Below are 57,671 nucleotides of genomic sequence, written 5' to 3'. Positions count from 1 at the left end.
GCCTTTTACTGGGGACTCAACATCGCCGGCTTCTATGAACTGCGTCACGTCTACACGCAGATGGAAGGCAGCCCCGTGTTCCACGGCGTCAACCGGCTGCAGGCGAACGACAAGCTGATGGATGCATCGGCGCGCTTTGCGACGACGATCAATGCATCGACGCTCTATTCGGGCGGTGCGTTCGACGTTTCGCAAGAGCCCATCGTTGTCGAAGCACCCGCCGTGACGGACAAGCGCTATTGGAGCACTCAGGCGCTCGATCAGAACGCCAACTGGTTCCTGATGGTCGGATCGCAATTCACCGGCAATGGCGCGCAACGCTATCTCATCGTCGGGCCGCATTGGCGGGGCGCCATCCCCGCCGGCTTCCGCTCGACGGAAATTGTGCGGGCCACGTCCAACAGCTTCATGCTCACGACGCGCGTGGCAGTGACGACGCGCGATGAGGCGGACATGGCCGGCGCGCGCAAGGTCGTCCGTGGCGTCGCCGTGGCACCGCTCAGCCTATGGTCGGCCAATGGCGGCAAGGTTCCGCCGTTGGCGGAGCAACCGGCCGTCCCGGGCCGCTATCGCACCTTCCCCCGGATGCGGCAGATCGTCGATTATGGACGGACCATGACGGCGACCGACTTCCTGCAATTGCTCAGCCTTTCCATCAACGATCCGTCCATCACGCGCCGCACCGATTCCGTCAAGGAGACCGCCACCCTGGCCCGCCTGTCCCGGCTGGGCCTTCGCGAAGGCGTCCTGCTGGATGCCGCCCGGATTTCGCCCGCGGAAATGGCCGCCGCGCAGGCCGGGTTCGACGCTGCGCGCCGCAAGGCCAAGCAAGCCCTGGAAGCAAGCCTGATCGACATGAACGGCTGGCGGTTGCAATCGAGCCTCTTCTATGACGATCTGGATTATGTCGCCAAGGCCGGCGTCGATGACGTCGCATGGGGAACGCCGGTTCCCTACCAGTCCCACAGTATCGCCTATGTCTTTCAGGACAGTCATGGAAAGCCGCTTGACGGCAACCAGCGCTACACGCTGACGCTGGATCTGGCCAATCTGCCGCCGGTGACAGAGTTTTGGGAATTGCCCGTTTACGATTCGGCCGGTTATTTCATTCCCAATCCGATCAACCGCTACAGCACGACAAGCTATTTGCTGGCGCATGGCGCCTATACGGTGCGCGACAACCACGTCACCTTCTACCTTCAGCCTGACAAGCCGACCGATCCGGACAAGGCCCGTAACTGGCTTCCCACCGCGCGCGGCGACACGTTCCAGCTGGCTGCGCGCTTCTATGGTCCCAAGGCGCCTTTGGTGGATGGCAGCTACCCCATGCCCAGAATCGAACCGGCCCGCTGAACGGAAAACAGCTGCCCGTCGGTGGCATCATCTGACGGACAGGACATCACGGTAAAACAAGGAATAGAGCGGGTTTCGATCTGACGCCGTCGGATCGAAACCCGCTCTCATCGCGGCCGTCCAGACAGGGTGGAGGGCCGTCCCCCATCCGCACTATGTTTATAATAAGGTGAGATTGATCAGATGAACTACAGGACGACGAGCGCTGTTGCCGCTCTGGCCATAGCCATTGTAGCTGCGCCGGCGATGGCCCAAGAGGGCGCCGATGGGGCCGCCCCGGATTCCGGGCTGGGGGAAATTGTCGTGACGGCCCAGAAGCGGTCGGAATCGCTCCAGAAAACGCCCATCTCGATCGTGGCGATGACCAGCGCGATGCTGGAGAAGAAGGGCATTGTCGATCTGACCGACCTGCGTTCGCAGGTGCCCGCGCTTCAGGTCACCCCGCACCCCAACAGCGCGACCACCGCGCGCGTGTTCATTCGCGGCGTGGGCAACAATGACGACCAGATCACGGTCGATCCCAGTGTCGCCATCTATCTGGACGGCATCTACATCGCACGCGGGCAGGGGCTGTCGGCCGAAATCGCCGATGTCGAGCGGATCGAAGTGCTGCGCGGCCCGCAGGGCTCGCTCTATGGCCGCAACGCGACCGGCGGCGCGATCAACTATATCACCCGCGCCCCGGTGCTGGGTGAGTTCCATGCCAAGCAAAGCCTGACTTACGGAAATTACGACCAGTTCCGCACCCGCACCAGCATCAACGTGCCGATCGGCGACACGCTCGCCGTCGAACTGGCCTATCTGCACAGCGAGAAGAACGGCTTCGTCAAGAATCCGGGTACAGGCGTCGACCGCTGGGGCGACCAGCGTCGCGACGGCTATCGCGCCGCCGTGCATTGGCAGCCGGTGGACGGGCTTGACCTGCGTTACAGCTACGACCGCTCGGACATCAACGATACGCCGCCCTATATCGTCGCGGCGCCCTTCTATCCGCTCGTCGCCGACCGTCCGAGCGAAGGTTCGCCTTTCGTGCGGAATCTCGAGCGCAATGACGTTCGCTCGCAGGGGCATAATTTCACCGCGAGCTGGGAAGTGTCCGACACGCTCACGGTCAAGTCCTTGACCGGCTACCGAAAGCTTTCGAACGACACCAATCAGAATTATCTGACGGGCGCCGCTGGTCCCTTCCCGCTCATCCTGACCGGCTTCAACCAGAATCAGAAGCAGTGGAGCGAAGAACTGCAACTGATCGGCTCGGCCTTTGACAAGCAGCTCGAATACGTGCTGGGCGCCTATTATTTCGATGAAAAGGCCAACGGCACGGATTTCAGCATCCCCGCGGGACGTGCGCGGCTCGATCGCGCGGCGACGGTCAATAACCGTGCCTATGCGCTGTATGGCCAGGCGACATGGCGCCCCCAGTTCCTCGACGGACTCTATGTCACCGGCGGCCTGCGCTGGTCGCGTGACGAACGCAAGGCAACGCTTGATCAGACCAGTACCCCGCTGGTCGGTGCGCCGATCGTGCTGCCGACCGGCAGGGGCGATAACAGCTTCTCCAACCTGGCTCCCAGCGCGGTGATCGGATATAATTTCACGCGCGATATCAATTTCTATGCCAAATATTCGAAGGGCTACAAGACCGGCGGCTATAATCTGCGCGCTAGCACGGTTCAGCGTTTCAATGAAGGATTTGGCCCTGAAACGCTCGATTCCTTCGAACTGGGCCTGAAATCGACCTGGCTCGACAACCGGCTGCGCTTCAACATTTCGGCGTTCCGTTCGAACTACAAGGATATTCAGACCAACGTCCAGACCGATCCCAACAACGTCGCCGTCACGGATGTGTTCAATGCCGGCAAAGCGCGGATCCAGGGCCTTGAACTGGAACTGACCGCCAAGCCGTCGGACGCCCTGACCTTCTCTGCCAACTATGCCTATCTGGATGCGAAGTTTCAGCAGATTAACGATCCCGTCACGGGCGCGGACATCACCAATCGCTATACTTTCATCGAGGCGCCCCACCACACGCTGACGACCAGCGTTGAATATGTCTTCCCCGAAACGCCGATCGGTGTGCTGACCGCCAATGTGGACTATTTCATGCAGAGCAAGAAATCGACCGCGACTGCCGATCCGCGATATATCATTGGCGACTATGGTCTGCTCAACGCGCGCCTGACGCTGTCCGATATTCCGGTCGGTTTCGGCACCTGGCGACTGTCGGCCTTCGGGAAGAACCTGACCGACAAGGAATATTATGTCACCCACTTCAACACGGGGCTTCCCGGCGCAATCTTCGGTGAACCGCGAACCTACGGATTAGAACTGGTCTTTGAATATTAATTCCTTTTTTCGATCAATAGAGATCGAAGCCGCCATCCCAAGTCGCTGAGATGCTGACGCATCGCCACTTGGAAACGCGCAAGCGTAGCGCGGGCTTGACCGGGATCCGATGAGGCGAACTCATCGGATCCCGGTATAATCGACGCATTCGGCGAGCGGCCGGTCCGCTTCCCAATATGCATGGCGGCCATCGACCATGGTTCGTCTTTGGTGAAAAGAATATCGACGATCAGCTTGCGCCGGACCTCCCGGCGCAAGCGGATCAATCCGCGGCGATGGCGAGAGACACCTCCATGATCGGCAAGGGATTTTCCGGCATCCCCCCGATGCTCACGGCCGTTCGCGAGCTGATGTTGAAGTTCATCAACGCCACCAGCAACGACGCGATCTCCGCTTCTGAAAATTCTCCGGTGATCTGCTTTGCGGCATCGGCATTCACGCCTGCCGGGAATCCAAGATAGGAATCGGCCAGTGTCAGAGCCGCCTTTTCCCGCGTGGTGAGCGCGCTCTGTTCATAACCGTCGGCGACCATGTCGGCGCGGTCCTCGGTCAGCCCATCCTGACGGGCGACATCGTAGCGCACGGATCTGCAAATGACGCAATTCACCGTGCGGGCGTTGCGCAGCCGGACAATTTCAAGCAGCGATGGCGTCACCAGGCTGTCGCGCCAGACGCTGCCATTGAGAGCGATGATGTGCGAAACAGTTTCGGGCACGAGACCCATCGCACTATCGCGAATGACATTGCCGGTTTGTGTACCGGGACCCGTGGCGCGGGGTTTAGCGGACATACGTAGCCTCCATGGCAGGAGCAAAAGCGGCCATGTCGCGCAGGCAGCGCGCGGTGCGGATCCGGGCATCGATACAGCCCAACGCCTCGATCAGCAGGACCAGGCCGGGCTCCCCGAAATGCGCCTTCACAGCATCGGCCGCCTCATCCGTGATCGATTGGGCATCCATCCAATAATATTCGGCGAAGAAGAGAGCCGCCTTCTCCGCTTCCGAAAAGAGGGCGCTGTCATGCGCCTTCCCTTCGATTACCGCTTGCCGCCGGTCTGCGGTGACCGCATCGGTCGGGAGATAGGGCATAGCGGCGCCCAACTCCGCCGTGTCATTGTACAGCCGCGCGAAGTTGAGCCGGCAGAGTTCGAGCAGTGCAGGCGGGACATGATCCTGTTGCCAGAGGCTCTCCCACAATCGGGTCAAGCCGGCGGCTGCGGCTCCCCCCTTGGAGAGAGCAGCGTCTAGATTGACGCTGGAGAGAGTTTCGGTCATCGGCAGTCCTTCTCCGAAAGAGGAATGTGCGCAGGCGGTGCGAGCGCCGCGCGGACGATGGCAGCCAGACCGGGATCGGCGCGTCCCATCCTCGCTGAGACACTCAGCCCTTGGCTGGTCAGGAGGAGCCATCGCGCAGTGGCGTCAGGATCGATATCGCTGCGTATGGAACCTGAGGCCTGACCGCGCATGACGAGACCCGCGAAGCCGCGCTCGACACGATCATAGTAACGATCGACAATCGCCGCGACCTCAGGATCGGACCGACCGATTTCGACCGCCGTGTTGGCAATGAGGCAGCCTCGCGGGTCCAACTCCGCTATCGCTTCAGGCCCGTCCCCCTTTGCCGGCCGCGTGGCGATGTCGAAATAAGCCACGATGTCGTCGAGTCCGGCACCCCTCTCGAGCAACATGAGATAAGGCGCGGTGACGAGGTCGAGATAATGTTCCAGTGCATCGTGGAACAGGCCCGCCTTGCCTCCGAAGCTTTTGTACAGGCTGTGGCGATTAAGCCCCAAGGCGCGCGTCAATGTTTCGACATCGCAGGCGGCAAAGCCATCTTCCCAGAATTGCCGGGTCGCGAGGTCGACGACCTGATCGCGATCATATTTTACAGGGCGAGCCATTCACCAGCTCCGGCTCATTACAGAATGAACGTTCTTTAATCGCCGGAGATTTGCTTGTCAACGGAATTGCCGAAGCTCGCCGCCCTCTTTCCTCTGTGAACCGCACGAACCGGCTGGGTCAGGGATCGCTTATGACGAATTAGAGAAAATCGAGACAATCGTCCGCCATTCTGTTGTCGATCCATGATCGGATGGCAGGCGGAACGCTCAACATGAGGGCGGCTCTGGCCGTCGACACCTTTCAGCTTCCCTGAAACTGGCGCGCAACCAAAGATCCGTGCAAAGCCGCCCGATCCAGGGCCTCCGCCCAATGTCTAACCGCGCAACTCAAGCGGATCCGCAGGCCATCGGCTTGGAGACCCCGCGCCGCTCACTTGGCCTGATGGCTGCTGAGTGCCGTCAGATAGTCGACGATCGCGGGAATGTCCTGTTCGGCGACGGGCGCCTTATAGACCTCCTTCATCTTGGTGACGGTCGCCTTCCATTGCTCGGCCGAAAGTGTCGGTTGAGTCAGCGCCATGCTGGCCGAGTGGCAGGACGTGCAGTTCGCGTTGATGACGTCGGCATGCGGCCCATCGGGAAATTGCCGGTCGTCGACCGGCAGGCTGACCGCGTCGGAGGTCAGCGTGAACCCGGCGAAGCTGACGCTCGAAGGCGCCGGACCTTCAGGCGCGGGCGATGGCGCGGGTGCATGACCGCCGGGCCGACCCGTTACGATGAGCGCCAACACCGCGATCCCAATCATGCTGGCTGCCAGCGCGCCGGTGGAAGGAGTCTTCATCAGCCCCTCCTCACGATGCCACGATGGTGGTGGTTTCGACATTGCCGCGCATGAACCCGCTCGGGTTCCAGATCGGTTCCATCGGTTGGGCGTGCCCGGCGCTATTCCAGCACCGCGACATGAGCCTGACATGGCCCCGCCCGGCGAGCGGCACCTGCGCATCCCAACGGCGGAAGCTGTATTTGCCATGGTCCGTGCCGAGCTTCGCAGGATGCCAGCTTCGCCCGCCATCGGCGGAAACATCGACCTTGGCCACCCCGCAGTCGCCGCCCATGGCGATACCGCCCAGCGGGATCGTCCGGTCATAGGCGATCGCCTGACCTTCGCCCAGGCTGGTCACCCAGGATCGCGGGATCATCCGGTTGATGGGCACGGTGGGAAAATCCTTCGCGCCCGGCTTCACGTTGGCGCCGGGGGTCGCCGGAATCTTGTACGCCTTGGCCATCCAATATTCATCGTCGGGACCGGGCAGCACCTCGATATCGTTCAACATCTTGACCCAGTATGTCGAATACCAGCCCGGCACGATCAGTCGCGTGGGAAATCCGTTGAGCAACGGAAGCTGGTCGCCGTTCATGCCGAAGGCGACCATCACTTCGCCGTCGCGGGCATGATCTATGGCCAGCGCCTTTCCGAAATCGGGTCCGCCCGCAACCACGGGCTGATCAAGCGCGCCAAAGCGCACCTGCGCGGCCCCGGCCTTCACGCCCGCATAGTCCAGAATGTCGCGCAGCCGCACCCCCAGCCATTTGGCGTTACCCATTGCGCCGTGACCCCACTGGGCACCGGGCACGCGAGGCTGGAACAGGCCGCGGCTATTGCCCGAACATTGGTTGACGGCCGCCATCTCGACGCGCGGCAGGCGCAGCAGTTGCGCAAGGCTGATCGACAACGGCCGCTCGACATGGCCGCGCACGGTCAGGCGGAAGCTGTCGACGTCGATGGACGTCGGAATGTCCGCCCAGTGCCAACGGACGAAAAACTGATCGTTGGGCGTGAAGACATCCCGGTCGAACACCTCCATCGGCGTTTCGAGCAGCGGGGGATGCATGCGTTGCAGGATCATGCTGCCCTTGCCGGGGAAGGCGCTGGTGATCGGGCGCTCGGCATTGCCCCCGGGCAGATGCAGGTCGACAAGGCTCTGCGCCAGCGCCGGTCCGGCAGCTACGGCAGCGCCACCAAGAGCGGCGCGGCCGAGAAAGCGGCGGCGGCTGCTCTTCGTCGCCAGCCAGGTATCGAGCTTGTCCATGTCATCCCTCCTATGGGAAATCGGAGCCGGCAGGGCGACGCTCAAGCAACGGCGAGATTGTAAACGCATCACCGAGCCGGTGGGCATAACGTTCCAGCGCCTCGACAATGGTTTCGTGCCCCATCTGATCGGCCCAGAACATGGGGCCGCCGGTGTGGCGTGGCCAGCCATAGCCATGGATCCACACCACGTCTATATCGGAGGCGCGCTGGGCTATGCCTTCGTCCAGGATCTTCGCGCCCTCGTTGACCATGGTGTAGAGGGTGCGGACGATGATCTCCTCGTCACTGATGGCGCGCGGCGCGATGCCGGCTTTCCGTCGGAACGCATCGATGGCCTCGGTGACGACGGGGGACGGGCTGGGCTTGCGCTTTTCGTCATAGTCATAATAGCCCGCCTGCGTCTTCTGGCCCCAGCGGCCCTGCGCGCAGAGCGCGTCCCGCAGGCTGTCGATCCGCTCGGGATCGCGGTGCCAGCCGATGTCGACGCCCGCCAGGTCCGCCATCTGAAACGGACCCATCGGCATGCCGAAGCGCGTATGCACCCGGTCGACCTGCTCGGGCGTCGCGCCTTCCAGCAGCAGCGCATCGGCATTGCTCTGGCGCGGGATCAGCATGCGATTGCCGATGAAGCCGTAGCAGACGCCCGCGACCACCGGCATCTTGCCGATCCGCCGCGCAAGGTCCATGCCGGTGGCGAGGACTTCCGGCGCGGTTTTGGCGCCGCGCACGACCTCGACCAGCTTCATGACGTTGGCCGGCGAGAAGAAGTGCAGTCCCAGCACGTCCTGCGGCCGTCCGGTGGCGGCGGCGATCTCGTCGATGGAGAGATAGGAGGTGTTGGAGGCCAGCATCGCGCCGGTCTTGGCGACGCCGTCCAGTCGCGCGAAAATCTCCTTCTTCACCGCCATATTTTCATAGACCGCCTCGATGATGAGATCGCAGTCCGCAAGCGCATCGAAGTCGAGCGTCGGGGTAAGAAGCCCCATCGCCTTTTCGACCTGTTCGGACGTCAACCGGCCCTTGGCGGCGGTGGCCTCGTAATTTTTGCGCACCAGGGCGGCGCCGCGGTCGAGCGCCTCCTGCGTCATCTCCACGATGGTCACGGGGATGCCCGCCGACAGGAAGTTCATCGATATGCCGCCGCCCATCGTCCCGGCGCCGATCACGCCGACACGGGCGATCGGGCGCAGCGGCAAATCCTTCGGCAGGCCGTCGATCTTCGCCGCCGCACGCTCGGCGAAAAAGGCGTGGCGCAGCGCCCTGGACTGGTCTCCGGCGACCAGCGAGGCGAACAGGGCGCGCTCTTTCTCCTGACCCTTGTCGAGCGGCAACTCCGTCGCGGCCTTGATCGCTTCCATGCAGGCTTGGGGGGCGTCCAGCCCCCGGATCTTGCGGGCGTTTTCGACTGCAAATCTTTCGAAAAGCGCCGGATCGGCCGGGACGCTTCGTTCGCCCGTGCGGCGCGGTTCGTTCAGCGTGCGGGCAAAGGCGATCGCCTCCTCGACAAGCCTGTCCTCATCCGCGAGCCGATCGACCAAGCCGATTTCGGCGGCTTTTGCCGCAGAGACCGGCACGCCGGACACGATCATGCCGAGCGCCGTCTCGATCCCCACGAGGCGCGGCAGCCGCTGCGTGCCGCCCGCGCCGGGCAGCAGGCCCAGCGTCACTTCGGGGAGGCCCAGTTTCGCGCCGCGCGCCGCGATCCGATAATGGCAGCCCAGCGCCACCTCCAGCCCGCCGCCCAGGGCCAGCCCGTGGATCGCGGCGACCACCGGCTTGGCGCTTGCCTCGGTCGCATCGACCACCTCGGGCAGCGCGGGCGGGACAAGCGGCTGGCCGAATTCGGTGATGTCCGCCCCGCCCGAGAACAGCCTGCCCGAGCCCCGGATCACGATGGCTTTCACCCGGTCGTCAGCCTGCGCATCGGCGATGGCGCCGTAGAGGCCCTTGCGAACCGCCTCACCCAGCGCGTTCACCGGCGGATGGGCGAGGACGATCTCAAGCACATCGCCGTGCAATTTCGTTTCGATCATGAAATCTCTCTCCCGTCAGAAGCTCGTCTCGCTTGGCTATAGACCAAGCTCAACTTCGTGCGCCATTTCGCGCAAGGCAAGCTTGTTCACCTTGCCGGTCGGACCCAGCGGGATCTGGTCGACGAACAGGAACGCGTCAGGCATCCACCAGCTGGCGATTTTTCCCGTCAGGAAAGCGCGCAAATCATCTACGGACAGGTCCGACCCGGCCTGCTTTTCGACGAAAAGGACAGGCCGCTCGTCCCATTTGGGATGCGGCACGCCGATCGCGCCCGCGTTGACGACACCGGGACAGGTCAGAACGATATTCTCGATGTCGATGGAACTGATCCATTCGCCGCCGGACTTGATCACATCCTTCGCGCGGTCGGTGATCTGCATCGCGCCGAAACGGTCGATGGTGGCGATATCGCCGGTGTCGAAAAATCCGTCCTCGTCGAGAATGTCGCCGCCCCTGCCCTGGAAATAGGCGCCCGCGACCGCCATCCCCCGCACCAGCAGCCTGCCCTGGGTCTCTCCATCCCGCGGGAGTTCCGCACCGGCTTCGTCCACTATTTCCAGTTCGACGCCGAAGGGCGGCCTGCCCTGCTTGAGCAGATAGGCGATCCGGGCGTCGGGACCGGCATCCGCCAGCCCTGTCGGCAGACCGCCGATACTTCCGATCGGCGACGTCTCCGTCATGCCCCAGCCATGGACGACTTCGATGCCATAGTCGTCCTGGAAGGCACGGAGGATCGCTTCGGGCAAGGCCGATCCGCCGATCACGACCTTTTTCAGATAGGGCAGTTGCAGCTTGTGCTCACGCAGATACCGCAACAGGCCGAGCCAGATGGTCGGCACGGCGGCCGTCAATGTCACCCGCTCACTGTCGAGCAGTTCATAGACCGATTGCCCGTCGAGTTGCCCGCCGGGCATCACCATCTTCGCGCCGGCCGCCGGGCATGAGAAGGCAAGGCCCCAGGCGTTGGCGTGGAACATCGGCACGATCGGCATGACGACATCGTCGGGGCCGATGCCGAACACGCCCTTGCCCATCCCCATCATCGCGTGCAGAACATTCGAGCGATGCGAATAGAGCACACCCTTGGGATTGCCCGTCGTGCCCGACGTGTAGCAAAGGCCGCAGGCCGTGTTTTCATCGAACCCGCCCCATTCGACCCGGTCGTCCGCTGCGGCGATCCAGTCTTCATAGCATAGGGCGTCAAGGCTGTTGGCCGGCATTTCCGAAGGACCGGCGATAATCACATAATGTTCGAACGGCAGCCGATGGCGAAGCGGCTCGATCAACCCGACGAAACTCGTGTCGAGGATCAGCACCCGGCTCGCCGCGTCCTGGGAAATCCAGGCCAGTTGGTCGGGGTGCAATCGCGGATTGAGCGTGTGCAGGATCGCCCCTATGCCCATGGCGCCATACCAGCATTCCGTGTGCCGTTCGCTGTTCCACGCCAGCGTCGCGACGCGATCCCCCTCCCCTATGCCGAGCCGTTGGAGCGCGGCCGACAAGCGGCGCGACCGGGCATGAAGGGCTTCATAGGTCGTGCGATGGATCATGCCGTCGGTGCGGCGCGCGACGACTTCGCGGCTACCATGGACCCGGGCCGCGTGGGTGATGATCCGGTCGACCGTCAGCGGCCAGTCCTGCATTAATCCGCGCATGCTTTCCTTTCCTGGGGCGGCTGCCTCCCGGCGACGCGGAGCGCGTGCCGGGAGGCTTTTTAGCCCTGCATTTTGGTCGTCAGAAACGGACGGTGCCCGTAACCCCGTAGGTCCGCGGCTCGTTTGCGAGGATACGGTTCGCCGTACTGCCGGGGAAAACGCCATTGTTGAGGCCGAGCGCCCCGCCGAGCGGCTGATAGACCGCCAGCGGACGATAGTGGGTGTTGGTCAGATTGCTCCCGAAGACCGCGAGCGACCAGCGGTCGCTGGGACCGTTGAGGGTCAACCGCGCGCCCAGCAACGCATAGCCGTCGGCGATCGACTGCGGATTGGCGTCGTTGACGGTGCCGACATATTGGTCGGAGACGAAGGACACATTCGCGTTCGCCGCCCAGTTCAGCCCGCTCGAACCGATGTCGCCCTTCCAGTCGACCGCGACGTTGCCCGACCATTTGGGCGAGAAGCTGTTGGGCTTGCCCTTCAGGTCTTGCGTGCCGCCCACGCCGGGAAGGCCCGATGCGTTGGGGAAATTGGTGAATGCGGAGTCCAGATAGGCGATCGAGCTGGACACGGAGAAATTGCGCACCGGCGCCATCACCATGTCGAACTCGAAACCCTGCTGGCGCAAATTGCCGGCGTTGCGGACGACGAAGCTGACCCCGTCGAAAGCGCGATCCTGGAAGCCCGAAATATCCATGCGGTACAGCGTCAGATTGGCCGTCAGCGTGCGGTCGAGCCAGCTCGACTTGATGCCGACCTCATAATTCTTCACCGTTTCGCGATCGAAGACCCGCCGGGTCGAGATCAGGTTGCCGTTGGCGTCGAAAGTCGACAGCGCGGGCACGCCGCCGCCCGAATTATATCCGCCCGATTTATAGCCGGTCGAATGGTTGGCGAAGAGCATCACATCGTCGGCCGGCTTGTAATTCAGGCTGATGCGATAGGTGAAGCGGCTTTCCGACAGGCCGGGATAGGTCAGCACCTCAGGCGCGCGGATCGCCTGGGTGAAGGGGCTGGAGACCTGGGAATAGGTGCCGCGCTTGCGATCGTTCGTCCAGCGGCCGCCCAGGGTCAGCGACAGCGCGTCGGAGATGTAGATATTGCCCTGCGCATAGGCAGCGACGCTGCGAACCTTCTGGAACACATCCTGGTCGGTCGCGGCGGTCCCGCCGGTGCTGGCATAATAAGCGGCGCAGGCGGTGCGTCCCGGCCCGGCGGGGACAAGGACGTTGCAATATTGCGAGGCCAGATTGAGCTGCTCGCCGAGCGCGAACTTCTCTTCGAAATAATAGAGGCCCGCGACCATGTCCAAATGGCCGCCCAGCCACTTGCGTTCGGGCGAGATGAACTGCAACTCATGGTTCTGGCTGCCCGAATTGAACAGGCTGCGCCGCGTCGCGAGCGGGACCGGCAGGAAGATGATATCGCCGTCGAGCTGGTCGTTCGTCCATTTGCGATAGCTGTTGATCAGACGGAGCGTGGAGTCGCCGACGTCGAGCGACGCGGTGCTGGAAACCCCCCAATTCTTGTCGACCAGCCCCGAAGCGACCGACTGGTTCATCACCCGGTCGTTCAAATTGGTGTCGGGACCGCCGTTGAACGCAGCTTGCAGGAAAGCGAGACGCGCCGGGGCGACCGATGTCGGGTCGAAATCGAAATTGGCGACGCCGTCGCCGTCAAGCCGGGTGAAGTCGCCGCGCACGATCCATTCGAGATTGCCAAGGTCTGCCTTGATCGTCCCGCGCACCGCGACATCGTCCGACCCGCCATAGGTCTTGCCATCGAAGCGGTTCTTCCACGGACCGTCATACCATTGCCCCATCCCGGCGATGCGCGCGGACACATTTTCAGTGATCGGCAGATTGACATGGCCCGACAATTTGTAGCGGTCGAACGACCCGGCCTCGCCCGACACTTCGCCCGAAAACTCTTTCTGCGGCAGCGCGCTGCGGATCGACAGCGCGCCGACGCTCGCGTTGCGGCCGAACAGGGTGCCCTGCGGGCCGCGCAGCACTTCAACGCCGTCAATGTCGAGGAAAGCGCCCAGGATCGACCCGGAGCGCGGGACATAGACGCCGTCGACGAACACCGCGACGCTCGGTTCGATCAGCGTGTTGGCAAGGCTGCCGACGCCGCGGATGCCGATGCGCGTAGAGCCGGTGTTCGAGGAGCGAACGGTCTGGAAATTGGTCGCGACGCGGCCGAGGTCCATGACGGTCATGACATTCGCCGATTCCATCTTCTCGCCGCTCACAGCGGCGATCGAGATCGGCACATCCTGAATATTCTCAGCGCGCTTCTGGGCGGTGACGACGATTTCTTCAACGGTCGCGCCGGTGGCGGGCACCTGCTGCGCGGCGGCCGGCACGGTCGCAAGCGCAGTGGCCAGGGCAAGCGGCGTGCCTCGAAGACATGAATGAATCATAGACATTTTTCAGGTCCCTCCCATTGGTATTTTCAAGAATTCTAGAGCGGCTGCGCTCCTGCTTTTTCTCATTTCATGACAAGATTTTTGCAATGCGCGACATCAGGCGGCGATACTGAGCCACCCGAGCACCATCGCTACGAGTAACGCCGTCTCGCCGATCATCAGCGCCACGGGCTTCCAGCCGACCTGCACCAGATCGCCAAGCCGGGTCTTCATGCCGATCGCCGCGATGGCGGTGACGAGGCACCATCGTGACAGCAGGTTCCCCGCCTCCGCAACGGGAGCCGGCAATGTGATAAGGCTGTTGAGCGCGACGAGCGCGACAAAGGCGACCACGAACCAGGGCAAGACCGGCGGCCTCTCGGTCCCCTCCGCGCCCGCGGCGCGGCGGCTGATCTGCCCGGCGACGAGTATCACCGGCAGCAGCATGGCGACGCGCAGCAATTTGACGATCGTCGCGGTGTCGCCCGCATCGGTCGAGATGGCGTAGCCGGCGCCGACGACCTGCGCGACATCGTGGATCGTCGCGCCGATGAACACGCCTGCCGCATGATCGTCGAATCCCATCGCGCGCGCGATCAGCGGATAGAGCACCATCGCGGTGGTCGAAAGCGCGGACACGCCGATCACGGTGAACAGCGTCGCCTGCTCCTTCCTGGCGTTGGGGGGCAGCGCGGCGGACAGCGCCATGGCGGCCGATGCGCCGCAGATCGCAGTCGCGCCCCCTGACAGGAAACCGAACAGCGGGTTGAACCCCATCGCGCGCGCCGCGAGGGTCGATAGCAGGATCGTTGCCGCGACGAGCGTCACCACCATGACGACCGGCCCCCAGCCGAGCGCCGACACCTGATGCCATCCGATCCGCAGGCCGAGCAGCGCGACGCCGACCCGCAGCAGTCCCTTGGCGGCGAGGTCGATCCCCACCCGGCTGCGCGGCGCCTCGGTCACGAAATTGAGCGCCATGCCGAGCAGCAACGCATAAAGCATGACCGGCGCATCATAATGTTCGGACAGGAAGGTTGCGGTCGCCGCGACGACGAGCGCGACGGCGAGGCCCGGTGCCGGGGCAGCGGCGCGCGCAGCAAGTGACGGCATGATGCTGATCCCTAATATTGTGAAGCGACGGTATCGAGGTCCGCCCGATAGCTGCGGCGCGCAGCCAGAAAGATGCAGGCCGACGCGAGGGCGGCGAGCGGCAAGAGCCGCAGCGCGTCGAGCAGGCCGATCGCGTCGGCGATGCGCCCGGTCATGATCGGCCCCGGTGCGAGCCCGAGCAGATTATGCGCGAGCGTCAGGGTCGCGAAAGCCGACCCGTGAATGGCAGCGGGGGTGAGGTTCGCGACCATCGCTCCCGCCGGGCCGGTCGTCCCGGCGACCAGGAACATCGCGATGCCGAGCAGCACGAACTGGGGCATCCCCGGCGGCAGCATCAGCGCGACGCTCAGCGTCACCGCGCTTCCCAGGGCATAGCCGGACGCGAGCGATATCTTGCGGCAGGGATTGCCGCGCGCCGCGCGATCGGTCGCCATGCCGCACAGCACCATGCCACTGCCGCAGATGAGCAGGAACACCGCCGCCGTCGCCCCCGCCGCATCGACCGGCATCGCATAATAGCGGTTGAAATAGCTCGGCAGCCATGCGGGTAGCGCGCCTGCGGCAAACAGCTGGACGCCGCTGGCGCAATAAGCGAGCCGCACTGTGCGGTTGGCGAACAGGGCTTTGAACGATACACCTCTTCCCGCCGCAGCGACCTTGGCCACCACTGCCTTCTGCCCGGCGATCGCGGCAATCCGCTTTTCGCGGACGATCAACGGATAGGCCACCGCCAGGACGAGCCCGCCGATCCCGATTACGGCGAAGGCGGCGCGCCAGCCGTAACTCGCGGCCATCGCGCCACCGACTGCCACGCCGAGCACCTGGCCGAACAGCCCGCCCGCCATGAACGCGGCGGAAAGCGTGCTGCGCAGCCGTTGCGGGAAGACGCTGATGACCACGGCGATGCCGACGCTGCCATAGGCCGCTTCGCCGACGCCCACCATCACGCGACCAAGCAGCATCTGCGGATAGCTGGCGGCGGCGGCGCAGAAGAGGGTGGCTAAACTCCACAGCCCGGCCATGATCGCAAGGCTGCGCACCCGGCCCCAACGGTCGGCGGCAAGCGACAGCGGCAAGGTCAGCAAACCGACCATCAGCGCGACCACGCCCGACAGAAGCCCGAGTTGGGCGTCGCTGAGCGCCCATTCGACCTTCAGCAGCGGGAAGACAGCGTTCAGCACCTGCCGCGCCATGTAGTCGGAAATCAGCAACCCGAAACTCAGCGCGAAGACGATCCAGCCGTAGAATGTCGTGTCGCCCGGGCCGTCCTGCGCGAGTCCTTGACTGCTCGCTGGTGCCATCATTGCCATTGCCGCCTCGTTTGCATTATTTCGAAAGGGCGGATCGCCCGTCTCAGTCCGCTCGGCCGCCGGTCATCGTCAGTCCCCGCTCCCGCATCTCCTCGACCAGCATCGGCGCGCCCAGCGAAACCGAATGGAGGCCGAGGACCGCCACCGCCTCCAGCACGGCCATCACCTCCTCCGGCGTCGCGCCCTTGTCGAGCGCGGCGGCGATGTGGCGGCGCGTGCCCGGCGCATAAAGGTGCGTGCAGGCGGCATCCACCGCGATCGCCAGGAACTCATAGATTTTGGGATCGAGGATCCCCCGGCGCAACGGCAATGTGCCGACGGCCAGGAAATCCTCCATCCATTCGGGGTCGAGCGCAGCGGCTGCGTCCCACGCCTGGTTCCACTGGCCGCGTTCGCGCGCGGCGTCGCTGACCGGCGTCCGGCTCATGCCCCCGCCTCCGCGCCGGTCTGCACGGCAAGCCGTTGCAGTAGCCCATGCACGTCCGGCCATGGGCCGAAGCCTGCCGCCGGATTGAGGTGGCCGACCATACCCGCGTCGTGAAGCTCGGCGCCCCACGCGGCGGCGAGTTCCTCTACGCGGCCGAAGTCGGCGAGCGGATCGTTGCGGCTCGCCACGACGATCGAGGGAAAGGGCAACGCGCTGCGCGGCATCGGCAGCCAGCCGCCCTCCTGCAACGCGTCCACCGTCGGATAGCCCGCCGGCAGCGCCCTTTCGATGTCGGCCGGTGTCACGAGCAGCGCCGCGCGGATCGGCCGCGTGGGCGCAAGCGCCCAATGCGCCGCCGTGAGGCATCCCGCGCTGTGCGCGACGAGGATGACCTCGCCGGGACAGGCGTGGAGCGCGGCGTCGAGCGCCGCGACGCGGGCGGCGCGGCTCAGCCGGTCGGCCGTGAGCGGCTCCACCGTGACCGAGCCGGGGATGTCCCGCGCCGCGTGCGTCTGCCAATGGTCCTCGACATGGTCCCGGAGGCCGGGAACGAAGAGGATCGTCGGATCACCGGACCGCATCGCCCGCCCCTCAGGCCGCGTAGCGGATCGGCAGGGCGCGCTGGCCCGGCTGGCGATTGGGCGCCATGCCGTTCTTGGCGAGCGTTTCCTCGATCGAATTATACTGCACGCCGATCTTGTAGATTTCGCGCGCTTCCTTGCCCGTTGCAATTTCGCGACCCAGTTCCTTCGCGATCCGCACGATCTGCTCGATGCCCTGCACCGAGGTCATCTTGTTGCCGTGCTGATCATAGAGGGTGTCCTCGATGCCGCACCGGACATGCTGGCCCAGGCACATCGCCATGACATTGACCGGCAGCACATGGCGCATCAGCGTTTCGAGCGTGAGGGTCGACCCGTCGGGCACGCGACGGACGAATTCCATGAAGTTGTTGGGGTTCGGCCCGTCGAAGCCGCCGCCGATGCCCACCCAGGTCAGGTTGAGCGGCCCCTTATAATGGCCCCGGCGCACCAGCCGCTCGACCGTTTCGAGGTCGGGCATGCAGGTCAGCTGGAAATGCGGCTGGATGCCCGCCGCGGTCAGGTGACGGAGATGATCCTCGACCCATTGCGGGCCCGCGGGCACCACCATTTCGCGATAGGCATGGTAGAGCGCGGGGTTGGCGAGCGAGGTTTCGCCATAGTCCGCGTCGTCCATCAGATCCATGATGTTCATCTGGGTCGTGTTGACGGCGATCGTGACCTGATCGGGCGCGGGCTTCAATTCGGCGAGCATGTGACGGACCTCGTCCGACAGCCATTTCGCCTCGGCGCCATCCTCGTCATTTTCCGGCGCGAAGGAAATCGAGCCGCCGACCTGGATGATCATGTCGGGCACGCGCGCGCGCACGCCGGCGATCAGTTCGTTGAAGCGCGACATCTTCTTCGATCCCGAACCATCCTCCTCGCGGCAGTGGAGGTGCAGTACGGTCGCGCCTGCATTATAGCAGTCGACCGCCTTCTGGATCTGTTCCTCCATGGTCACCGGGATATCTTCCGGAAAATCGCTGGGATGCCATTCCGGGCCATAAGGCGCGACGGTGATGACAAGCTTTTCCTGCGTTTCGGGAAGCAGGCTGTCGTCAAGAAACTGCATCTTTTCTCTCCTTAAACGATGTCAAAAAGGCCGGTCGCCGATGATGCCCGCGCGCTCCATGCGGCGGATCGTCGGCGCATAGTCCATCACGGCATAATGCTGGGTCGAACGGTTATCCCAGATGGCGATGCTGTTGGGCTGCCAGCGCCAGCGCACCTGATATTCGGGTATCGCGGCGCGGCCGATCAGATAGGCGAGCAACTGCCCCGCGCCCGGCGCATAATCCTGGCCGTAGCGCACGTTCGCGGAGGTGTGGAAATTGGTGAAGTGGGTCGTGAAGCCGTTGACGAACAAGATCTTCTCGTCCGTTTCGGGATGGGTGCGGACGACCGGATGCTCGGCGTCGGGGAAGCGCGCCTTTAGCGCATGGCGCTGCTCCTCGCTCATGCGCGCACCGAAGCTCGCCTCGATCGAATGGCGGGCCTTGAGCGGCGCGATGATGTCCTTCACATGGTCGGGCAATTCGGCATAGGCCCGCGCCATGTTTGCCCACATGGTGTCGCCGCCGACCGGCGGGCAGGCGACGCACCGCAGCACCGCGCCCATGGGCGGTTCATCGCGCCAGGTCGCGTCGCAATGCCAGCTATTCTCGTAATAATCGGGCGGCGACGTCTCGTCCTTGTAGATCTGCACGAGGCCGGGATGGAGCGGATCGCTGCCGACCACCGGATGATCCTCCAGCTCGCCAAAACGGCGGGCGAAGGCCACATGGTCGGCGCGCGCAATGTCCTGGTCGCGCAAGAACAGGACCTTATGCTCCAGCAGCGCCGCGCGGATCTCATCGAACAGCGCATCGTCGCGCGCCGCGTCGGCGAGGCGGATGCCGCTGATTTCGGCGCCGATATGGGTGGTGAGCTTCTCGATCTTCATCGCCCCGTCCTCACAGCAGGAAAATGGAGGATCCGATCGTCCGGCCGGACTCAAGGTCGCGATGCGCCGTCACGCAGTCGTCCAGCGTGTAACGCTGACCGATCTCGACCTTGACCCGTCCGGCGGACAGATGGTCGAACCAGAGCTTCGACAGTTCGGCGCGTTCGACGGGGTCGGCATAATAGTCGGCGAACGCCGGGCGGGTGAAATAGACCGATCCCTGCCGCACCATCTGGAAGGCGTCGATGGGCGGAAACGGTCCCGAAGCGGTGCCGCAGCCGACAAGCACGCCGCGCCGCTTGAGCGATTTCAGCGAACCTTCGAACGTATCCTTGCCGACGCTGTCGAACACCGTCGTCACCCCTTCGCCATCGGTCAGTTCGCGGACGCGCTCGGCAACATCCTCGCGGCGGTAGAAGATGATCTCGTCGCAACCCATCGCGCGCGCCTTCTCGGCCTTTTCCTCGGTCGAGACGGTGCCGATGACGCGCAGCCCCATCAGCTTGGCAAGCTGCACGGCGAGCAGGCCCGCCCCGCCCGCCGCGGCGTGCAGCAGGATCGTGTCGCCGGCCTTCATCATCGGATTGGTCTTCGCGAGCCAATAGGTTGCCGACAGGCCACGCATCGTCGACGCCGCGGCGTCCTCGAACGAAATCGAATCCGGCAGCTTGAACAGCGAGGCCGCGGGCATGACACGTTCGCTGCTGTAGGCGCCGAGCGGGCTGCCATTATAGGCGACGCGGTCACCGGGCACGAAGGCCGAAACGCCCTCGCCGACGGCTTCGATCACCCCCGCCGCTTCGACGCCGATGCCAGCGGGAAGCGGGGCGGGATAATAGCCCGAACGAAAATAGGTGTCGGCGAAGTTGCAGCCGATCGCTTCATGACGAATACGGACTTCACCCGCACCCGGAACACCGACGGCAACCTCTTCCACCCGCAGAACTTCGGGTCCACCGGCTTCGTAAAATCGAACGGCCTTCGCCATCATCATCTCTCCTCTTTCATGAGTCCTAACAGGCGAGACGGTTGCAATTTTCCCATTTCACGACATAATTTTAACAATCAACGTCAAACTGGCGTGCTGAACTGGAGATGGAGATGGCGGAACTCGTTCGCGTGGCGGCCCTCACCGGCTATTTTCCGATCATGCGATCGCTGGGCGTCGACCCGCGCCCGCTGCTGCGCGCAACCGGCCTGTCGGCGGACCTGCTTTCGAATCCCGAACAGATGATTTCGGCACGCTCTGCCTTCTGCCTGCTCGAACGCAGCGCCGAGGCGACGGGGTGCCTGACGCTGGGCCTGCGCATGGCGGAGGAACGCTCGATCGCCAACCTCGGGGTCACGAGTCTCATCATAGCGCACCAGCCGACCCTCCGCCATGTGTTTCAGGCGCTTCGCGAATATCGCAACCGGATCAACTCGACCCTGGTTCTCCAGATGGAGCAGGTCGATGACGAGCTGGTGTTGCGTGAGGATTTCGCGCTCAGCACGCCCGAACCCAACCGGCAGTCGTCGGACCTGGCCCTGGGCGTGATCGCCCGCTTGTGCGCCAGCGTTCTGGGCGACGGCTGGGCGCCGCTCTCGATCTGCTTCGCGCACGCGGCACCACCGCCGGAGGAAATGGGGATTTTCAAACGCCTGTTCCGCTGTCGCCCTCAATTCGACTGCGAATTCAATGGCCTGGTCATCAGAACGGCCGATCTCGACCGGCCCAATCTGCGCGCCGACACCGACATGGCGCTTCACGCCCGTGGCCTGATCGAAACGGTCCTGACATCCGCGACTCGCACGACGGCGCAGGACGTCGAGCAACTGATCCTGCTTCTCCTGCCCTCCGGCCGCGCGACGATCGAGCATTGCGCCGCGTCGATGGGGCTGACGGTCCGAACGCTTCAGCGGATGCTGGACGCCGATGGCACGCGCTTCATCGACCTGTTGAACCGTGCCCGTATGCAATTGTCGGGGCAATATCTTGCCAATCCGCGCACACGGATCACCGATGTGGCGGAGATGCTGGGCTATTCCTCGATAGGCGCCTTCACCCGCTGGCATGTTCAAACCTTCGGCATATCCCCGCGCCAATGGCGCGCGCGGCATCTGACATAGCGCCCGGCGAAACGCGCGAGAGGCTTTGCCTGATCTACGAGACGTCACCAAGTCTGGGTGAGGCGTTTGTCAGCGCGAGCGCCGCCTCCGAGAAGCGGATCGGGGTGCGAATCCCCGGAATGCTTTGCCCATCGGCGCGGCGGTATGGGCGCACCATGTCCCGCGCCACGATCTGCGGATCCGCAAGGGCGTCGGCCACGCTGTTGATCGGACCGGCGGGCACGGCAAGGGCTTCGAGTTCCGCCAGCAAGGCGTCGCGCGTCCAGCGCCGCGTGGCAGCCGCGATCGCGCCGCTCACTTCATCGCGCGCCTCGACGCGGCCGCTGTTGGTGCGGAAGCGCGGATCGTCCGGCAGGTCGAGGAGCCGGGCGACACGCGCGAACTGCGCGTCGTTGCCCGTGGCAAGGATGAACCAGCCGTCGGCGGTCGGATACGTCTCATAGGGAACGATATTGGGATGGGCGTTGCCAAGCCGGACAGGGCTGGCGCCCGAAACCAGGTAATTCATGGCCTGATTGGCCAGCGTGCCGACCATCACGTCGAACAATGCCATGTCGATATGCTGACCCCGCCCTGTCGAGACACGCTGCATCAGCGCGGCCTGGATGCCGATGACCGCATACAAGCCCGTCATGATGTCGGCATAGGCGACCCCGATTTTCTGCGGCGGTCCCTGCGGATCGCCGGTCAGGTCCATGATGCCGCTCATGCCCTGCACGATGAAGTCGTAGCCTGCGCGCGCGGCATAGGGGCCATCCTGTCCAAAGCCGGTGATCGAGCAATAGACGAGGCGCGGGTTTATCCTGGTCAGGCTGGCATGATCGAGACCGTATTTCGCAAGGCCGCCAACCTTGAAATTCTCGATCAGCACATCGGCGTCGGCGACCAGCGCGCGTACCTGCTCCTGTCCCGCAGGCGTCGTGAAGTCGACGATCACGGAGCTTTTGCCGCGGTTGGCCGCATGGAAATAGGCCGCGTCCCTTGTCCCGTCGCCATTGTCGACGAACGGCGGCCCCCAGCGGCGCGTATCGTCGCCGGCGGGCGCTTCGACCTTGATCACCTCCGCGCCGAGGTCGGCGAGAAGCTGGCCCGCCCAGGGGCCGGCCAGAATCCGCGCCAACTCGACGACTTTGATGCCGGCCAGGGGCGATCCGGCCATCAGAACGCCGCGATGCCGGTGATCGCCCGACCAAGGATCAGGGCGTGGACGTCGTGCGCGCCTTCATAGGTGTTCACCGTTTCCAGGTTCATCATGTGCCGCATCACCGGATATTCGCCGGAAATGCCGTTGCCGCCATGCATGTCGCGCGCCGCGCGGGCGATATCGAGCGCCTTGCCGACATTGTCCCGCTTCACGATCGACACCATTTCAGGCGCGAAGCGGCCCTGATCCATCAACCGGCCGACCCGCAGCGACGCCTGAAGTCCCAATGCGATGTTGGTCATCATGTCGGCCAGCTTCTTCTGGTAGAGCTGGGTGGCCGCGAGCGGCCGCCCGAACTGCTTGCGATCGAGGCCATATTGCCGGGCGGCGTGGAAACAGGCTTCGGCCGCGCCGAGCGCCCCCCAGGAGATGCCGTAGCGCGCGCGGTTGAGGCAGCCGAACGGCCCCTTCAACCCCTCCACATCGGGCAGGAGCGCATTGTCGCCGACTTCCACGTCGTCGAGGTTGACCATGCCGGTGATCGACGCCCGCAACGACAGCTTGCCCTCGATCTTGGGGGCCGAGAGGCCCTTCATCCCCTTTTCAAGGACGAACCCCCGAATCGCGCCACCATGCGCGTCGGACTTGGCCCAGATGACGAACACATCCGCGATCGGCGCGTTCGAAATCCAGGTCTTGTTGCCGTTCAGCCGGTAGCCGCCGTCGATCTTCGTCGCGCGCGTGCGCATGCCGCCGGGATCCGATCCGGCATCGGGTTCGGTCAACCCGAAGCAGCCGATCCACTCCCCGCTTGCCAGCCGGGGCAGATATTTTTTGCGCTGTTCTTCCGAACCATAGGCCAAGATCGGATACATGACGAGGCTGGATTGAACCGACATCATCGACCGATAACCGGAATCGACCCGCTCTATTTCACGCGCGATCAGGCCATAGGCGACATAGCTCGCGCCGACGCCGCCATAGATTTCCGGCACCGTGGGACCAAGCAGGCCGAGCGCGCCCATCTCCCGAAAAATGTCGGGATCGGTCAATTCATCGGCGAACGCCGCCTGCACGCGGGGCTGGAGCTTTTCCTGCGCATAGGCGCGGGCGCTGTCGCGGACCATGCGCTCCTCGTCCGAAAACTGGTCCTCCATCTGAAAAGGATCGTCCCACGCAAAACTGCCCATGCCAGCCATCGCCATTCCCATTCTTCCGTCTCAATTGCCGGTATCCTGTCGAGGCTTCATGATCGGATCAAACAATGTTATCGGTTCTTTTGATCTTTATAGGCGATCAAAATATGGCACTGGATAGCAAGCATCTGCGGTCGCTGATCGTTCTGGGCGAAGAATTGCATTTCGGTCGGGCGGCCGAACGGCTCGATATCGCGCAGTCGGTGCTGAGCGCGCAGGTGAAGCGGATAGAGGATGTGATCGGCGGCCGCCTGCTGGATCGCGGCCGCCGCGCGACCGTTCGCCTGACGCCCGCCGGTCTCATCTTCCTCCGCGAGGCGAGAGCGGTGGTCGCGGGGCTGGACCGCGCGGAAAGGATCGGCCGCCTTGCGACCCAGGCCGCCGCCGGGCACGCCAGTTTGGGCTATGTGTTTTCGGCGGCCATGAGCGGCGTGCTGACGCGGACGCTTGCCGCCGTGCGGGAACGCCTTCCCGAGATCGAACTGCACGCAGCGCCGATCGAAACGCCCGAGCAGATCGCCGCGATCGCGGATGCGCGGCTGGACGTCGGCTTCATTCGCCCGCGCGACAGCTATCCGCCCGACATCCGCGCGCAGATCGTGCACAGCGAGCCGCTGCTGCTGGCGATCGGAATGAACCACCCTCTCGCCGACCGCCACGTCATCGGGACGGACGCGCTGGAAGAGGAAATCTTCATCGTCCCGCAAGTCGGCGGCGGCGCTGCATTGTCGACGGCCATAACCGATCTTGCGCGCGCGGGCGGCTACAACCGGCCCGCCTGCATCGACACGGGCGATTTCGTGACCGCCGTGAGCATGGCGGCAAGCGGCCATGGCGTGGTGCTGGCGCCCCGTTCGCTCGCCAATCTTGGCATCGCCGGGATCTGCTATCGCGAAATTGACGACTTTGCGGGCAGTGTCGATCTCGCGCTGGCCTATCGGGGCGCGCCCTCGCCCATCGTCGAGACCATTCTCGACGCCCTGGGCAAAGGGCCTTGAACGAGCTGGCCGTGAAGACCGCTCAGACTGTAATGGCGCTGCCGTCGATCAATGCGAGGAGCGCGTCGCCGGTCTTGTTGCGATAGCGTTCCTTGTGGCGCAGCCCGTAAAAGGGCCGCGGTTCCAGCGCAAAGTCGGCGCGGCGCAGGCGCCCCGCGCGCAACAACGGCTCGACGACCAGAGTCGAAATCACGGTATAACCCGCGCCCGCATTGACCGCCGAGCGGACCGCCTCGTTCGATGGCAAGGTGAGGATCACGTCCAGATCGGCGAGCGTCAGGCCAAGCGGGGCGAGCGCCGCCTCGAACGTGGAGCGGGTGCCGGACCCTTCCTCGCGCAGCACCCAGGGCACCGAGCGCAGCCATTCGCTGTCTATGGCGCCGGTCACGGCTTGGGAGCCGACCAGCGCCAGGTCGTCATGACCGACCGTCCAGCGGGCCAGCGCGGGATCGTCGATCAGGCCTTCGATGAAGCCCAGTTCTGCACGCCCATCGCGCACCTGATCCGCCGCCTGCTCGCTGTTGCTGATGGACAATGTCACGGCGATTCCGGGATAGCGTCGGCGAAATTGTGCGAGAAGCGGGGGCAGCCAATAACCGGCGATCGTCTGGCTCGCGACGAGCGTCAGCGTGCCGCGCTCCAGTGTCCCGAATTCGGCAAGCACGCGTTCGGCGCTGGCCGCGCGGCCGAGCACCGCACGCGCCTCGATAAGGAATGCGCGGCCAGCGTCGGTCAACTCGATCCGCCGCCCGATCCGATGGAACAGCGGCACATTATGCCGTTCCTCCAGTGTTCGGATCGCCGCACTCGCCGCCGATTGAGTGATATGCAACGATTCCGCAGCACGCGTCATATGTTCAAGCTCGGCGACGCCGACGAAGATGCGGAGTTGTTCGAGCGTCATACGATCGGCTTTGGCGCGGCCGCCATAGGCATGTTGCAGCTATCGTCCATCTTTTCGACCTCCTGGCATCACCTTCGACCGAAAGCGGCGGCGGGTAAAGCGCCATCGATGTGGACCGACGCCAGCGCTAAAATCTTCCCGACATGGCGGGGTCGTGGGTGATCGGCGACCGTCGGCAAGTCCAACCAAATATAATGGTCATTCCAACAATCCAAATCGATCGATCGCGCGGCACAATCAACAAGTTCAAGTGATCGAAACAAGCATGAACTTGCGTTGGAGCTGATCGACCAAGCGACCGATATGGGAGGAAACAGCGGCGAACGATATTTGCCGACATCCAAAGGAAGCCGTAAATGGCCACGATTGCCCCGCCATCCAGCGCCTCTCATCGCATGACCGGCGCGCCCTCGATCAAACGGATATTGCCTGGGCTGACGCTTTGCATCGGCGTCACGGGCGCCGCCTTCGCGCTGGCGCACATCGAGCAATGGCTGGTCGGAGAGGTCTGGCTGGAAGCACTGGTGCTGGCGATCCTGCTCGGCACCGCGATCCGCACCGCCTGGACGCCGCATCAACGCTGGCTTCCCGGGATCGATTTCAGCGCGAAGATGCTGCTCGAAACCGCCGTGGTTCTGTTGGGCGCGTCGGTCAGCGCCGCGACGATCATCGCCGCCGGTCCATTGCTGATCCTCGGCATTGCCGTGGTCGTGATCCTTGCGATCGGCGCGAGCTTTGCGATCGGGCGATCGCTTGGCCTGCCCAAGCGGATGGCGATGCTGATCGCGTGCGGCAATTCGATCTGCGGCAACTCGGCGATCGCGGCGGTCGCGCCGGTGATCGACGCCGATGGCGACGATGTGGCCGCAGCGATTGCGTTCACCGCCGTGCTTGGCGTCGGGGTCGTATTGGGCCTGCCGCTGCTCGGCATCGGCCTGCATCTGAGCGGCTTGCAATATGGCGCGCTTGCCGGGCTCACCGTCTATGCGGTGCCGCAGGTCATCGCCGCCGCCGCGCCGATGGGCGCGACCGCGATCCAGATCGGTACGCTGGTCAAGCTGGTTCGCGTGCTGATGCTTGGCCCGGTGTGCCTGACGCTTTCTGTCCTCGCCCCGCGTCTTCAGGACAGGGGTCAGGGCGCCGTTGCCGGGGATCATCCGGAATCGCGGCGCCCCGCCCTCCATCAACTGGTGCCGTGGTTCATTCTTGGCTTCCTCGCGATGGCCGGCGCGCGCTCGCTGGGGTTGATCCCGCACGCCGCGCTTGCACCTTTGGCCAGCGCCGCGACCCTGCTGACCGTGGTTTCGATGGCCGCGCTGGGCCTGGGCGTCGATGTTCGCACCGTCGCCAAGGCCGGGGGGCGCGTGACGGCGGTGGTCGTCCTGTCGCTGCTGGTGTTGGGCGCGATAAGCCTGTCGCTGATCGCGGCGCTGCATCTGGGCTGATCGCGCCACCCACCTCTCTCTTTATATTTTTCGCATTATATGGGAATGATTTTTACGGCGCATCCGGAGCGCGCGGCGGGAGAGAAATATGACGGAGTTCGTCCGCACAGCATCCCTGACCGGATATGATTCCGCGATGCGATCGCTGGGGGTCGATCCAGGCCCGTTGCTGCGCGAAGCGGGGCTTTCGGCCGAACTGCTGGCGCACCCGGAACAGCCGATTTCCACGCGCGCGCTGCGCCACCTGCTCGAACAGAGCGCGGACCTCACGGGCTGCATCACGCTGGGCTTGCGCATGGCGGAGGAACGGGCGATCTCCGACCTTGGCGTGGCCAGCCTCGTCATCGCGCATCAGCCGACATTGGGAGACGTCCTCAACGCGCTCCAAGAGTCGATCGGCCGGATCAATTCGAATCTCGTTCTACAGATGCGCCGGATCGGGCAAGAGGTCGTGCTGCGCCAGGAATTTTCCTTGAACGGGCCGGAACCGACGCGACAATCGACCGACCTTGGCCTTGGCGTGCTGGCACGGCTGTGCTTCAGCATCGTCGGCGACGGCTGGTCGCCTCTTTCCGTATGCTTTTCGCACGAAGCGCCGCCCGCGCCGCAAATGCCGATTGTCGGCCGCCTGTTTCGCTGCGATCCGCAGTTCGACTGTGAATTCAATGGCCTGATAATAGCTGCCCGCGATCTGGACCGGCCCAATCTACGGGCTGACCAGGCGCTGGCCCGCCACGCGCACGGCCTCATGGAAATCGCGTTGCCGCACCAGCGCACGATCGCGCAGGATGTCGAACAGATGATCCTGTTGTCCCTTTCGTCCGGGCGGGCGACGGTCCAGCGATGCGCCGCGTCGATGGGACTCGCCGTGCGCACGCTGCAACGGATGCTCGATGTCGAGGGCACGAGCTTCAGCGACCTGCTGCACCGCACCCGCATGCGCTTTTCGATGCAATATCTCATCAATCCGCGGATGCGCGTGACCGAAGTCGCCGACCTGCTGGGCTATGCCTCGACCGGTGCCTTTACCCGCTGGCACGCGCAGACATTCGGCATGTCGCCACAACAGTGGCGGGCGCAGCATATCGGGAAGCCCGGTGACGCCCAACGCTCGACGGCCCCGCCCAGTGGGAACGCGTCCGGGGCGCGATAGCCCGATTTCACGGCATTTTTGCGCAGGACAATCCGCCTCCCTTTCATGGGGTGCGGGGTCTTCAGCCGTGGCCGCCCATCCGCCATTGGCGCGAAATGGGGAAAGAATGGCACGAAATGTGAAATAGCGGACCACCGTTCCGGCTACACCGGGCGATGAAGGCGGAAAAGCCGCCGACGTGCCCTGGCCGCCGCGCCAGCGTCAAGGAGAGTGGTCTATGCAGGTCGAACAGTTGAGCGCGGTCATCGGCGCCGAACTGACGGGCGTGAACCTGGGCGATGCGTCCCGCGACGCCGACTTGTTTGCCGAAATCAAGGACCTGTTGCTGAAGCATCGGGTGTTGTTCCTGCGCGATCAGGATATCACGCGCGCCGAGCATGTCGCCTTTGCGCGGCGTTTCGGCGAGCTGGAGGATCATCCCGTCGCCGGCAGCGATCCCGAAAACCCAGGACTGGTCCAGATCTACCGCAGCGACAAGCGGGAGAATTACGAGAATAATTATCACACCGACGGGCTGTGGCGCAGAAACCCGACGATGGGCAGCGTGCTGCGATGCATCGAATGCCCCCCGCTGGGCGGCGACACCATCTGGGTCAATATGGTCGAAGCCTATCGGAACCTGCCTGACGACATCAAGCGCCGCATCGAGGGCCTGCGCGCCAAGCACAGCATCGAACATTCGTTCGGCGCGGCCATGGCCCCGGAGGCGCGCGCGGCGCTCGCGGCGGAGAATCCCCCGGTCGAGCATCCCGTCGTCCGCACCCATCCCGAGACGGGCGAGAAGGTGCTCTATGTGTGCAGCTTCACCACCCATTTCGCGAATTTCCACACCCCCGACAATGTCCGCTTCGGTCTGGACAAGACGCCGGGCGCCAGCAACCTGCTGAACTATCTGATCAGCCAGGCGTCGATCCCCGAATATCAGGTGCGCTTCCGGTGGAAGCCGGGCAGCGTGGCGATCTGGGATAATCGCAGCACGCAGCATTATGCGGTGATGGATTATTGGCCCGCCCCGCGAAAGATGGAGCGCGCCGCGATCATCGGCGACGTGCCGTACTGAGCGTCAGGTCCGTCCCTGTCAAAATCCGACTTTTCGGAGATCCAACATGAACTTTCTCGACGGGCATCTCTTCCCGGAAAACCAGCAGCCCCTGATCATCACCGCCGCGCCCTACGCGCCCGGCTGGCAACCCTCCGACTTTCCCGAGGATATTCCGGTGACGATGGAGGCGCAGATCCAGAAGGCGGTGGACTGCTACAATGCGGGCGCCACCGTGCTCCATCTGCATGTGCGCGAGCTGGACGGCAAGGGCAGCAAGCGGCTGTCGATGTTCAACGAACTGATCGCGGGCGTCCGCAACGCCGTGCCCGACATGATCATCCAGGTCGGCGGCTCAATCTCCTTCTCGCCGGAGGATGAAGGTCAGGCGGCGAAATGGCTGTCCGACGACACCCGGCATATGCTCGCCGATCTGGAACCGATCCCGGATCAGGTGACGGTGACCGTCAACACTTCGCAGATGAACGTGACCGACCATGCGGAGGACGCCGACTTCGTGGGCACCTCGCGCGAGACCATGGCGCTGTTCAACAGCTACAAGGACATGACTGTCCCGGCGTCGCCGATGTGGGTGGAAGAGCATGTCCGGCGGCTCAGCGCCAAGGGCATCCAGAGCGCGTTCCAATGCTATAATGTCAACAGCTTCGAATCGGTCGAGCGGCTGATGCGCCGCGGCTTCTACAAGGGGCCGCTGTTCATGAACTGGGTGGCGATCGGCGGCGGCATGGACACGCCCAGCGTCTACAGCCTCGCCAATTTCATGCGCGGCGTGCCCGACTGCGCGATTGTCACGGTCGAAAGCAATGTGCGCAACGTGCTGCCGGTCAACATGATGGGCATCGCCATGGGACTGCATGTGCGGTGCGGCACCGAAGACGTGCTCTGGAACCAGCGGCGCACCGCCAAGCAGAGCAGCGTCGCGCAGATCGAGCAACTCGTCCGCTTCTCCGAAGACTTCGGCCGCGACATCGCCACCGCGCAGCAAGCGCGCGAAATCTCGAAGATCGGCGTCTTCTACGACAGCGTGGAGGAGACGCTGGCCGCCGCCGGCTTCGCCCCCAACCGCAACGGCGCGACCCAAGGCTTCCTGCACAAGACGCAGTAAGCCGTTCCGGAAAACGGGGCGAGAGCGACGGCTATTCCCGTCTCATGAGCAAATGGAAAGACAATGGCAATCGACGGCGAATCCTTTGACCTGCTTCTGGACACTGTCCGCCGGTTCGTGCGCGAACGCCTCGTGCCGGCCGAGGATCTGGTCGAGGACCAGGATGACGTACCCGCCGACATCGTCGCGGAGATGATGGAGATGGGCCTGTTCGGTCTGACCATCCCCGAAAATTACGGCGGCATCGGCCTGTCGATGAGCCAGGAGTGCCGTGTCGCCTATGAGATGGGGCAGACCGCTCTCGCCTTCCGATCAGTGTTCGGCACCAATGTCGGCATCGGGTCGCAGGGCATTCTGATGGACGGGACCGAGGCGCAGAAGCGCCATTGGTTGCCACGCGTGGCGAGCGGCGAGCTGATCATGTCGTTCGCGCTGACCGAACCCGACGCGGGTTCGGATTCGGCGGCGATCAAGACGCGCGGCGATCGCGTCGCGGGCGATCGCTATGTCCTCAACGGCAGCAAGCGTTTCATCACGAACGCCCCCCGCGCCGGAGCCTTCACGCTGATGGCGCGCACCGATGGCCCCGGCGCCGATGGCATATCGGCGTTCATCGTGCCCGCCGACGCCCCCGGGCTTTCGCTCGGCAAGCCCGACCGGAAGATGGGGCAGCGCGGCACCAAGACCTGCGACGTGATCCTCGACAATGTGGAGGTCCCGGCCGACAATATCATCGGCGGGGAACCGGGCCGGGGTTTCAGAACCGCGATGAAGGTGCTCGACCGCGGCCGCTTGCACATTGCGGCGGTGGCCTGCGGGATGGCGCAGCGCATCCTGAACGAAGCGCTCGCCTATGCGCGCGAACGCAAGCAGTTCGGCAAGCGGATCGGCGACTTCCAGCTCGTCCAGGCGATGCTCGCCGACAGCCAGGCGGAGCTCTATGCCGGCTGGAGCATGGTGCAGGATTGCGCGCAGCGATATGATGCCAAGCCCTCCCCCGCGACCAGCGACCCGGACGTCAGCATGCGCGCATCGTGCTGCAAGCTGTTCTGCACCGAGATGGTCGGCCGCGTCGCCGATCGGGGCGTGCAGGTTCATGGCGGCTCGGGCTATATCAACGACTATCCGGTCGAACGCTTCTATCGCGACGTGCGCCTGCTGCGCCTGTACGAGGGCACCTCGCAGATCCAGCAATTGATCATCGGTCGCGAGCTTATGAGGCAGCACCAGGCATGACGACTTTTCACTGGGACGATCCCCTGCAACTCGACGCGCTGATTCCGGGCTGCGCGATCACCGGCATCGCGGACTTCTCCTGATGCGCCGGGCGGCGGACTTCCGGCACTGGCCTCCGGCGCTGGCGCGCACGCTGACGCTGCCGCGCACCAATGTTTTCCACAATGCGCAGGTGTCCGCCGCCCGCTATCCCGACAAGCCGTTCATCATCTTCTACGACAGTGTGCTGACCTTCGCCGGATTCCTGGCGGAGGCGGAGGCGCTGGCCGGTCATTTGCAGCATGTATGCGGCGTGAAGGCCGGGGATCGCGTGCTGCTGTACATGCAGAACAGCCCGCAATGGGTGCTGGCCTTCTACGCCATCCTGCGCGCGAACGCGGTCGTCGTGCCGATCAACCCGATGAACCGCACCGACGAGTTGCGCCGCTATATCGACGACACCGGCGCGGCGGCCGCCTTCGTCGCGCAGGATCTGCTTGGCGAGATGCTCCCGTTGCACCGGAAATCCGCCGATCGGGGCCTGCGGCATGTCGTCGTTGCGACCTATAGCGACCATCTGACCAGCCCCACCGACCTGCCGGTGCCGGAGTTTGTCGCCGCGCCGCGCGACGTGCCGGAGATTGACGGGGTGGCGGCATGGACCGATGCGCGCGCGGCGGGGGATGCGCCCGGCCCGCTCACCGCCGGTCCCGACGACCCCTGCGTCATGCCCTACACATCGGGCACGACCGGCCTGCCCAAGGGATGCGTGCACACGCACAGCAGCGTGATGAGCACGCTGATAGGCGGGGTGGCGTGGTTCAGGCGGACGCAGGATACGGTGTATCTGTCGGCGTTGCCCTTCTTCCATGTCACCGGCATGTCGAGCAGCATGAACGGGCCGGTCTATGCCGGGGCGACGATGGTGCTACTCGCCCGCTGGGACCGTGAGGTCGCCGCGCGCTGCATCGAACGCTACCGCATCGATACGTGGCAGTCGATCACCGCGATGATGGTCGATTTCCTCGCCAACCCGGACCTTGCCCACTATGACCTGTCGAGCCTGCAAGTGGCACGCGGCGGGGGCGCGGCCATGCCCGCAGCGGTGGCGCTGCGCCTGAAGGAGCTTGTCGGCCTGGATTATGTCGAAGGCTACGGCATGTCCGAGACGATGGCCGCCACCCACCTGAACCCGCCGCAGCGGCCCATGCCGCAATGCCTGGGCATCCCGGTATTCGATGTCGACGCCCGCATCGTCGACCCCGAAACGCTGCGCGAACTTCCGCAGGGCGAGAGCGGCGAGATCGTCGTCCATGGTCCGCAGGTGATGCAGGGCTATTGGAACAATCCCGAGGCGAACGCGGCCGCGTTCATCAAGATCGACGGCAAGTCCTTCCTGCGCACCGGGGATCTCGCGATGGTGGACGAGGACGGCTATTTCTTCATGACCGACCGGCTGAAGCGGATGATCAACGCTTCCGGCTACAAGGTCTGGCCCGCCGAGGTGGAGGCGCTGATGTATCGCCATCCCGCGATCCTGGAAGCGTGCGTCATCGCGGCGCGGGACGCGAAGCGCGGCGAGACGGTCAAGGCGCTGGTCGTGCTGCGTCCGGGGCATGCCGCGAGCGAAAGCGAGATCGCGCAATGGTGCCGCGAGCACATGGCGGTGTACAAGGCGCCGCGCATCGTCGCGTTCATGCCCTCGCTGCCGAAATCCGGCACGGGCAAGGTGATGTGGCGCGCGCTTCAGGAAATGGAGGATCAGGCAGGCTGATCCGGCCTTCCTGACAGGCGGCCTTCTGCACCAGCGCGATTTCGCCCGCCGCATCGGCGGGCTTTTTCCGTTAGAGCGATTTCGAAGCGATCGGGAACGATCGCTGGTTAAGAAATCGCGGCAAACACAGTGCTGCTAGGGGCCTCGCAAAACAGGCTGCCCCAAACGACATGGCCCGCCCGGTTGTGCCGGGCGGGCCATGCTTCCCGATACTTGCCGCGATCAGAACCGGAAGGTCGCGGACACGCCATAGGTGCGGGGATCGCCCTCGGCCTTGCGGACCGCGGTGCTGCCCGGGAACACCCCATTGTTAAGCCCCAGGGGGCCGCCCAGCGGCTGGTACACGGCCGCATAGCTGTAGGAGGTGCCGGTGAGATTGCGCCCGAACACCGAGGCCGACCAGCGATTGTCGGGGCCGTTCACCGTGAAGCGCGCGCCAAGCAGGACATAGCCGTCCTCAAACAATTGCCGGTTATTGTCGGTGGTGGTGCCGATATTCTGGTCGGAAATCAGCGCGAGGTTGGTGTTGAACGCCCAGTTCAGCCCGCCCGATCCGATATCGCCCGAAAGATCGACGCCGAAATTGCCCGACCATTTCGGTGAGAAAGTCGCGGGCGCGCCCTTCAGATCTTGCGTCTGGCCCTGATTGGGCAGCCCCAGGCACACGGCGGGAATCACGCCCGCCGCATTTTTTGCGCAGCCCGGCAGCCCCGCCGCGAACGGGAAGCTGGTGAAGTTCGAATCGAGATAGGCGACCGAGGCGCTGAACTTGAGCCAGGGCGCCGGCGCGAGCGTCGTGTCGAATTCGAAGCCCTGCTGGCGCAGATTGCCCGCATTGCGGATCACGAAACCGGCGCCGTCATAGCTCTTGTCCTGATAGCCGGCGATGTCCATCCGGTAGAAGGTCAGGTTGGTCGTCAACGCCCGGTCGAGCCAGCGGGCCTTGATCCCGAACTCGTAATTCTTCACGGTTTCCTGATCGAACAGACGCTTGGTCGAGACGAGATTGCCGTTCGCGTCGACGACGGACAGCGAGGTCGGGCCGCCGCTGGAACTGTAGCCGCCCGATTTATAGCCGGTGGAATAATTGGCGAACAGCATGACGTCGTCAACCGGCTCATAGTTCAGGCTGATGCGATAGGTGAAACGGCTGCCCTTGAGATTCGGGAAGGTCAGCGTCTCCGGCGCACGCAGCACGCGCGTGAACAGGCTCGAAGCCTGATTGTAGGTGCCGCTCTTCTTGTCCTGGGTCCAGCGGCCGCCGAGCGTGAGCGACAGCGTGTCGGCAAGGTGGAAGGTCGCCTGACCATAGCCGGCGATGCTCTTGACGGTCTGCGTCACCCGCTGGTTCGCCGCATTGACGCCGCCGGTGGCGGCACGATACGCTTCGCAGTCCGCCCTCGACGCGGGGGAAACCGCCGTGGCCGAGACCAGCGTCGTGCAATATTGCGCGTTCATGTCGAACGCCTCACCCAGCACGAAATCTTCCTTGAAATAATAGAGGCCGCCAACGACGTCCAGCAGCCCGCCAAGCCAATCGCCCTGGGGCGAGATGAACTGCAACTCGTGGCTCTGGCTGTTCGACGAATATTGGCCGACGCGCGAGACAACCGGCCGGGGCGTGAACAGGATATCGCCGTCAAGCTGGCGGCTGCGCCATTCACGGTAGCTGTTGATCAGGCGCAGCGTCGATCCACCCGCCAGTTCGTAGGACAGCGTGCTGTTGACGCCCCAATTCTTGTCATCGAAATTGGCGGTGATGTAGGTGTTGGCGGTGCGGTCCCCGAACACCGTGTCGGGAAGCAGTCCAGCGGCGGCCAGCGAGGCGAGCGCCGCCGGGGACACGCTGCGCGGGTCGAGATCGTTATTGTTCTGGCCGTCGCCCTTCATCCGCGAATAATCGGCGCGCACGATCCATTCGAGCGGCCCGGATTCGAATTTGGCCGTGCCGCGAAAGGCATAGTCGTCACTGCCGCCGAAGGTGCGGCCGTCGAGCTTGTTGTGCCAATAGCCGTCGAACCACTGGCCCATTCCGGCAAAGCGCAGCGACAGCTTGTCATTGACCGGCAGGTTGATGTTGCCGCTCAGCCTCTTTCGGTCCGCTGTGCCATATTCACCGCTGATCTCGCCCGAAAAATCCTTGGTGGGCAAGGCCGGATGCAGCGACAGCGCGCCGACGCTGGCGTTGCGGCCGAACAGCGTGCCCTGCGGGCCGCGCAACACTTCGACGGCCGAAACGTCAAGAAAGTTTCCAAGCACCGAACCAGCGCGCGGGATATAGATGTCGTCCTGAAATATCGCGACGCTGGGTTCGATCAGCGAATTGCCGGCCGCGCCGACGCCGCGAATATTGACGTGCACCGCCGCGATCGAAGAGGAACGGGCCGCCTGGAAGTTGGTCGCGACGCGTCCCAATTCCTGGACATTGATAACACTGGCCTTTTCGAGCGTATTGCCAGAGAAGGCCGCGATGGAGATCGGGACTTTCTGGACGCTTTCATCGCGCTTCTGCGCGGTAACGACGATGTCCTCGTTGCTGACCGCCGGCGTATCGGCGGCAGGCCCGGTTTGCTGCGCGAGCGCCGGCGTTGCGGCACTGAGCGCCAAAGCCATTGCGGCGCGGCTCACACATATATGCATCTGGTTGAAGTGCATTTTCGTTCCTCCCCATTTGTTGTTTGCAGAAAATACTAAGCTGATGGATGCGCCCGGAATCCACAATTGATGCCAGATTTTTGACAATTGAAGCCACGTTTTCCGCGACTTCAGTCCTATATCGTCAATATCCATTTCTTATTATTATAGACCGAGATAGTCTCGGCGATAGGCAGGACTAACTTTCCGGCGAATGCGATGCCGGACTTTGTTAGCGGTAGCGGGATAATGGGACCCGCTTATTTCACTGACCGTCCAGGCTTTTCGCCAGGTCGGCCAGATAGGTTTTCCGGGCGAGGAAAAAGACCAGCGCGGAAAGCAGGCAGACCACGGGAAGCAGGCGGATGGCCCCCAGCAGCCCGATATGGTCGGCAAACCACCCGGTCAGGATCGGTCCCGGCGCGAAGCCGAGCAGGTTGTTGGCCAGCGTCAGCGTGGCGAAGGCGGTGCCATGGATGGCGAGCGGCGTCAGGTTGGCGACCATGGCCCCGACCGGCCCTGTGGTACCGGAGACGAGAAACATGGCGATGGCCAGCAACCCGAGTTGCGCCGCGCCCGGCGCGCATTGCATGGCGAGCGTCAGGGCTGTCGCCGAACCGAGGCAATAGGCGACCGCCAGCGCGACCTTGCGTTCCGGGCGACCTCGCGACATCCGGTCGCTGGTCATGCCGCACAGGACCATGCCCACGCCGCTGACCATGAACAGCATCGCCGCCGTATGTCCGGCCCGATCCACCGGCATCCCATAATAGCGGCCGAAGAAGGCGGGCAGCCAGGCCGGCAGCGATCCTGCGCAGAACAATTGCAAGCCGCTGCCGATATAGGCAAGGATGACGGTGCGGCTGGCGAACAGGCTGCGCAGCGGCGGACGGGGCGTCGCGGCCAAGCCCTGATCTATGGTCCTTGGACCGTCATGGAGCGCCGCGATCCGCTTCTCGCGCACCACCAGCGGGAATATCAGCGCCAGCAGAAGGCCGAAAAGCCCGATGATCAGGAATGCCGCCCGCCAGCCGTGACTGGCGGCGATCTGCCCGCCCAGCGCCACGCCCAGCACCTGCCCGAACAAGCCCCCCGCCATGAAGGCCGACGCCAGCGTGGCGCGCATGTGCCGGGGAAAAACGCTGATGACCAGCGCGATCCCCACGCTGCCATAAGCGGCCTCGCCGACGCCGACCAGCAGGCGGGCGCCCAGCATCTGGCCATATGTCTCGGCCACGCCGCATAGCAGCGTTGCCAGGCTCCACAACACCGCCATCGCGGCCAGACTCTTCACCCGTCCCCAGCGGTCCGCGAGCATCGAGAGCGGAAAGGTCAGCAGCCCGACCATGAGCGCGACCACGCCGGACAGCAGCCCCAGTTCGCGGTCGCTCAGGCTCCATTGCGCCTTGAGCAGCGGAAAAACGGCGTTCAACACTTGCCGCGACATATAATCGGAAATCAGCAGGCCGAAGGCGAGCGCAAACACTATCCAGCTGTAGGTGTAGGCGCGGGAAGGTCCCTCATGGGAACCGGCCCCGGCCTGCGCCTGAATTACTGTCGCCATCCTCTTCTCTCCTGATCACGACCGCACGGTTTTCCCATGTCGGCCATTGGATTCATCCGTTTCGTTCGGCCCGTACCTCAGTCACTTCCATTGCTTTCAGCCATGATGGCCGATCTTATCGTAACGGCAGGCCCGCAAGAACTGCCCCTGTCCGCTAAACCATGAACACCGAAGAGCCGATGGTCTTGCCCGCCTCCAGATCGCGGTGCGCCTGCACGCAGTCGGCAAGTTCGTAACGCTGCCCGATCTCGACCTTGATCCGCCCGGCGGCCAGATGGCCGAACCATTGGCCCGAAAGCTCGGCGCGTTCGGCCGGATCGGCGTAATAGTCGGCAAAGGCCGGGCGGGTGAAATAGACCGAACCCTGCCTTGCCATCTTGAACGCATCGATCGGCGGGAACGGCCCGGATGCCGTGCCGCAGCCGACCAGCACGCCGCGCCGCTTCAGGGATTGGAGCGAGGCTTCAAACGTATCCTTGCCGATGCTGTCGAACACCGTGCTGACGCCCTCGCCGTTGGTCAGATCCTTGACCCGCGCGACAACGTCTTCATTGCGGTAGAGGATGACGTCGTCGCAACCGAATGCGCGGGCCTTGGCGGCCTTTTCCTCGGTCGACACGGTGCCGATGACGCGCAGGCCCATCAGCTTCGCCAATTGCACTGCCAGCAGTCCGACCCCGCCCGCGGCCGCGTGAAGCAATATGGTGTCGCCCGACTTCAGCCAGGGGTTGGTCCGCGCCAGCCAGTAAGTCGCCGACAGGCCGCGCATGGTCGATGCGGCCGCTTGCTCGAAGGACACCGTATCGGGCAGCTTGAACAGCACGGCCGCAGGCATGACGCGCTCCGTGCTGTAGGCGCCGAGCGGGCTGCCATTATAGCTGACGCGGTCACCCACGGACCAGCCGGTGACGCCCTCGCCCACGGCCAGGATCGTTCCGGCCGCCTCCACCCCCATTCCGGCCGGCAGCGGCACGGGATAATAGCCCGAACGGAAATAGGTGTCGGCGAAGTTGCAGCCGACCGCACCGTGGCGCACGCGCACTTCGCCGGGACCCGGATCGCCGACCGCGACGTCCTCGATCTTCAGGACTTCCGGTCCGCCGGTCTCATAGAAGCGCACAGCCTGTACCATGACCCTGGATCTCCCCGATATTGCCGGACCTTGCTTACAATCTTCCGCGCTTGCATTATGTACATTCCGTGCCATTATTTTGACAATTCATGCCAGCCAGACGGGAGAAGGCAATGGCCGAGCTGGTGCGCGCGGCGGTATTGAGCGGCTATTTCATGGCGATGGAGGCGCTGGGGGCCGATCCCCTGCCCCTGCTGCGGGAAGTAGGCCTTTCGGAGAAATTGCTGTCGAACCCCGAACAGACGATTTCCCGCCGTGCGGCGACGCGGCTGGTGGAACGCGCCGTGGACGTCACGGGCTGCATAACCTTCGGCCTGCGGATGGCGGAGAGCCGGGGGCTGGCCAACCTGGGCGCGACAAGCCTGCTGATCGCCCACGCGGCGAATTTGCGCGATGCGCTGGCGGCGCTGAACCGGTATCGCGACCGGATCAATTCCAAGCTGGTGCTGCAAATCGTGGACATGGACGACGAAATCCTCATCCGTCAGGATTTCGCGGCGGGTGGGTCGGAGCCGTCGCGGCATTCCTACGATCTGGCGCTGGGCGTGCTCGCCCGCCTTTGTACCGAGCTGTTGGGGGAGAGCTGGCGCCCGAAACTGGCCTGCTTCACCCATGAGCCGCCGCCCGCCGCCGAATTGCCGATCTATCGCCGCCTGTTCCGCTGCCGCGCGGAGTTCAATTCCGAATTTTATGGTCTGGTGCTGGATGCCGGTGATCTCGACCGTCCCAGCCAACATGCCGACAGCGCGCTGGCCGAACATGCCCGCAAGCTCATAGAGTCGGCGATGAGCCCGGAACCGCAGAGCCTGATCCAGCAGGTCGAACAATCCATGCTGCTGCTGATGCCTTCGGGGCGCGCGACGATCCAGACCTGCTGTTCGCTCATCGGCGTGAGCGTCCGCACCCTGCAACGCACGCTGGATGCCGAAGGAACGACTTTCAGCGAACTGGTCGATCGGTTGCGGACGCAATTGTCGGTCCAGTATCTCGCCAATCCTCACAACCGGATCACCGATGTCGCCGCCATGCTGGGTTATAGTTCGATCAGCGCCTTCAGTCGCTGGCATGTGCAGACTTTCGGCATGACGCCCAAGGAGCGGCGCAAGGGCGCGAAGATCATGACCGCCAGCCGCTCCTGATGCGGCGGCCGCGCCCCGTTGGCGCCGATTGTCAAAATAATGGCACGGAATGTGGAAAATCCATGAGCCGACGGCTGTAGGTCTGGACCACGGAAATGGGGAGAGCCTTTCTTAAAAAAGGCTGCGATCATTTTGTGCGCCCCAGGGCTTCTTGTTGGAGATGGATTCATGAATTTTCTCGACGGCCACCTGTATCCTGAGAACCAGCAGCCCCTGATCATCACGGCCGCGCCCTATGCGCCGGGCTGGATACCCTCCGACTTCCCCGAAGACATTCCCGTGACGATGGAGGAGCAGATCCAGAAGGCGGTGGATTGCTACGAAGCCGGCGCCACCGTGCTGCATCTGCATGTCCGCGAGGCCGATGGCCGGGGCAGCAAGCGCCTGTCCATGTTCAATGAACTGATCGCCGGCGTGCGCAAGGCCGTGCCGGACATGGTGATCCAGGTGGGCGGCTCCATCAGTTTCGCGCCGGAAGACGATGGCGCGACCGCCAAGTGGCTGAGCGACGACACGCGGCATATGCTGGCCGAACTCGATCCCAAGCCCGATCAGGTGACCGTGACCGTCAACACGACGCAGATGAATGTGACCGAACATGCGGGCATAGACGATTTCAAGGGCGTTTCGCGGGGCTTCCCGCACCTTTACGCAACCTACAAGGACATGATCGTCCCTTCGAACCCGAGCTGGGTCGAGGAGCATATCCGCCGCCTGTCCGCCGCCGGCATTCAAAGCGAGTTCCAGTGCTACAACATCAACAGCTTTGAAACGATCGAGCGGATGATCCGCCGGGGCGTCTACAAGGGGCCGCTGGTGATGAACTGGGTCGCGATCAGCGGCGGCATGGATCAGGCGAACATCTACAATCTCGCCAACTTCCTGCGGGCCGCGCCCGACGGCGCGATTATCACGGTGGAAAGTTCGGTGCTGAACGTGCTGCCCGTGAACATGATCGGCATGGCGCTGGGCCTGCATGTGCGGTGCGGCATCGAGGATGTGCTCTGGAATCAGACCCGCACGGGCAAGATGAGTTCCGTCGAGCAGATCAAGCAGTTGGTGCGCATAGCCGGTGAATTTGGCCGCCCCATCGCGACGGGGAAGCAGGCGCGCGAGATCATGCAGATCGGCGTCTTCTACGAAACGGCGGAGGAGACGCTGCGCGCCAATGGCTTCGCGCCCAATCGCAATGGCGGCAACCAGGGTTTCCTGCGCAAGCCGGACTGAACTTCATCTATCAGGGACGCCGCAAAGGGAATTCCCAAAGCATCGTGCGGAAAAGTGGGAGAGCCGGAGGCACGTGACTCCGGCTCTCCGGAGGCACGGGACTCCGATCTCGGTTTTTCCGCATAAAAGGATGCAACAACAAAAACTGAGAGCGAGCGCTGCGGCGATCAAAACCGCAGCGTTCGACCAAGCCGGCCGTCTGGCGCCGCAAACCAATCCATCACCTTGTCGTGCAACAAAGTCGACCTCACGTCGCGCGCAGCGCTTCGCGACAATCGACCTTTTTCAGAGCGATGGACATGTCTGCAAGCTGCGTCCGATCCGGCATGGCGCCCTTGATGATCAGCGAACGCGCGCCCATGAAATCCTTGGGGCTGTTGATCGCATCTATCGAAATGATGCGGCCTTCCTTCAAATATAGGGCGGCAAATGGACCGTCCTGACTGTCGCCCCGGACGATGATTTCGTCGGCATCCTTGTTCAGGCCCGCCGATTGCAGCTTCAGGTCGAACTGATCGGACCAGAATGTCGGCAGCGCCCTATATTCCGTCGGGGCGTCCATGATGGTGTCCGCCGCGATCGCCGCGGAGTCCATTGCGTGCTGCACGGACTCGAGCCGCCACAGCCCGCCTGCGAAATCGTTCGGATGCCGGGCGCAATCTCCGATGGCCAGAACAGCCTCGGCCGAGGTGCGGCAATATTCGTCCACCAGCACGCCGCTGTCGCAGGCAATACCCGCCTTTTCGGCAAGCGTCGCCTCGGCATCGATGCCGATCCCCACGATCGCGAGATCGACCGGAATGTCCTCACCCGAAGCAAGCCGGACGGCCGACACGCGCCCTTCGCCGACAAAAGCGGCCACCTGCGCTCCAAGGTGCAACGCCACCCCGCGCGCCCGATGCTGGCGCTCGAAAAAGTCGGAGACGATGGGCGAAGTCACCCGCTGGAGGACCCTGTCCTGCGCCTCGATAACTGCCACGTCATGGCCCATTTCACGCGCCGCAGCGGCCACTTCCAGCCCCACATAGCCAGCCCCGATGATCCCCAGCCGGCCGCCGTTTTCCAGCCCGTGGCGGATCGCGTCCACGTCGGCCACGGTGCGGAGATAGTGAATGCCGCCAAGCTCCGATCCTGGACAGACGAGGCTGCGTACCTTGCCCCCGGTAGCCAGAACGCACCACTGGAAGGCGATGGCCCGGCCATCCTCCAGTTCGACCTGCTTATGCGCCGTATCCAGAACGCTGACACGGCAGCCCAGTTCGAAATGCACCTGCTGCTCTGTCCAATAGGCATTGTCGCGCAGCAGAAGCCGGTCGATCTGCATGTTGCCGATCAAATAAGCCTTGGACAAAGGGGGGCGGTCATAAGGCAGCGTGGGCTCATCGCTCACGACGGTGATCGTTCCCGAAAAGCCCTTCTGCCGGAGCGAAATGGCCAGATGGGCGCCCGCATGGCCACCACCGATCACAAGGACGTCCGTAGCGATTCGTTCGTTCAATTCGATTCTCCCAGATCCTGTCGACGCAGCCAGCCGGCTTTGCGGCACTGGTCGGCTACCCGAGGCAGGTTTCGCCATTTCGACGTGCTGGCTTTGAATCTGGGCTTAAAATTTCGCCGCCACTATCCCGTTTTCGCAATCCTTGCCCCGCCTATGCGACATTCTTCCAGCCGCCGCTTGACCAAATCGGAAAAATAGAGCGTCCTTGCGAAAGGGACGAGGAGATAGCGACATGATCTGTTGCGTGACGATGGTGGCTTTGAACAGGCACGACAGGGCGTGCCCGATGGCGCATGTTTCGGTTTCGGGCCTATCGCCGATCAACCCCACCCACACAGATGATCGCCGGAAACCGGCATGCTGACGGATATGCCCGTGCCCAGCCGTTTCTGGAACGGGGAAGCGCTGCCCCTGATCCAATGGAACAGGTTCAGCAGCACCGACGCTGGCGAAGTCGAAGCGCATATGAGCCGGATGTTCTGCCCACACCGGCTGGACGTGCGGGGCGGCAGTCCCCCCATCGACTTTCGCCATAACCAGGCGCAGCTCAGGGCTTTGACGTTCAACGCGCAGGATTACGGCAACCCGTTCGGCCATATTTCCATCGACGTGCCCCAGATGGGACAGAATTACCTTGTGCAATTCTCGCTGAACGGCACGTCATTCATCACGCATGATCATGACAGCTTCAGCCTGGCGCCAGGCCAGATGTGCGTGCTCGCCCCAAATGCCCATTTCAGCCAGACATTCGAGGCGGGCTACAGGCATTTCACCATCAAAATCCCCAAAGCCGATCTTGAGCGCATATTGTCGCAGGAGCTGGGGTTCAATCCTGAAGAGCTGGTGTTTTCGACGCGGCCCGTCCCGCTGGTCGGCGCAGCGCAGGCCTTCGCCCACCTCGTCCGCACGATCTGCGACGATATTGACTATGGGGTTGCGGGCTACACCCATCCGCGCGCCAGCGGGTCCGTGGAAGACACGCTGAAGCGGCTTTTGCTGGCAGCCGTGCCGCACAATCATTCCGATCTGTTTGACGCCGCACCGGCCGGTCCTGCGCCCTATTATGTCCGGCGCGTGGAGGACTATATCCGCAGTCATGCATGCGAACCGATTTCGCTCGACGAGATGATCGAGGTTTCCGGCATCAGCGCCCGTTCGCTGCACGCCGGTTTCCGGCGCTTCCGGGGCGTGACGCCGATGGGTTATCTCAAGAATGTCCGCCTTGAGCTGGCCCGCAAGATGCTGCTGGAGGGCGTCGAGGAAGGGCATAACGTCACGGATGTCGCACTCGCCTGCGGCTTCAGCCATCTGAGCAAATTCGCGCGGGATTATGCCGACCGCTTCGGCGAGCGCCCCTCAGCCACCTTGCGGCAGCTGAAGGGCTGAAAGCCTGTCACAGCGCGATATGAACCGCGCCGTCGACGATCTCGACGGCGTAGGTCTTGAGCGCGATCGAACAAGGCGCTGCGCAGGCGGCGCCGGTCCGGATGTCGAAGCTGCCCAGATGGTAGGGGCAGACGATCTTCCCGTCCTCTATCTCCCCTTCCGCCAGCGACGCCTCGCCATGGGTGCACAGATCGTCGGTGGCGAATATCTCGCCATCGAGCAGATAGACCGCGATTCCATGTCCGTCGTCCAGTTCGGCCCGCAGAATCTCGTCTTCGCTCAGTTCATCGACCGCGCACAACCGGATCATTGATCGAACGCCTTCCTGAGGCTCCAGGGCGGCATCGCCACCCCCTGTATCCGCAAATCCAGCTTCACCGATGCAAATTTCCATAGATTATCCTCATATCTTGCGATGCTGTCGTACCAGCCGCCCAGCCAGCGATCTTCCTGCCCGTCGCCCTCGGCCATCGTGGACAGTTCCCACAGATACCAATGGCATCGCGCGGACCGCGCGTCTTTCGCGAGCTCGACATAGGGCGCGATCATATAGTGGATCGACCAGAGCACTTGCGTGGCGGCGATCCCGGCCAGTCCAGCGGCGATCGCCGGAGCGCCGTGAAAGGTTGCAAAGCCTTCCGCCGACCAGACGGCATCCTCATGAAAGAGGGGCTGCATCATCGCAGGGTCGTTTTTGCGGTCGGCGCCGTGGGCGTAGCGCGCAACGAGATCGGAAATCTCGTTGCGCGCCTCGATCCGGAACAATCGTTCCTCAACCGACAGGGGAAGCGTTGCGCTCATATCAGGCCACGGACATCGGACTCAGCCCGCGCCAGGTATCCTGTCCACCATGCACGGCGATGAACCGCCCCTCCTCGAAGGCATAGGGCACGCCCGTCGAACCGGCATAAAGCTCGATGTGCGGCGCGACTTCGGCGAGCGACAAAGCGAGATTGTAGAGGGCATGATGGCTTTCCGGCAGTTGCCCGAGCGGAAATCGGTCGACTTCCGCCAGCGCGTCGGGAAGCCGCGCCAGCATCTGGTCATAAAATGCGCGCAATTCCGCCCTGGACGATGCCTGCCGCTTCTTCTGGCGCTGGTCGGCCGTCGGCAGGTTCCAGTCGAGGCAGGTGGACAGATCTTCGAACCCGGCGGGCAATTCAGCTTGCGTCATGGTCGCGTCTCCCTCAGGCGTTGACATATTCATCGACAATGGCGGCGCTGTGCCGGATGAGAATTTCGTCATCCTGCAAATTCTGCACCATCTTGGCGCGCGACTGCATCGCCCGCTGCGTGTCCTCCATGGTGGCCGTGTCCTCCAGCCAGGCGTTGCGCTGAAGCGTAATGGCATGTTCCGTCGCCCAGCGTTCGGCGTTGGTCTTGGGCGGACGGACATAATAGCGCCCTTCCCACAGCGTCCGGTTATGAGCGATCGGCCAGAACTGGTGGGTGAACCAGATGCCTTCCGATACGTGGATGAGCGTGTTGGGGAACAGCACGCTCAGTTCGAACGCGAAGTCATCCCGCTTGTCGGGGTTGATCGCCGGCGGCAGCATCGTTTCGGCGCGCTGCGTGACAAGCGAAGCGCCCGCGATGGAATTGGCGATGCCGGCGACGGGGGTGGGCGTCGCGCCCAGCGTCAGGCACACCGCGCAGGTCCGGTGCGGCCCCATCAGCTTCACATTCTGAAGGCCGGTGGAAAAAGTGTTGGGGAAGGAGCCGGCATGGATGGTGTCGACATGATAGGCTTCCGCAAAGGCGTCGTGCGCGACCTTCCAGTTGCATTCCAGCTCGGTATGATAAGTGAACTGATAGCTGAGTTCGGCAAAGGGGAAGCCGGCAAAATGTCCGGCATAGTCACCCAGGAACTCGACCAGGCTGTTGTCGGGCGTTTCCGCCAGATTGACGAAGATGAAACCTTCCCAGAAATCGACATGGATCGGGGACAGGCCGTTCTGTTTCTTGTCGAAGCACTGATAGAAGCGTTCTTCGCTGGGCACATGCTTCAACTCGCCGTCCGCGCCATAGACCCATCCGTGGAAACGGCAGGTGACGATTGCCGCCTTGCTGCGACCGAAAGTTTCCGGTCCGGTTTCGGTCACGACGGTATTGCCGCGATGCGCGCAGCTATTGTGATGGGCGCGCACGACATCATCCTTGCCGCGCATCAGGATGATCGATGTGTCTGCCGCAGCAAGGCGCTTGACCTTATAGTCACCCTTGTTCGGTATTTCGTCCGTCCGGCCTACGCAGAGCCATACCTTCCTGAAGATCTTCTCGCGCTCCCGTTCGTACCAGTCCGGTGCGATATAGGGCTCGATCGGGATCGGTCCCGAGCCGAGTTCGGGATGCTCGTTCAACCATCGGTGCGGATCGTTCATACTGCTGTCCTTGTAGGTTCGACCGATCGCTGACGGTCGAATGGCCGAGTTGCTGACGGAATAATGTCGGCGCGCGCCATGGCTTGCTAGCCCATCTCCGTGTCCGTTAGCCTGCGGCGGCAGCAAAGGCGCGACGGCGGGAAAAGCGCGGCGATCCGCTTTGTTGCGCGCTTCGCACTCCATCGCGCTCAGATGTTCAACTCCGCAGGAACAGGCTAGCGCTCGGGCGGCATCTGCGTTCGATTATGTGCACGCGTCCTAGGGCGGACGTCATAGCAGTAGCAGGAGCAACAAAAACCGATCCGACGCGGGAAGCGCAGCCGGGCGGGCGGACTAGGGTGTGTGGGGATTGAGTTCAGGGTGAGGCGAAAATGGTGGCGTTCGAGAACCGGCGCGCAGCGTACTTAAGGTACGTGAGCACCGGACGCGCAGAAAGCCGCAATTTGCAGCCCGCCATGGACTGAATCCCCGGACGCCCTGCAACGATAAACATAATCAACAGAAAATAGGGAGCCGTTATGAATTCATATGTCTGCAAACGCACATTTACCGGCCGCCGCGCGTTGTCGCTGCAATCCGGATCGTTCCAGGCCCTGATCGCCGGTCTGGCGCTCGTCGGTCTGAGCCATGGCCCATCCGCATTCGCGCAGCAAGCGTCGGAAGACGCGGCCAGCCGGACTGGCGGCGTTGAGGAAATCGTCGTCACGGCCCGCCGCCGCGCGGAATCGCTGCAGGACACGCCGATCTCGATCTCCGCCGTCACCTCCGAAGGGCTGTCGCAGCGCGGCATCGACAATGTCACGCAGATCGGTGACTTCACCCCCAATGTGAAGTTCAACAGCTCCGTGCCGGTGTCCGCCAGCAACGCCACCGCCGCCATCTTCATTCGCGGCATCGGGCAGAACGACTATCAGTTGTCCGCCGATCCCGGCGTCGGCCTGTACCTGGACGGCGTCTATATTTCGCGCGGCGTGGGCAATGTGCTCGACGTCCTTAATGTCGAGCGGATCGAGGTATTGCGCGGACCGCAAGGCACGCTGTTCGGCCGCAACACCATCGGCGGCGCCGTCAGCGTCGTGACGAAGAAGCCCGCCGATAAACTGGGCGCCAGCCTCGACCTGACCACGGGCAGCTTCAACCGCGTCCAGATCAAGGGGTCGATCGATGTTCCGCTGGCCGATGGCGTCTATACCAGCCTGTCGGGCTTCTATCATATGCGCGACGGCTATGTGAAAGGCACCGTGCCGCTGGCCCCCGACCTGGGCGACACCAACACGATGGCCGGTCGCTTTGCGCTGAGGCTGGAGCCCACGAGCACCCTGTCGATCAACCTCGCGGTCGACGGCACGCGATCGCGCGAGAAATCGGCGCCCAACGTCATGCTCGCGGTCGATGAAAATGCACCGGCGGCGCAAGTCTGGAACAGCGCCTATTCCGGCGCGGCCAGCATCTGCGCCGACCCCTCCAACCCGGCGCGCCTGTCGGACACGCGCTGCTACAACAGCCAGTGGGCCCAGGCGCCCTACCGGCATGGCGGCACGTTCCGGACGATTTCCGACACCTTCAATAATTTCGGCAGGCGCCGGTATGAATCGGCGTCCGATCTGAATATCTGGGGCGTTTCCGGCACCGTCGAATGGAAACTGGGCGACGGCATCACCGCGAAATCCATCACCGCCTATCGCAAGGTGACGGGCTTCTGGACCCGTGATTCCGATCATAGCCCGGCCAGCATCGTCCAGACCAAGAGCGACTGGAAACAGGATCAGTTTTCGGAGGAATTCCAGCTGCTGGGTGACGCCTTCGACAGTCGTTTGAACTGGGTTGTCGGCGGATATTACTCCAAGGAAAGCGGTAACCACGAAGACCTCGTCAATATCATCGACGCCGTCTTCATGAGCGGCGCGATCCTGGATGGACGCAGCCTTGCCGCCTTCGGTCAGGCGACCTTCGAGATTGTCCATAATCTGAGCCTGACGGGCGGCATCCGCTGGACCGAGGACAAGAAGACCTTCGACAACGGCAATCAATATGTCGTCGAGGCCGGCTTCCTGACAGGCCAGCCCTTCAACCCGGACGGCTCGGGCTTGCAGAATGGCGACCCGCTGATGGGACCGCGTGCGCGCAAGACGATCAAGGACCGCGCCTGGACGCCGATGGCCAGCCTTTCCTATCGCTGGTCGCCCGAATTCCTGACCTATGCGTCCTACTCCCAGGGGTTCAAGGGCGGCGGCTTCACCCAGCGCGTCTTCCCGCCCTTCGCCACTATCCCCTCGTTCCGGCCGGAAACGAGCACGACCTATGAAGTCGGCTTCAAGTCCGACCTGCTGGGCCGCCACCTCCGCCTGAACGGGGCCGCGTTCGTCAACGATTATGACGATCTGCAGATCACCGTGAACGATCCGATCCTCGGCTTCGCGCCCATCATCCAGAATGCCGCGAAGGCGCGCATCAAGGGCTTCGAACTCGAGTTGCAGGCACGGCCGACCGAAGAACTGAAGCTGGAGGCAGGTCTGGGCTATCTCGACGCCCAATATCGGCAGGTCGACATCCGCGCGCTCAATGCCGGCGTGACCAAGGACACGCATCTGCAAAATGCGCCGAAATGGACGCTGAGCGCGGGCGCCTCCTATGACATCGATGTCGCGGGAGTGGGCAAGTTCACGCCGCGCGTCGACTGGTCCTACCGTTCGACGGTCTACAACGACGCGGTGAACAGCCCGTTGCTGATCCAAAACGGCTATCATCTGGTGAACGCGTCGATCGCCTATCGCGACGAGCCGGATACTTGGCTGATCACGCTCGGCGTCAAGAACCTGACCAAGCAGAAATATCTGGGATCGGGCTTCGTCGACTCGTTCGGCGGGATCACCGAGGGCGCCTATGGGCGGCCGCGCGAATGGTTCCTGAGCGCTCGCCGCACCTTTTAAGACATGGGGCGCCGGTCCGGGTTCGGCCGACCGGCGCCCCTCCAATCAGGACGGAAAACTATGCCCGATACATTGCAAGAGCGGATTGCACGGCTGGAGGCGTTGCGCGCCATCGACACGCTGATCGTCGACCTTTCGCGCGCTTTCGACGCCGGTCCGTCCGCCGAGATGCTGCGACCGCTTTTCACAGACGATGCGTCGTTCAAGATCGATCAATATGGCACGCTTTCAGGCGGTGACAGGATCGCGCAGGGTGTCGCGGGGAATGCCGATCAGGGTTTCAAATGGACCCTGCATTACCTTGTTTCGCCAAAGGTCACGCTGGCCTCCACCGGCAACCATGCAGCGGTCGAGTTCATGCTGTGGGAAGTGGCAACTTCGGCGCAGGGCCGGGCCTACTGGATTGGCGGACGCTATGTGGCGACAGCGGTGAATAGTGGGGAGTGCTGGCAGTTCCGTTCGCTCGAACTCCAGGCCGATCTGATCTCTCACTATCCCGAAGGCTGGAACGCCAAGCCGGACGCACTCGCGGACGCATAAGATGCCCGCGGCAGAACTTATCTAATATTCGGAGAGTTAATGATGACCACAGGGATGACAGCAGCGGACTTGGCCCACACCGCCCGCAGTTCGGAGGATATCCGCCACGAACTGGGTGTTGATCCGGTGTCGGTGCGTTCGATCAGGGACCCGGCCATATACGAGCTGGAGCGCGAAAAAATCTTCAAGAAGACCTGGCTGAAGGTCGCCACCAGTTGGGAACTGCCCAAGGTGGGCGACTATAAGGTCAAGGAACTGGCCGTCGCCAATGCCTCCGTTCTGATCGTGCGCGGCAAGGATGGCCAGATCCGCGCCTTCCACAATGTCTGCACCCATCGCGGCAACAAGGTTGTGCCGACCACCGGCTTCGAAACCTTCGGCCGTTCGCGCGCCAATGTGGTGACGTGCCGCTTCCACGGCTGGGTCTTTTCCACCGACGGGCCGCTGCGGTCGGTGCCGATGAAGGAACGGTTCGGCAAGCTCGACTCGGCCTGTCTTGGTCTGCGCGAAATCCATTGCGACATTTGGGAAGGCTTCGTCTTCATCAATTTCGATGCGGAACCGGCACAGTCGCTGACCGAATATCTGGGAGACTTCGGGAAGCTGTTCAGCGGCTATCCCTATGAAGAATCGACCACCGCCTTCCGCTATTCGACGGTGCTGAACTGCAACTGGAAGGTCGCCCATTATGCCTTCAGCGAAGGCTATCATGTGCCGACGATCCACGCGGGATCGCTGCCGGGCTTCCAGGGCATCGAGCATACCGACTTCAAGCTGATGGGGCCGCACGCGTCGTCCACCATCTATGGCGCGGGCATGGACACGGCGCCCTCGACGCTCGCCTTCGCCTCGATGCTCAGCACCACCGAGCGCCACCGGCCGCGCCCCGACCAACTGCCGCCGGCGATTAACCCGGAACGGCGGGCCGATTTCCAGTTCGAGCTGCCCAACCTCTTCCCCAACTTCATCATCCATCTGGCGTCGGGCTGCGGCTATCCGGGCATGTCCTTCTTCACGCACCAATTCTGGCCGCTCGACCATGGGCGGACGCTGTGGGAAGGCATCAACTATTTCCGCCCCGCGCAGACCGCAGCGGAACAGGTGGCGCAGCAGCATGTGAACGCGCTGCACCGCAACGCCTGGCTGGAAGATACCGCCACCATGGAAGACACATTTTCAGGCATCATGTCCGGAACGATCGATGAAATGCAGTTGATGGATCAGGAATTCCTGATCCGCCACGCCGCGCGCACCCTCGACACCTTTCTCGCGGCTTGAGGAAAAGACCGATGACCAATCCCATCCTTCCCGCCCCGTTCACCGACCTTGCGCCGCTTGCCGCCCATTGGGCAAGGCCCAGCGAGAATGAACGTAGCGAAATCCGCTGGTCCGCCAGCGCTGATGATTTCAAGGCATTGTATGAAGCAATGATGCCGCGTCTTGACGACATCCTTGCCCTGCTGTCGCAGCACCCCGCAACCGACATGCCCGAGGAAGTGCGCAACCTCTTCCTGCTGGCCTGCGCCTTCGCCGAAGCCTCTCCGCATCATGAACTGTACCGGGGCAGCAGCGCGGTGCCCTACAGCTTCGATGCAAGGCGCTTCGTCCGCACCGACGGCGACGTCGCGCTCTGAACGCGCCGAAGATGGATAGGCTTCAGGATCGTCCACGTCCCATGCTGTTTCAGCCCCTCACCATCGGGGGGCTGACACTGGCCAATCGCATCGTCATTGCCCCCATGTGCCAATATTCGGCAGTCGACGGCTGCATGACCGACTGGCACATGATGCATCTGGGGCAACTGGCTCAATCGGGAGCGGGATTGCTGACGATCGAGGCGACGGCCGTATTGCCGGAGGGCCGTATCACCTATGCGGACACCGGCCTGTATGACGATAGCACCGAAGCGGCGATGGGCAGGGTTCTGGGCGCGCTGCGGCGCTGGTCCTCCATGCCGGTGGCGATCCAGCTGGGCCATGCGGGGCGCAAGGCCTCGCAAGACCTGTTGTGGACCGGCGGGCGTCAGATTGCGCCGCAGCACCCTCATGGCTGGCAGACCCTTGCCCCCTCCGCCCTCGGCTATGATGAGGGGCAGGCGCTTCCCCATGCGCTGGACCGTTCAGGTTTGGCGGAAATCAGGAAGGCCTTCGCCGCTGCGGCTTGCCGGGCGGCCCGGCTGGGCATCGATGCGATCCAGTTGCATGGCGCGCACGGCTATCTGCTGCACCAGTTCCTGTCGCCGCTGTCCAACCACCGCACCGATGAATATGGCGGCAGCCTCGCCAATCGGATGCGCTTTCCGTTGGAGATTTTCGACGCGGTTCGCGCCGCGTTTCCCGCGGATCGACCGGTGTCGATGCGCGTATCGGCGACGGACTGGATCGCAGATGGATGGCAGGTCGAGGACACGATCGCCTTCGCTCAGGCTCTGGAAGCACGGGGGTGCGCCGCCATCCATGTGTCCAGCGGCGGCCTGCACGCGAGCCAGACTATCCCGGTTGAGCCCGGCTATCAGGTGCCTCTCGCCAGCATGGTGAAGCAGGCGGTCCGAATGCCCGTCGTGGCGGTGGGCCTGATCACGCAATTCGATCAGGCGGAGGCGATATTGCGTGAGGGCGACGCCGATCTGATCGGCGTCGCGCGGACCATTCTCTACGATCCGCGCTGGCCATGGCGCGCCGCCGACCATTTCGGCGTCCAGATGGAAGTTGCCGATCAATATCTGTTCGCTGCGCCATTCGGGCGCAAGTCGTTGTTCCGGGCGCGCTCCGGCAGCGGAGCCGCGCCGGCTTAGCCCGAAAGCGCAGCCGATCGCATCTGGTTGTTACAAACTGCGAGGCCAGCCGTGCCGCCCCTTTCGCCACGAAGCCGGTGCGGTAACCTCCCGACAAACGAGAATGAGGGTAGTTCCATGTCTGACGCAGCATCGCATATCGAAGTCTATGATTACAGCGGCGGCATCGTCGGGCCGGGGATCGAGCCGGCCGGTACGGTGAAGGACGGCGGCACCATCCGAACCGGCACCCCGCCCGGCTGTTGGGGCCCCATGATCACGCCGAAGTTTCAGGGCGGTCATGAAGTGACGCGTCCCGTCTTTGTCGAAGGCGCGGAAGTCGGCGATGCGATCGCGATCAAGCTGAAGACCGTTCAGGTGACGTCGCTCGCCACCTCGTCGGGCGTGATGGAATTTGTGGAGGGCCGCTATCTGGGCGATCCCTTCGTCGCGAAACTCTGCCCCAGCTGCGGCGCGACCAGCCCCTCCAGCCATATCGAAGGCATAGGTGAGGAAGCGGTGCGGTGCGACAACTGCGGCGCGGAAGTCAACGCGTTCCGTTTTTCGAATGGCTATGTCATCGTCCTCGACCGCGAGAACAAGGTGTCGCTGACCGTCGACAAGCATGTCGCCGAACGCATCGCGGCCGACGCGCGCCATGTCGCCGCCATGCCCGAACAGTCGAACCAGCATTCCATCCTCGCCCTGGCGCGCGCCGACATATCCGGGCTGGCGAGCCGTGTGCGGCCGTTTCTGGGCAATATCGGCACCATCCCCTCGCGCGATCTGCCCGATTCCCACAATGCGGGCGATTTCGGCTCATTCCTGATCGACGCCCCCCATGGCTACAGCTTCACGCAGGAAGAGCTGAACGAGCACAAGACCGATGGTCACATGGACACCAATTCGGTCCGTGAAGGCGCCATTCTCATCTGCCCGGTGAAGGTGCCGGGCGGCGGCATCTATATGGGCGATATGCATGCCCAGCAGGGCAATGGCGAGATTGCGGGCCACGCCACCGACGTGTCGGGCGTCGTCGAACTGGAAGTGAAGGTCATCAAGGGCCTGAAGCTGGATGGCCCGGTCCTGCTGCAACATCGCGAGGATCTGCCGTTTCTGGCGCAACCGATGAACAGCGAGGAAAGCGCGGCGATCAAGCGGCTGGCCGAAAACTATGGCCAGCAATCGATCGAGGACAATGCGCCGATCACTTTCATAGGATCGGGACGTACGCTCAACGATGCCACGGACAACGGCCTCGCCCGTGCGGCGCAAGTGACTGGCCTGCCCTATGACGAGATACTGAACCGGGCCACGATCGCTGGCTCCATCGAGATCAGCCGCCTCCCCGGCGTGGTCCGGGTCACCTTCATGTGTCCGACGTCCATATTGGAGCGGATGGGCGTGGCCGAACTGGTCCGCGAGCAATATGGGGTGCGGTCCTGATCCGTGTTGACCGGATCGCCTTCCTCCGCCGGCGCGCCGCCCATAGCACAATATCTCTCGTCCATTCATGACGATGACCGTTGAAATTCCAAGATGCCAGGAAAGGTTATGAATCAGGATTTCCGTGGACTCGCGCGCCGTTGGTCGAAGGGGATGTCAGCCAGCTCGGTTTCGCCCTTCTAATTTCGGCGATGCCTCTCAAGAAACGCTAACAGAATAGCCGTCATTACGAGAACAGCGGCCACCGCAAAGGCCAGATGCATTCCCGTGGCGACAGCTTCCTGACCGGCCGTGCCGACATCCCAAGTGGAGGTGCCGAATGCAAACACCGCCCCCATCGCCGAAGCGCCTGTAACCAGTCCCAGATTGCGCGACAGGCCGATCATGGCCGAGACAATACCGCGTTCCGCGGCGTTGGCACTTGCCATGATCGCGCTGTTATTGGCTGCCTGAAACAACGCATAGCCTGCCGTCATCGCCATGATTGCGGCCACATAACCCCCCACACCCCAGGAAACCGGAAGGCCGATCAGGGCGCAGCATCCTGCCAACAGCGCAGACTGACCGATATAGGCCACACGATCAGGGCCGAGGCGGTCGACCAATTGCCCGGCGGGAAAGCCCGTGAGGGCTGCAACCAATGGCCCCGCCGACAGGACCAGTCCCGACATGACGGCCCCCAGACCGAGCGCACCGTTCAGATAGAAGGGGCCGACGATCAGCGTCGTCATCATGACCGTCGATACCAACGCACTTGCGGCAAGGCCGGAGCGAATGGCCGGGGTGCGAAACAATCCCAATCGGATCAAAGGCGACGCGGCTTTGGCTTCGACAACAAGGAACAGGACGCCTCCCACCATCGCGGCCATCATCAGGCCGATATTATAAAAGCCAAACTCCCCATGGCCGATCGTCATGGCCAGGGCATAGGCCGTCAGCGTAAAGATCATCAGCGCCATGCCCGCCGTGTCGAAGCCTTTGACGCCGCCTTCGGCCACAGCGCCTTCCGCTGCTGGCAGGGCGCGGTATAAAAGCAGGAAGGTCAGCAATCCGACAGGAACATTGACGAGGAAGATCATGCCGGTGCCGCCCCATGCGATCAGCATGCCGCCCAGGGCCGGACCCAGCGTCGTTCCAGCGGCGGACATGGTGCCCAGCAATCCCATCGCTCGCCCCGTGCGCGACGTTGGGACCACATCGCCGACAAAGGCCATCGTCAGCGCCATCATGATTGCCGCGCCCATGCCCTGCACCAGTCGAGCGACGATCAGCATGCCGAATGCCGGAGCCAGCGCACAGAATATCGATGCCGCGCTGAAAATTCCGATGCCTGTGAGCATCAGCCTGCGCCGCCCGATCATATCGCCGATACGTCCCGCACCCACGACCATGGCGGTCACCGTCAGAAGATAGCTCAGGACGATCCACTGAGCGGACCGGAACGATAGGCTGAATTCCTGCGAAAGAATGGGCAGCGCCATATTGGTGGTGCTTGTGGCAAGGGAAGGCATCAGCATGGCCAGCGAAAGTCCGGCCAGCGGCCATAGCGTTGAACCGCTCTGAACGTCAGCGTCGCATGCGCGATTTGACCTGACCCGTTTCACGACCTGCGGCATCTCTCAATATCCTTGCAACCAATGACCATGGGCTGCACGATGCCACTTCAAGTCGGCTTGAGGTCAAGTATGAAACTGCTCGATATTGCCGAGGTGGCAAAGCAATCCGGCCTGCCTGCCTCCACATTGCGATATTATGAGGAAAAGGGGCTGATCGAGTCACTGGGACGGCGCGGACTCCGTCGCACCTTTGAACCTGACATATTAGGACGGCTGGCGCTGATTGCGCTTGGACGCATGGCTGGTTTCTCGCTGGATGAAATCGCCGCGATGTTCGGCAGCGATCAGCCCGCGCAACTGGATCGCGAGCTGCTCAGCGCGAAGGCGGAAGAACTGGACAGGATGATCGGGCAACTCACGGCTCTCAGAAACGGCCTTCGCCATGCCGCCATCTGTCCCGCGCCCAGTCATATGGAATGCCCATCCTTCCGACGATTACTGAAAATCGCGGCAGCGCGCAGCAATAGACCCCGGTCCAAAGGGCGATCCAGATCATGATCAGAAACTGGCAAGGATAGCGCCTCCGCTCAAATTCCCGATCCAACCTTGCTGATAAGCCGATCAGTTTCGCCGCTCCTGCGCGAAAAATCGCTGCTGAACGCCCTGGAAGGGTCGATGACAGATTTGTAACGGAACATGAACGGTGCTTGCCGCTTTCCCTTCCATGTTGAGATAGGATGTGGGAGCGGATGATGAGCACAGTGGCGCAGGTGATCGTGGAAACATTGGCGTCAGCGGGCGCTCGGCGCTGCTATGGGGTACCGGGCGATACGCTCAACCATGTGACCGACGCCATCCGCGAAAGCGATATTCGCTGGGTCCATGTCCGCCACGAGGAAGCGGGCGGGTTCGCGGCAGGCGCCGATGCGCTGTTGACCGGGGACTTGGCCCTTTGCGCTGGATCTTGTGGGCCGGGCAGTCTGCACTTCGTTAATGGCCTGTTTGAATCTCATCGCAATCGCGCACCTGTCGTGTTGATTGCCAGCCAGATCATCCGTGATGAAATGGGCTTCGACTTTCCGCAGGAGGTCGACTTCCGGTCGATCTTTCAGACCTGCAGCGTGTTCTGCGAGGAAATCACCACGCCCGCCCAGGCCCGGCGCAAGACGGCTATGGCCGCCCAGGCTGCGCTGGCGAAGAAGGGCGTCGCCGTTCTGATCGTGCCGGCCGATATTTCGAGCGCAAAAGCGCCGGACGAACCGGCCTTCGCGGTCCATCCGGCCAAGCCGGTGATCCGCCCCGCCGAGACGGAACTGGATCGCATCGCTGCCGAACTGGCCAAGGGGAAGAAGATCGCCATCTATGGCGGATCGGGCTGTGAAACGGCGCATCAGCAGATCGTCGCCCTTGCCAACGCCTTGCAGTCCCCGGTCGCGCATACCTCCCGCGCCAAGGATTTTCTGGAGCACGACAATCCCTTTAACGTGGGAATGACCGGCATTTTCGGCAGCGAAGCCGGCTATCACGCGCTCATGACCTGCGACACGCTGCTGCTGCTGGGCTGCGACTTTGCGTGGCGGCAATATTATCCGGAAAAGGCGACCATCATCCAGGTGGATATCGACGGTACCCATCTGGGGCGGCGCCATCCCGTGACTATGGGTTTCGTGGGCGACATCGCGACCACCATCGACGCACTGCTACCCCGCATCGCGCCGCGCAGCGAGCGTGACTTTCTCGACGAATGCCTGACGCATCGCGCCCGCGCCATGGAAGATGAGGCCAAGCATGCGACGATCGGCAAGGGCGGCGCGATCCATCCCCAATATCTCACCGAAGTGATTTCGCGAGCCGCGCCAGCAAATAGCATCTACACCGCCGACGCCGGATCGCCGATGGTCTGGTGCCTGCGCCATGTCGCTGCCACGGGACAAAACCGCACCGTGATCAGCCTCAGCCATGGCACCATGGCTAACGCCATGCCGCAAGCACTGGGGGCGAAGGCAGCATTCCCCGACCGGATGGTGATATCGCTGTCGGGGGATGGAGGCATTGCCATGCTGCTCGGCGATCTGCTGACGGCGGTTCAGGAAAATCTGCCAATCAAGGTGGCCGTATTCAACAATGGCGCGCTCGACTTCGTGGAAATCGAACAGAAGGTCGAAGGGCTGATGGAGGCCTATACCGAACTGGTCAATCCCGACTTTGCCCGCGTGGCCGAGGCGATGGGACTGTGGGGACGGCGGGTGGAACAGG

Annotated in this window: 48 protein-coding genes (2 of these 48 cut by a window edge); 21 read left to right on the top strand and 27 right to left on the bottom strand. The window is 63.3% G+C overall.

The features are described from left to right. Together F7P65_RS14320 and F7P65_RS14315 are read left to right on the top strand one after the other, a co-directional pair. Window positions 1-1,353 carry the 3' portion of a DUF1254 domain-containing protein gene (locus F7P65_RS14320; RefSeq protein WP_240334307.1) on the top strand. The gene continues 171 nt to the left of window position 1, outside the view, so the window shows 1,353 of its 1,524 coding nt (coding positions 172-1,524); the start codon falls outside the window, past its left edge; the stop codon is at window positions 1,351-1,353. A 183-nt stretch (window positions 1,354-1,536) separates the two neighbouring features. After that, on the top strand, window positions 1,537-3,699 hold the full coding sequence (locus F7P65_RS14315) for a TonB-dependent receptor (RefSeq protein ID WP_240334306.1): 2,163 nt from the start codon (window positions 1,537-1,539) through the stop codon (window positions 3,697-3,699). 262 nt (window positions 3,700-3,961) lie between these two features. On the opposite strand, the gene F7P65_RS14305 is transcribed toward F7P65_RS14315, so the two are convergent. The 15 genes from F7P65_RS14305 to F7P65_RS14235 all read right to left on the bottom strand — a co-directional run bounded on the left by F7P65_RS14305 (window position 3,962) and on the right by F7P65_RS14235 (window position 20,100). Next, complete coding sequence (locus F7P65_RS14305) at window positions 3,962-4,489, bottom strand: carboxymuconolactone decarboxylase family protein (protein WP_150292855.1); 528 nt, start codon at window positions 4,487-4,489, stop codon at window positions 3,962-3,964. Then, complete coding sequence (locus F7P65_RS14300) at window positions 4,479-4,973, bottom strand: carboxymuconolactone decarboxylase family protein (protein WP_150292853.1); 495 nt, start codon at window positions 4,971-4,973, stop codon at window positions 4,479-4,481. The genes F7P65_RS14305 and F7P65_RS14300 overlap by 11 nt, the downstream gene beginning before the upstream one ends. Continuing rightward, window positions 4,970-5,599 (bottom strand): TetR/AcrR family transcriptional regulator, encoded by a 630-nt coding sequence (locus tag F7P65_RS14295; RefSeq protein ID WP_150292851.1) that lies wholly within the window; start codon window positions 5,597-5,599, stop codon window positions 4,970-4,972. Before F7P65_RS14295 ends, F7P65_RS14300 begins: the two co-directional genes overlap by 4 nt. A gap of 370 nt (window positions 5,600-5,969) precedes the next feature. Further along, window positions 5,970-6,380, bottom strand: coding sequence for a hypothetical protein (locus tag F7P65_RS14290; protein WP_150292849.1), 411 nt, complete (start codon window positions 6,378-6,380; stop codon window positions 5,970-5,972). A gap of 10 nt (window positions 6,381-6,390) precedes the next feature. Further along, window positions 6,391-7,629 carry a molybdopterin-dependent oxidoreductase gene (locus F7P65_RS14285; RefSeq protein ID WP_150292846.1) on the bottom strand — a complete coding sequence of 413 codons (1,239 nt, stop codon included), beginning with the start codon at window positions 7,627-7,629 and terminating at the stop codon, window positions 6,391-6,393. Between the two features lie 10 nt (window positions 7,630-7,639). Further along, window positions 7,640-9,664 (bottom strand): 3-hydroxyacyl-CoA dehydrogenase NAD-binding domain-containing protein, encoded by a 2,025-nt coding sequence (locus F7P65_RS14280; protein WP_150292844.1) that lies wholly within the window; start codon window positions 9,662-9,664, stop codon window positions 7,640-7,642. Window positions 9,665-9,700: 36 nt separating this feature from the next. After that, a complete protein-coding gene (locus F7P65_RS14275; protein ID WP_150292842.1) occupies window positions 9,701-11,320 on the bottom strand; it encodes a long-chain-fatty-acid--CoA ligase in 1,620 nt (539 codons plus the stop codon). Window positions 11,321-11,399: 79 nt separating this feature from the next. Next, window positions 11,400-13,751, bottom strand: a complete 2,352-nt coding sequence (locus F7P65_RS14270; RefSeq protein WP_150292840.1) for a TonB-dependent receptor — start codon at window positions 13,749-13,751, stop codon at window positions 11,400-11,402. Between the two features lie 96 nt (window positions 13,752-13,847). After that, the gene (locus tag F7P65_RS14265) at window positions 13,848-14,843 is read right to left on the bottom strand and encodes a YeiH family protein (RefSeq protein ID WP_150292838.1); all 996 of its coding nucleotides are present in this window, start codon (window positions 14,841-14,843) and stop codon (window positions 13,848-13,850) included. Between the two features lie 11 nt (window positions 14,844-14,854). Next, the gene (locus F7P65_RS14260) at window positions 14,855-16,147 is read right to left on the bottom strand and encodes an MFS transporter (RefSeq protein WP_150292836.1); all 1,293 of its coding nucleotides are present in this window, start codon (window positions 16,145-16,147) and stop codon (window positions 14,855-14,857) included. Window positions 16,148-16,196: 49 nt separating this feature from the next. Continuing rightward, the gene (locus tag F7P65_RS14255; protein ID WP_150292834.1) at window positions 16,197-16,580 is read right to left on the bottom strand and encodes a carboxymuconolactone decarboxylase family protein; all 384 of its coding nucleotides are present in this window, start codon (window positions 16,578-16,580) and stop codon (window positions 16,197-16,199) included. Then, a complete protein-coding gene (locus F7P65_RS14250; RefSeq protein WP_150292831.1) occupies window positions 16,577-17,161 on the bottom strand; it encodes an RBBP9/YdeN family alpha/beta hydrolase in 585 nt (194 codons plus the stop codon). Before F7P65_RS14250 ends, F7P65_RS14255 begins: the two co-directional genes overlap by 4 nt. A 10-nt stretch (window positions 17,162-17,171) precedes the next feature. Further along, window positions 17,172-18,236, bottom strand: a complete 1,065-nt coding sequence (locus tag F7P65_RS14245; RefSeq protein ID WP_150292829.1) for a beta-keto acid cleavage family enzyme — start codon at window positions 18,234-18,236, stop codon at window positions 17,172-17,174. Window positions 18,237-18,257: 21 nt separating this feature from the next. Then, window positions 18,258-19,106: a TauD/TfdA dioxygenase family protein gene (locus F7P65_RS14240; RefSeq protein ID WP_150292827.1), complete on the bottom strand. Its 849-nt coding sequence runs from the start codon at window positions 19,104-19,106 to the stop codon at window positions 18,258-18,260. A 10-nt stretch (window positions 19,107-19,116) separates the two neighbouring features. After that, window positions 19,117-20,100 carry a quinone oxidoreductase family protein gene (locus F7P65_RS14235; protein WP_240334305.1) on the bottom strand — a complete coding sequence of 328 codons (984 nt, stop codon included), beginning with the start codon at window positions 20,098-20,100 and terminating at the stop codon, window positions 19,117-19,119. A gap of 107 nt (window positions 20,101-20,207) precedes the next feature. On the opposite strand from F7P65_RS14235, the gene F7P65_RS14230 reads away from it, so the two are divergent. Continuing rightward, a complete protein-coding gene (locus tag F7P65_RS14230) occupies window positions 20,208-21,215 on the top strand; it encodes an AraC family transcriptional regulator (protein WP_162854632.1) in 1,008 nt (335 codons plus the stop codon). Between the two features lie 34 nt (window positions 21,216-21,249). On the opposite strand, the gene F7P65_RS14225 is transcribed toward F7P65_RS14230, so the two are convergent. Both F7P65_RS14225 and F7P65_RS14220 read right to left on the bottom strand, forming a co-directional pair. After that, complete coding sequence (locus tag F7P65_RS14225; protein ID WP_150292821.1) at window positions 21,250-22,374, bottom strand: CaiB/BaiF CoA transferase family protein; 1,125 nt, start codon at window positions 22,372-22,374, stop codon at window positions 21,250-21,252. Beyond that, the gene (locus F7P65_RS14220) at window positions 22,374-23,558 is read right to left on the bottom strand and encodes an acyl-CoA dehydrogenase (RefSeq protein ID WP_150292882.1); all 1,185 of its coding nucleotides are present in this window, start codon (window positions 23,556-23,558) and stop codon (window positions 22,374-22,376) included. Before F7P65_RS14220 ends, F7P65_RS14225 begins: the two co-directional genes overlap by 1 nt. 104 nt (window positions 23,559-23,662) lie before the next feature. Here F7P65_RS14220 and F7P65_RS14215 point away from each other — a divergent pair, with 104 nt between their 5' ends. Beyond that, complete coding sequence (locus F7P65_RS14215) at window positions 23,663-24,553, top strand: LysR substrate-binding domain-containing protein (protein WP_162854631.1); 891 nt, start codon at window positions 23,663-23,665, stop codon at window positions 24,551-24,553. Window positions 24,554-24,575: 22 nt separating this feature from the next. On the opposite strand, the gene F7P65_RS14210 is transcribed toward F7P65_RS14215, so the two are convergent. Continuing rightward, window positions 24,576-25,457 (bottom strand): LysR substrate-binding domain-containing protein, encoded by an 882-nt coding sequence (locus F7P65_RS14210; RefSeq protein WP_150292817.1) that lies wholly within the window; start codon window positions 25,455-25,457, stop codon window positions 24,576-24,578. Between the two features lie 356 nt (window positions 25,458-25,813). Here F7P65_RS14210 and F7P65_RS14205 point away from each other — a divergent pair, with 356 nt between their 5' ends. The 6 genes from F7P65_RS14205 to F7P65_RS14180 all read left to right on the top strand — a co-directional run bounded on the left by F7P65_RS14205 (window position 25,814) and on the right by F7P65_RS14180 (window position 33,209). Further along, complete coding sequence (locus F7P65_RS14205; protein ID WP_150292815.1) at window positions 25,814-26,902, top strand: YeiH family protein; 1,089 nt, start codon at window positions 25,814-25,816, stop codon at window positions 26,900-26,902. Window positions 26,903-26,990: 88 nt separating this feature from the next. Further along, window positions 26,991-28,055: an AraC family transcriptional regulator gene (locus tag F7P65_RS14200; RefSeq protein ID WP_150292813.1), complete on the top strand. Its 1,065-nt coding sequence runs from the start codon at window positions 26,991-26,993 to the stop codon at window positions 28,053-28,055. 217 nt (window positions 28,056-28,272) lie between these two features. Next, entirely contained in the window at window positions 28,273-29,115 is an 843-nt protein-coding gene (locus F7P65_RS14195; RefSeq protein WP_150292811.1) for a TauD/TfdA dioxygenase family protein, read from the top strand. Between the two features lie 46 nt (window positions 29,116-29,161). Further along, on the top strand, window positions 29,162-30,220 hold the full coding sequence (locus F7P65_RS14190) for a beta-keto acid cleavage family enzyme (protein ID WP_150292809.1): 1,059 nt from the start codon (window positions 29,162-29,164) through the stop codon (window positions 30,218-30,220). 63 nt (window positions 30,221-30,283) lie between these two features. Continuing rightward, window positions 30,284-31,456 carry an acyl-CoA dehydrogenase family protein gene (locus F7P65_RS14185; protein ID WP_150292807.1) on the top strand — a complete coding sequence of 391 codons (1,173 nt, stop codon included), beginning with the start codon at window positions 30,284-30,286 and terminating at the stop codon, window positions 31,454-31,456. 82 nt (window positions 31,457-31,538) lie between these two features. Continuing rightward, entirely contained in the window at window positions 31,539-33,209 is a 1,671-nt protein-coding gene (locus F7P65_RS14180; RefSeq protein WP_150292805.1) for a long-chain fatty acid--CoA ligase, read from the top strand. A gap of 222 nt (window positions 33,210-33,431) precedes the next feature. Here the strand turns inward: F7P65_RS14180 and F7P65_RS14175 are convergent, their stop codons facing one another. The 3 genes from F7P65_RS14175 to F7P65_RS14165 form a co-directional block, all read right to left on the bottom strand. Continuing rightward, entirely contained in the window at window positions 33,432-35,822 is a 2,391-nt protein-coding gene (locus tag F7P65_RS14175) for a TonB-dependent receptor (RefSeq protein WP_162854630.1), read from the bottom strand. Window positions 35,823-36,108: 286 nt separating this feature from the next. Further along, a complete protein-coding gene (locus F7P65_RS14170) occupies window positions 36,109-37,407 on the bottom strand; it encodes an MFS transporter (protein ID WP_150292801.1) in 1,299 nt (432 codons plus the stop codon). Between the two features lie 154 nt (window positions 37,408-37,561). Then, the gene (locus F7P65_RS14165; protein WP_150292799.1) at window positions 37,562-38,539 is read right to left on the bottom strand and encodes a quinone oxidoreductase family protein; all 978 of its coding nucleotides are present in this window, start codon (window positions 38,537-38,539) and stop codon (window positions 37,562-37,564) included. Between the two features lie 113 nt (window positions 38,540-38,652). Between F7P65_RS14165 and F7P65_RS14160 the strand changes: the two genes are divergently transcribed. Together F7P65_RS14160 and F7P65_RS14155 are read left to right on the top strand one after the other, a co-directional pair. Next, window positions 38,653-39,678 (top strand): AraC family transcriptional regulator, encoded by a 1,026-nt coding sequence (locus tag F7P65_RS14160; RefSeq protein WP_162854629.1) that lies wholly within the window; start codon window positions 38,653-38,655, stop codon window positions 39,676-39,678. Between the two features lie 168 nt (window positions 39,679-39,846). Further along, complete coding sequence (locus F7P65_RS14155) at window positions 39,847-40,905, top strand: beta-keto acid cleavage family enzyme (protein ID WP_150292795.1); 1,059 nt, start codon at window positions 39,847-39,849, stop codon at window positions 40,903-40,905. Between the two features lie 247 nt (window positions 40,906-41,152). Here F7P65_RS14155 and F7P65_RS14150 read toward each other — a convergent pair whose 3' ends face one another. Continuing rightward, window positions 41,153-42,403 (bottom strand): NAD(P)/FAD-dependent oxidoreductase, encoded by a 1,251-nt coding sequence (locus tag F7P65_RS14150; protein WP_162854628.1) that lies wholly within the window; start codon window positions 42,401-42,403, stop codon window positions 41,153-41,155. A gap of 357 nt (window positions 42,404-42,760) precedes the next feature. Between F7P65_RS14150 and F7P65_RS14145 the strand changes: the two genes are divergently transcribed. Then, complete coding sequence (locus F7P65_RS14145) at window positions 42,761-43,789, top strand: AraC family transcriptional regulator (protein WP_150292791.1); 1,029 nt, start codon at window positions 42,761-42,763, stop codon at window positions 43,787-43,789. Between the two features lie 7 nt (window positions 43,790-43,796). Here the strand turns inward: F7P65_RS14145 and F7P65_RS14140 are convergent, their stop codons facing one another. Genes F7P65_RS14140 through F7P65_RS14125 form a run of 4 tightly spaced genes read right to left on the bottom strand, consistent with a single transcriptional unit; the run spans window position 43,797 to window position 46,170 of the window. After that, on the bottom strand, window positions 43,797-44,099 hold the full coding sequence (locus tag F7P65_RS14140; RefSeq protein WP_150292789.1) for a non-heme iron oxygenase ferredoxin subunit: 303 nt from the start codon (window positions 44,097-44,099) through the stop codon (window positions 43,797-43,799). Next, on the bottom strand, window positions 44,096-44,590 hold the full coding sequence (locus tag F7P65_RS14135; RefSeq protein WP_150292787.1) for a nuclear transport factor 2 family protein: 495 nt from the start codon (window positions 44,588-44,590) through the stop codon (window positions 44,096-44,098). The genes F7P65_RS14140 and F7P65_RS14135 overlap by 4 nt, the downstream gene beginning before the upstream one ends. Window position 44,591: 1 nt before the next feature. Continuing rightward, window positions 44,592-44,963 (bottom strand): hypothetical protein, encoded by a 372-nt coding sequence (locus tag F7P65_RS14130; protein WP_150292785.1) that lies wholly within the window; start codon window positions 44,961-44,963, stop codon window positions 44,592-44,594. A gap of 13 nt (window positions 44,964-44,976) precedes the next feature. After that, a complete protein-coding gene (locus tag F7P65_RS14125) occupies window positions 44,977-46,170 on the bottom strand; it encodes an aromatic ring-hydroxylating oxygenase subunit alpha (RefSeq protein ID WP_150292783.1) in 1,194 nt (397 codons plus the stop codon). A 518-nt stretch (window positions 46,171-46,688) separates the two neighbouring features. On the opposite strand from F7P65_RS14125, the gene F7P65_RS14120 reads away from it, so the two are divergent. The 6 genes from F7P65_RS14120 (at window position 46,689) to F7P65_RS14095 (ending at window position 53,859) form a co-directional block, all read left to right on the top strand. Then, on the top strand, window positions 46,689-49,100 hold the full coding sequence (locus F7P65_RS14120) for a TonB-dependent receptor (protein ID WP_150292781.1): 2,412 nt from the start codon (window positions 46,689-46,691) through the stop codon (window positions 49,098-49,100). Window positions 49,101-49,160: 60 nt separating this feature from the next. Continuing rightward, the gene (locus F7P65_RS14115; protein ID WP_150292779.1) at window positions 49,161-49,640 is read left to right on the top strand and encodes a nuclear transport factor 2 family protein; all 480 of its coding nucleotides are present in this window, start codon (window positions 49,161-49,163) and stop codon (window positions 49,638-49,640) included. 39 nt (window positions 49,641-49,679) lie between these two features. After that, window positions 49,680-50,918 carry an aromatic ring-hydroxylating oxygenase subunit alpha gene (locus F7P65_RS14110; protein ID WP_240334304.1) on the top strand — a complete coding sequence of 413 codons (1,239 nt, stop codon included), beginning with the start codon at window positions 49,680-49,682 and terminating at the stop codon, window positions 50,916-50,918. An 11-nt stretch (window positions 50,919-50,929) separates the two neighbouring features. Then, a complete protein-coding gene (locus F7P65_RS14105; protein ID WP_150292775.1) occupies window positions 50,930-51,274 on the top strand; it encodes a hypothetical protein in 345 nt (114 codons plus the stop codon). 41 nt (window positions 51,275-51,315) lie between these two features. Beyond that, window positions 51,316-52,434 carry an NADH:flavin oxidoreductase/NADH oxidase gene (locus tag F7P65_RS14100; RefSeq protein WP_240334303.1) on the top strand — a complete coding sequence of 373 codons (1,119 nt, stop codon included), beginning with the start codon at window positions 51,316-51,318 and terminating at the stop codon, window positions 52,432-52,434. Between the two features lie 117 nt (window positions 52,435-52,551). Then, window positions 52,552-53,859 carry an acetamidase/formamidase family protein gene (locus F7P65_RS14095; protein WP_150292771.1) on the top strand — a complete coding sequence of 436 codons (1,308 nt, stop codon included), beginning with the start codon at window positions 52,552-52,554 and terminating at the stop codon, window positions 53,857-53,859. Between the two features lie 179 nt (window positions 53,860-54,038). On the opposite strand, the gene F7P65_RS14090 is transcribed toward F7P65_RS14095, so the two are convergent. Then, window positions 54,039-55,376, bottom strand: coding sequence for an MFS transporter (locus F7P65_RS14090; RefSeq protein ID WP_205452074.1), 1,338 nt, complete (start codon window positions 55,374-55,376; stop codon window positions 54,039-54,041). Window positions 55,377-55,544: 168 nt separating this feature from the next. Here F7P65_RS14090 and F7P65_RS14085 point away from each other — a divergent pair, with 168 nt between their 5' ends. Both F7P65_RS14085 and F7P65_RS14080 read left to right on the top strand, forming a co-directional pair. Then, window positions 55,545-55,973, top strand: coding sequence for a helix-turn-helix domain-containing protein (locus F7P65_RS14085; protein ID WP_150292767.1), 429 nt, complete (start codon window positions 55,545-55,547; stop codon window positions 55,971-55,973). A 194-nt stretch (window positions 55,974-56,167) separates the two neighbouring features. Further along, on the top strand, window positions 56,168-57,671 hold the 5' portion of the coding sequence (locus tag F7P65_RS14080; RefSeq protein WP_150292879.1) for a thiamine pyrophosphate-dependent enzyme. Its footprint extends 206 nt past the window's final position; 1,504 of the gene's 1,710 nt are visible here — the first part of the coding sequence; its start codon is at window positions 56,168-56,170; the stop codon falls past the right edge of the window.

This window comes from Sphingobium estronivorans, assembly GCF_008692605.1.
Lineage (GTDB): Bacteria > Pseudomonadota > Alphaproteobacteria > Sphingomonadales > Sphingomonadaceae > Sphingobium > Sphingobium estronivorans.
Note: the sequence above shows the minus strand (reverse complement) of the source record. Positions and strands in the feature narration are given on the sequence as shown.

Excerpts from the sequence above, each read along its gene's own strand:
- F7P65_RS14315 (WP_240334306.1), top strand. The coding sequence starts at position 1,537 with ATGAACTACAGGACGACGAGCGCTGTTGCCGCTCTGGCCATAGCCATT.
- F7P65_RS14305 (WP_150292855.1), bottom strand. The coding sequence starts at position 4,489 with ATGTCCGCTAAACCCCGCGCCACGGGTCCCGGTACACAAACCGGCAAT.
- F7P65_RS14300 (WP_150292853.1), bottom strand. The coding sequence starts at position 4,973 with ATGACCGAAACTCTCTCCAGCGTCAATCTAGACGCTGCTCTCTCCAAG.
- F7P65_RS14295 (WP_150292851.1), bottom strand. The coding sequence starts at position 5,599 with ATGGCTCGCCCTGTAAAATATGATCGCGATCAGGTCGTCGACCTCGCG.
- F7P65_RS14290 (WP_150292849.1), bottom strand. The coding sequence starts at position 6,380 with ATGAAGACTCCTTCCACCGGCGCGCTGGCAGCCAGCATGATTGGGATC.
- F7P65_RS14285 (WP_150292846.1), bottom strand. The coding sequence starts at position 7,629 with ATGGACAAGCTCGATACCTGGCTGGCGACGAAGAGCAGCCGCCGCCGC.
- F7P65_RS14280 (WP_150292844.1), bottom strand. The coding sequence starts at position 9,664 with ATGATCGAAACGAAATTGCACGGCGATGTGCTTGAGATCGTCCTCGCC.
- F7P65_RS14275 (WP_150292842.1), bottom strand. The coding sequence starts at position 11,320 with ATGCGCGGATTAATGCAGGACTGGCCGCTGACGGTCGACCGGATCATC.
- F7P65_RS14270 (WP_150292840.1), bottom strand. The coding sequence starts at position 13,751 with ATGTCTATGATTCATTCATGTCTTCGAGGCACGCCGCTTGCCCTGGCC.
- F7P65_RS14265 (WP_150292838.1), bottom strand. The coding sequence starts at position 14,843 with ATGCCGTCACTTGCTGCGCGCGCCGCTGCCCCGGCACCGGGCCTCGCC.
- F7P65_RS14260 (WP_150292836.1), bottom strand. The coding sequence starts at position 16,147 with ATGATGGCACCAGCGAGCAGTCAAGGACTCGCGCAGGACGGCCCGGGC.
- F7P65_RS14255 (WP_150292834.1), bottom strand. The coding sequence starts at position 16,580 with ATGAGCCGGACGCCGGTCAGCGACGCCGCGCGCGAACGCGGCCAGTGG.
- F7P65_RS14250 (WP_150292831.1), bottom strand. The coding sequence starts at position 17,161 with ATGCGGTCCGGTGATCCGACGATCCTCTTCGTTCCCGGCCTCCGGGAC.
- F7P65_RS14245 (WP_150292829.1), bottom strand. The coding sequence starts at position 18,236 with ATGCAGTTTCTTGACGACAGCCTGCTTCCCGAAACGCAGGAAAAGCTT.
- F7P65_RS14240 (WP_150292827.1), bottom strand. The coding sequence starts at position 19,106 with ATGAAGATCGAGAAGCTCACCACCCATATCGGCGCCGAAATCAGCGGC.
- F7P65_RS14235 (WP_240334305.1), bottom strand. The coding sequence starts at position 20,100 with ATGATGATGGCGAAGGCCGTTCGATTTTACGAAGCCGGTGGACCCGAA.
- F7P65_RS14230 (WP_162854632.1), top strand. The coding sequence starts at position 20,208 with ATGGCGGAACTCGTTCGCGTGGCGGCCCTCACCGGCTATTTTCCGATC.
- F7P65_RS14225 (WP_150292821.1), bottom strand. The coding sequence starts at position 22,374 with ATGGCCGGATCGCCCCTGGCCGGCATCAAAGTCGTCGAGTTGGCGCGG.
- F7P65_RS14220 (WP_150292882.1), bottom strand. The coding sequence starts at position 23,558 with ATGGCTGGCATGGGCAGTTTTGCGTGGGACGATCCTTTTCAGATGGAG.
- F7P65_RS14215 (WP_162854631.1), top strand. The coding sequence starts at position 23,663 with ATGGCACTGGATAGCAAGCATCTGCGGTCGCTGATCGTTCTGGGCGAA.
- F7P65_RS14210 (WP_150292817.1), bottom strand. The coding sequence starts at position 25,457 with ATGACGCTCGAACAACTCCGCATCTTCGTCGGCGTCGCCGAGCTTGAA.
- F7P65_RS14205 (WP_150292815.1), top strand. The coding sequence starts at position 25,814 with ATGGCCACGATTGCCCCGCCATCCAGCGCCTCTCATCGCATGACCGGC.
- F7P65_RS14200 (WP_150292813.1), top strand. The coding sequence starts at position 26,991 with ATGACGGAGTTCGTCCGCACAGCATCCCTGACCGGATATGATTCCGCG.
- F7P65_RS14195 (WP_150292811.1), top strand. The coding sequence starts at position 28,273 with ATGCAGGTCGAACAGTTGAGCGCGGTCATCGGCGCCGAACTGACGGGC.
- F7P65_RS14190 (WP_150292809.1), top strand. The coding sequence starts at position 29,162 with ATGAACTTTCTCGACGGGCATCTCTTCCCGGAAAACCAGCAGCCCCTG.
- F7P65_RS14185 (WP_150292807.1), top strand. The coding sequence starts at position 30,284 with ATGGCAATCGACGGCGAATCCTTTGACCTGCTTCTGGACACTGTCCGC.
- F7P65_RS14180 (WP_150292805.1), top strand. The coding sequence starts at position 31,539 with ATGCGCCGGGCGGCGGACTTCCGGCACTGGCCTCCGGCGCTGGCGCGC.
- F7P65_RS14175 (WP_162854630.1), bottom strand. The coding sequence starts at position 35,822 with ATGGCTTTGGCGCTCAGTGCCGCAACGCCGGCGCTCGCGCAGCAAACC.
- F7P65_RS14170 (WP_150292801.1), bottom strand. The coding sequence starts at position 37,407 with ATGGCGACAGTAATTCAGGCGCAGGCCGGGGCCGGTTCCCATGAGGGA.
- F7P65_RS14165 (WP_150292799.1), bottom strand. The coding sequence starts at position 38,539 with ATGGTACAGGCTGTGCGCTTCTATGAGACCGGCGGACCGGAAGTCCTG.
- F7P65_RS14160 (WP_162854629.1), top strand. The coding sequence starts at position 38,653 with ATGGCCGAGCTGGTGCGCGCGGCGGTATTGAGCGGCTATTTCATGGCG.
- F7P65_RS14155 (WP_150292795.1), top strand. The coding sequence starts at position 39,847 with ATGAATTTTCTCGACGGCCACCTGTATCCTGAGAACCAGCAGCCCCTG.
- F7P65_RS14145 (WP_150292791.1), top strand. The coding sequence starts at position 42,761 with ATGCTGACGGATATGCCCGTGCCCAGCCGTTTCTGGAACGGGGAAGCG.
- F7P65_RS14140 (WP_150292789.1), bottom strand. The coding sequence starts at position 44,099 with ATGATCCGGTTGTGCGCGGTCGATGAACTGAGCGAAGACGAGATTCTG.
- F7P65_RS14135 (WP_150292787.1), bottom strand. The coding sequence starts at position 44,590 with ATGAGCGCAACGCTTCCCCTGTCGGTTGAGGAACGATTGTTCCGGATC.
- F7P65_RS14130 (WP_150292785.1), bottom strand. The coding sequence starts at position 44,963 with ATGACGCAAGCTGAATTGCCCGCCGGGTTCGAAGATCTGTCCACCTGC.
- F7P65_RS14125 (WP_150292783.1), bottom strand. The coding sequence starts at position 46,170 with ATGAACGATCCGCACCGATGGTTGAACGAGCATCCCGAACTCGGCTCG.
- F7P65_RS14120 (WP_150292781.1), top strand. The coding sequence starts at position 46,689 with ATGAATTCATATGTCTGCAAACGCACATTTACCGGCCGCCGCGCGTTG.
- F7P65_RS14115 (WP_150292779.1), top strand. The coding sequence starts at position 49,161 with ATGCCCGATACATTGCAAGAGCGGATTGCACGGCTGGAGGCGTTGCGC.
- F7P65_RS14110 (WP_240334304.1), top strand. The coding sequence starts at position 49,680 with ATGATGACCACAGGGATGACAGCAGCGGACTTGGCCCACACCGCCCGC.
- F7P65_RS14105 (WP_150292775.1), top strand. The coding sequence starts at position 50,930 with ATGACCAATCCCATCCTTCCCGCCCCGTTCACCGACCTTGCGCCGCTT.
- F7P65_RS14100 (WP_240334303.1), top strand. The coding sequence starts at position 51,316 with ATGCTGTTTCAGCCCCTCACCATCGGGGGGCTGACACTGGCCAATCGC.
- F7P65_RS14095 (WP_150292771.1), top strand. The coding sequence starts at position 52,552 with ATGTCTGACGCAGCATCGCATATCGAAGTCTATGATTACAGCGGCGGC.
- F7P65_RS14090 (WP_205452074.1), bottom strand. The coding sequence starts at position 55,376 with ATGCTGATGCCTTCCCTTGCCACAAGCACCACCAATATGGCGCTGCCC.
- F7P65_RS14085 (WP_150292767.1), top strand. The coding sequence starts at position 55,545 with ATGAAACTGCTCGATATTGCCGAGGTGGCAAAGCAATCCGGCCTGCCT.